The 55,874-nt window shown below is 71.5% G+C and carries 51 protein-coding genes and 1 riboswitch (1 of these 52 running past the window's edge); of the genes, 31 read left to right on the top strand and 20 right to left on the bottom strand.

Annotated elements, in window-relative coordinates:
- Positions 1-210: the 3' end of an ArgE/DapE family deacylase gene (locus ACIBKY_RS50490; protein ID WP_397109040.1), read on the top strand. Its footprint begins 1,044 nt before the window's first position; the window shows 210 of its 1,254 coding nt (coding positions 1,045-1,254); its start codon lies beyond the left edge, outside the window; the stop codon is at positions 208-210.
- Positions 211-260: 50 nt separating this feature from the next.
- Here the strand turns inward: ACIBKY_RS50490 and ACIBKY_RS50485 are convergent, their stop codons facing one another.
- Positions 261-596, bottom strand: coding sequence for a rhodanese-like domain-containing protein (locus ACIBKY_RS50485; protein ID WP_397109038.1), 336 nt, complete (start codon positions 594-596; stop codon positions 261-263).
- A gap of 36 nt (positions 597-632) precedes the next feature.
- Between ACIBKY_RS50485 and ACIBKY_RS50480 the strand changes: the two genes are divergently transcribed.
- Positions 633-1,274 (top strand): TetR/AcrR family transcriptional regulator, encoded by a 642-nt coding sequence (locus ACIBKY_RS50480; protein ID WP_397109036.1) that lies wholly within the window; start codon positions 633-635, stop codon positions 1,272-1,274.
- Here ACIBKY_RS50480 and ACIBKY_RS50475 read toward each other — a convergent pair.
- Complete coding sequence (locus ACIBKY_RS50475; protein WP_397109034.1) at positions 1,258-3,657, bottom strand: helicase-associated domain-containing protein; 2,400 nt, start codon at positions 3,655-3,657, stop codon at positions 1,258-1,260. The two genes, ACIBKY_RS50480 and ACIBKY_RS50475, sit on opposite strands and share 17 nt — an antisense overlap.
- An 88-nt stretch (positions 3,658-3,745) precedes the next feature.
- Positions 3,746-4,249, bottom strand: a complete 504-nt coding sequence (locus ACIBKY_RS50470; RefSeq protein ID WP_397109032.1) for an ATP-binding protein — start codon at positions 4,247-4,249, stop codon at positions 3,746-3,748.
- 223 nt (positions 4,250-4,472) lie between these two features.
- Here ACIBKY_RS50470 and ACIBKY_RS50465 point away from each other — a divergent pair, with 223 nt between their 5' ends.
- The 6 genes from ACIBKY_RS50465 to ACIBKY_RS50440 all read left to right on the top strand — a co-directional run bounded on the left by ACIBKY_RS50465 (position 4,473) and on the right by ACIBKY_RS50440 (position 7,852).
- On the top strand, positions 4,473-5,294 hold the full coding sequence (locus tag ACIBKY_RS50465; protein WP_184970964.1) for a helix-turn-helix transcriptional regulator: 822 nt from the start codon (positions 4,473-4,475) through the stop codon (positions 5,292-5,294).
- Positions 5,295-5,531: a DUF397 domain-containing protein gene (locus ACIBKY_RS50460; RefSeq protein WP_184970552.1), complete on the top strand. Its 237-nt coding sequence runs from the start codon at positions 5,295-5,297 to the stop codon at positions 5,529-5,531.
- A gap of 87 nt (positions 5,532-5,618) precedes the next feature.
- Positions 5,619-5,864, top strand: a complete 246-nt coding sequence (locus ACIBKY_RS50455) for a hypothetical protein (protein ID WP_397109029.1) — start codon at positions 5,619-5,621, stop codon at positions 5,862-5,864.
- 45 nt (positions 5,865-5,909) lie between these two features.
- Entirely contained in the window at positions 5,910-6,686 is a 777-nt protein-coding gene (locus tag ACIBKY_RS50450) for a hypothetical protein (RefSeq protein ID WP_397109027.1), read from the top strand.
- Between the two features lie 24 nt (positions 6,687-6,710).
- Positions 6,711-7,586, top strand: a complete 876-nt coding sequence (locus ACIBKY_RS50445) for a maleylpyruvate isomerase family mycothiol-dependent enzyme (protein WP_397109026.1) — start codon at positions 6,711-6,713, stop codon at positions 7,584-7,586.
- Positions 7,586-7,852: a sigma factor gene (locus tag ACIBKY_RS50440; RefSeq protein ID WP_397109025.1), complete on the top strand. Its 267-nt coding sequence runs from the start codon at positions 7,586-7,588 to the stop codon at positions 7,850-7,852. The genes ACIBKY_RS50445 and ACIBKY_RS50440 overlap by 1 nt, the downstream gene beginning before the upstream one ends.
- Here ACIBKY_RS50440 and ACIBKY_RS50435 read toward each other — a convergent pair.
- Entirely contained in the window at positions 7,845-8,432 is a 588-nt protein-coding gene (locus tag ACIBKY_RS50435) for a histidine phosphatase family protein (RefSeq protein ID WP_397109024.1), read from the bottom strand. The genes ACIBKY_RS50440 and ACIBKY_RS50435 overlap by 8 nt on opposite strands.
- 43 nt (positions 8,433-8,475) lie before the next feature.
- Positions 8,476-9,369 carry a TIGR03621 family F420-dependent LLM class oxidoreductase gene (locus tag ACIBKY_RS50430; protein ID WP_397109023.1) on the bottom strand — a complete coding sequence of 298 codons (894 nt, stop codon included), beginning with the start codon at positions 9,367-9,369 and terminating at the stop codon, positions 8,476-8,478.
- A 78-nt stretch (positions 9,370-9,447) separates the two neighbouring features.
- Here ACIBKY_RS50430 and ACIBKY_RS50425 point away from each other — a divergent pair, with 78 nt between their 5' ends.
- From ACIBKY_RS50425 to ACIBKY_RS50385, 9 genes are all read left to right on the top strand, one after another.
- The gene (locus ACIBKY_RS50425; RefSeq protein ID WP_397109022.1) at positions 9,448-10,215 is read left to right on the top strand and encodes a phytanoyl-CoA dioxygenase family protein; all 768 of its coding nucleotides are present in this window, start codon (positions 9,448-9,450) and stop codon (positions 10,213-10,215) included.
- 61 nt (positions 10,216-10,276) lie between these two features.
- Entirely contained in the window at positions 10,277-11,278 is a 1,002-nt protein-coding gene (locus ACIBKY_RS50420) for a phosphotriesterase (RefSeq protein WP_397109020.1), read from the top strand.
- Positions 11,224-12,408: a cytochrome P450 gene (locus ACIBKY_RS50415; RefSeq protein ID WP_397109018.1), complete on the top strand. Its 1,185-nt coding sequence runs from the start codon at positions 11,224-11,226 to the stop codon at positions 12,406-12,408. Before ACIBKY_RS50420 ends, ACIBKY_RS50415 begins: the two co-directional genes overlap by 55 nt.
- Position 12,409: 1 nt before the next feature.
- Positions 12,410-13,270: a Gfo/Idh/MocA family protein gene (locus ACIBKY_RS50410; RefSeq protein ID WP_397109016.1), complete on the top strand. Its 861-nt coding sequence runs from the start codon at positions 12,410-12,412 to the stop codon at positions 13,268-13,270.
- Positions 13,271-13,277: 7 nt separating this feature from the next.
- Positions 13,278-13,398: riboswitch (cobalamin riboswitch) on the top strand.
- Positions 13,399-13,467: 69 nt separating this feature from the next.
- Complete coding sequence (locus ACIBKY_RS50405; RefSeq protein WP_397109015.1) at positions 13,468-14,418, top strand: ABC transporter substrate-binding protein; 951 nt, start codon at positions 13,468-13,470, stop codon at positions 14,416-14,418.
- On the top strand, positions 14,418-15,455 hold the full coding sequence (locus tag ACIBKY_RS50400) for a FecCD family ABC transporter permease (RefSeq protein WP_397109014.1): 1,038 nt from the start codon (positions 14,418-14,420) through the stop codon (positions 15,453-15,455). Before ACIBKY_RS50405 ends, ACIBKY_RS50400 begins: the two co-directional genes overlap by 1 nt.
- Positions 15,452-16,225 carry an ABC transporter ATP-binding protein gene (locus tag ACIBKY_RS50395; RefSeq protein ID WP_397109012.1) on the top strand — a complete coding sequence of 258 codons (774 nt, stop codon included), beginning with the start codon at positions 15,452-15,454 and terminating at the stop codon, positions 16,223-16,225. The genes ACIBKY_RS50400 and ACIBKY_RS50395 overlap by 4 nt, the downstream gene beginning before the upstream one ends.
- Positions 16,222-16,860: an adenosylcobinamide amidohydrolase gene (locus ACIBKY_RS50390; protein WP_397109010.1), complete on the top strand. Its 639-nt coding sequence runs from the start codon at positions 16,222-16,224 to the stop codon at positions 16,858-16,860. Before ACIBKY_RS50395 ends, ACIBKY_RS50390 begins: the two co-directional genes overlap by 4 nt.
- Before the next feature lie 63 nt (positions 16,861-16,923).
- Positions 16,924-17,502: a Uma2 family endonuclease gene (locus ACIBKY_RS50385; RefSeq protein WP_397109008.1), complete on the top strand. Its 579-nt coding sequence runs from the start codon at positions 16,924-16,926 to the stop codon at positions 17,500-17,502.
- Here ACIBKY_RS50385 and ACIBKY_RS50380 read toward each other — a convergent pair.
- Together ACIBKY_RS50380 and ACIBKY_RS50375 are read right to left on the bottom strand one after the other, a co-directional pair.
- Positions 17,451-19,133 carry a hydantoinase B/oxoprolinase family protein gene (locus ACIBKY_RS50380; protein ID WP_397109006.1) on the bottom strand — a complete coding sequence of 561 codons (1,683 nt, stop codon included), beginning with the start codon at positions 19,131-19,133 and terminating at the stop codon, positions 17,451-17,453. The genes ACIBKY_RS50385 and ACIBKY_RS50380 overlap by 52 nt on opposite strands.
- Entirely contained in the window at positions 19,124-21,103 is a 1,980-nt protein-coding gene (locus ACIBKY_RS50375; RefSeq protein ID WP_397109004.1) for a hydantoinase/oxoprolinase family protein, read from the bottom strand. Before ACIBKY_RS50375 ends, ACIBKY_RS50380 begins: the two co-directional genes overlap by 10 nt.
- Positions 21,104-21,208: 105 nt before the next feature.
- On the opposite strand from ACIBKY_RS50375, the gene ACIBKY_RS50370 reads away from it, so the two are divergent.
- The gene (locus tag ACIBKY_RS50370) at positions 21,209-22,663 is read left to right on the top strand and encodes a hypothetical protein (RefSeq protein ID WP_397109002.1); all 1,455 of its coding nucleotides are present in this window, start codon (positions 21,209-21,211) and stop codon (positions 22,661-22,663) included.
- Positions 22,660-24,285, top strand: a complete 1,626-nt coding sequence (locus ACIBKY_RS50365) for a serine/threonine-protein kinase (RefSeq protein WP_397109000.1) — start codon at positions 22,660-22,662, stop codon at positions 24,283-24,285. The genes ACIBKY_RS50370 and ACIBKY_RS50365 overlap by 4 nt, the downstream gene beginning before the upstream one ends.
- A gap of 391 nt (positions 24,286-24,676) precedes the next feature.
- Here ACIBKY_RS50365 and ACIBKY_RS50360 read toward each other — a convergent pair whose 3' ends face one another.
- Positions 24,677-25,096 (bottom strand): DUF1761 domain-containing protein, encoded by a 420-nt coding sequence (locus ACIBKY_RS50360; RefSeq protein WP_397108998.1) that lies wholly within the window; start codon positions 25,094-25,096, stop codon positions 24,677-24,679.
- A 41-nt stretch (positions 25,097-25,137) separates the two neighbouring features.
- Here ACIBKY_RS50360 and ACIBKY_RS50355 point away from each other — a divergent pair, with 41 nt between their 5' ends.
- Positions 25,138-25,821: a winged helix-turn-helix transcriptional regulator gene (locus ACIBKY_RS50355; RefSeq protein ID WP_397108996.1), complete on the top strand. Its 684-nt coding sequence runs from the start codon at positions 25,138-25,140 to the stop codon at positions 25,819-25,821.
- Between the two features lie 319 nt (positions 25,822-26,140).
- Here ACIBKY_RS50355 and ACIBKY_RS50350 read toward each other — a convergent pair whose 3' ends face one another.
- Genes ACIBKY_RS50350 through ACIBKY_RS50340 form a run of 3 tightly spaced genes read right to left on the bottom strand, consistent with a single transcriptional unit; the run spans position 26,141 to position 29,908 of the window.
- Positions 26,141-28,432: a xanthine dehydrogenase family protein molybdopterin-binding subunit gene (locus tag ACIBKY_RS50350; protein ID WP_397108994.1), complete on the bottom strand. Its 2,292-nt coding sequence runs from the start codon at positions 28,430-28,432 to the stop codon at positions 26,141-26,143.
- Entirely contained in the window at positions 28,429-29,430 is a 1,002-nt protein-coding gene (locus ACIBKY_RS50345; RefSeq protein WP_397108992.1) for an FAD binding domain-containing protein, read from the bottom strand. The genes ACIBKY_RS50350 and ACIBKY_RS50345 overlap by 4 nt, the downstream gene beginning before the upstream one ends.
- A complete protein-coding gene (locus tag ACIBKY_RS50340) occupies positions 29,417-29,908 on the bottom strand; it encodes a (2Fe-2S)-binding protein (protein WP_397108990.1) in 492 nt (163 codons plus the stop codon). Before ACIBKY_RS50340 ends, ACIBKY_RS50345 begins: the two co-directional genes overlap by 14 nt.
- A gap of 343 nt (positions 29,909-30,251) precedes the next feature.
- On the opposite strand from ACIBKY_RS50340, the gene ACIBKY_RS50335 reads away from it, so the two are divergent.
- Positions 30,252-31,133, top strand: coding sequence for a helix-turn-helix domain-containing protein (locus tag ACIBKY_RS50335; RefSeq protein ID WP_397109148.1), 882 nt, complete (start codon positions 30,252-30,254; stop codon positions 31,131-31,133).
- A gap of 119 nt (positions 31,134-31,252) precedes the next feature.
- Here the strand turns inward: ACIBKY_RS50335 and ACIBKY_RS50330 are convergent, their stop codons facing one another.
- Both ACIBKY_RS50330 and ACIBKY_RS50325 read right to left on the bottom strand, forming a co-directional pair.
- On the bottom strand, positions 31,253-31,891 hold the full coding sequence (locus ACIBKY_RS50330) for a hypothetical protein (RefSeq protein WP_397108988.1): 639 nt from the start codon (positions 31,889-31,891) through the stop codon (positions 31,253-31,255).
- Positions 31,892-32,173: 282 nt separating this feature from the next.
- Positions 32,174-33,400, bottom strand: coding sequence for a serine hydrolase domain-containing protein (locus ACIBKY_RS50325; protein ID WP_397109146.1), 1,227 nt, complete (start codon positions 33,398-33,400; stop codon positions 32,174-32,176).
- 364 nt (positions 33,401-33,764) lie between these two features.
- Between ACIBKY_RS50325 and ACIBKY_RS50320 the strand changes: the two genes are divergently transcribed.
- The 3 genes from ACIBKY_RS50320 to ACIBKY_RS50310 are packed head-to-tail and all read left to right on the top strand — an operon-like array spanning position 33,765 to position 37,497.
- A complete protein-coding gene (locus tag ACIBKY_RS50320) occupies positions 33,765-35,825 on the top strand; it encodes a DUF6421 family protein (RefSeq protein WP_397108986.1) in 2,061 nt (686 codons plus the stop codon).
- Positions 35,822-36,451, top strand: a complete 630-nt coding sequence (locus ACIBKY_RS50315) for an SDR family NAD(P)-dependent oxidoreductase (protein WP_397108984.1) — start codon at positions 35,822-35,824, stop codon at positions 36,449-36,451. Before ACIBKY_RS50320 ends, ACIBKY_RS50315 begins: the two co-directional genes overlap by 4 nt.
- A complete protein-coding gene (locus ACIBKY_RS50310) occupies positions 36,448-37,497 on the top strand; it encodes a threonine aldolase family protein (RefSeq protein ID WP_397108982.1) in 1,050 nt (349 codons plus the stop codon). The genes ACIBKY_RS50315 and ACIBKY_RS50310 overlap by 4 nt, the downstream gene beginning before the upstream one ends.
- 4 nt (positions 37,498-37,501) lie before the next feature.
- Here ACIBKY_RS50310 and ACIBKY_RS50305 read toward each other — a convergent pair whose 3' ends face one another.
- Entirely contained in the window at positions 37,502-38,896 is a 1,395-nt protein-coding gene (locus ACIBKY_RS50305) for a phytoene desaturase family protein (protein ID WP_397108980.1), read from the bottom strand.
- Positions 38,893-39,501, bottom strand: coding sequence for a DUF305 domain-containing protein (locus ACIBKY_RS50300; protein ID WP_397108978.1), 609 nt, complete (start codon positions 39,499-39,501; stop codon positions 38,893-38,895). Before ACIBKY_RS50300 ends, ACIBKY_RS50305 begins: the two co-directional genes overlap by 4 nt.
- 117 nt (positions 39,502-39,618) lie before the next feature.
- Here ACIBKY_RS50300 and ACIBKY_RS50295 point away from each other — a divergent pair, with 117 nt between their 5' ends.
- On the top strand, positions 39,619-40,323 hold the full coding sequence (locus ACIBKY_RS50295) for a DUF3105 domain-containing protein (protein WP_397108976.1): 705 nt from the start codon (positions 39,619-39,621) through the stop codon (positions 40,321-40,323).
- Between the two features lie 2 nt (positions 40,324-40,325).
- Here the strand turns inward: ACIBKY_RS50295 and ald are convergent, their stop codons facing one another.
- Positions 40,326-41,441, bottom strand: coding sequence for an alanine dehydrogenase (gene ald, locus ACIBKY_RS50290; RefSeq protein ID WP_397108974.1), 1,116 nt, complete (start codon positions 41,439-41,441; stop codon positions 40,326-40,328).
- Positions 41,442-41,614: 173 nt separating this feature from the next.
- On the opposite strand from ald, the gene ACIBKY_RS50285 reads away from it, so the two are divergent.
- On the top strand, positions 41,615-42,601 hold the full coding sequence (locus ACIBKY_RS50285; RefSeq protein ID WP_397108972.1) for an excalibur calcium-binding domain-containing protein: 987 nt from the start codon (positions 41,615-41,617) through the stop codon (positions 42,599-42,601).
- Positions 42,602-42,618: 17 nt separating this feature from the next.
- On the opposite strand, the gene ACIBKY_RS50280 is transcribed toward ACIBKY_RS50285, so the two are convergent.
- The 3 genes from ACIBKY_RS50280 to ACIBKY_RS50270 are packed head-to-tail and all read right to left on the bottom strand — an operon-like array spanning position 42,619 to position 46,499.
- Positions 42,619-43,998 carry an NCS2 family permease gene (locus ACIBKY_RS50280; RefSeq protein WP_397108970.1) on the bottom strand — a complete coding sequence of 460 codons (1,380 nt, stop codon included), beginning with the start codon at positions 43,996-43,998 and terminating at the stop codon, positions 42,619-42,621.
- Between the two features lie 59 nt (positions 43,999-44,057).
- A complete protein-coding gene (locus ACIBKY_RS50275) occupies positions 44,058-44,291 on the bottom strand; it encodes an EF-hand domain-containing protein (RefSeq protein ID WP_184970631.1) in 234 nt (77 codons plus the stop codon).
- Between the two features lie 9 nt (positions 44,292-44,300).
- Positions 44,301-46,499 (bottom strand): xanthine dehydrogenase family protein molybdopterin-binding subunit, encoded by a 2,199-nt coding sequence (locus ACIBKY_RS50270; RefSeq protein WP_397108968.1) that lies wholly within the window; start codon positions 46,497-46,499, stop codon positions 44,301-44,303.
- A 94-nt stretch (positions 46,500-46,593) separates the two neighbouring features.
- On the opposite strand from ACIBKY_RS50270, the gene ACIBKY_RS50265 reads away from it, so the two are divergent.
- Positions 46,594-48,072, top strand: a complete 1,479-nt coding sequence (locus ACIBKY_RS50265) for a PucR family transcriptional regulator (RefSeq protein ID WP_397108966.1) — start codon at positions 46,594-46,596, stop codon at positions 48,070-48,072.
- Here ACIBKY_RS50265 and ACIBKY_RS50260 read toward each other — a convergent pair whose 3' ends face one another.
- Positions 48,073-50,898, bottom strand: a complete 2,826-nt coding sequence (locus ACIBKY_RS50260; protein WP_397108965.1) for a BTAD domain-containing putative transcriptional regulator — start codon at positions 50,896-50,898, stop codon at positions 48,073-48,075.
- Between the two features lie 435 nt (positions 50,899-51,333).
- Between ACIBKY_RS50260 and ACIBKY_RS50255 the strand changes: the two genes are divergently transcribed.
- The 4 genes from ACIBKY_RS50255 to ACIBKY_RS50240 all read left to right on the top strand — a co-directional run bounded on the left by ACIBKY_RS50255 (position 51,334) and on the right by ACIBKY_RS50240 (position 55,787).
- On the top strand, positions 51,334-52,617 hold the full coding sequence (locus ACIBKY_RS50255; protein ID WP_397108963.1) for a helix-turn-helix domain-containing protein: 1,284 nt from the start codon (positions 51,334-51,336) through the stop codon (positions 52,615-52,617).
- 51 nt (positions 52,618-52,668) lie between these two features.
- Positions 52,669-53,253, top strand: a complete 585-nt coding sequence (locus tag ACIBKY_RS50250; protein ID WP_397108961.1) for a copper resistance protein CopC — start codon at positions 52,669-52,671, stop codon at positions 53,251-53,253.
- Positions 53,250-55,226, top strand: coding sequence for a cytochrome c oxidase assembly protein (locus ACIBKY_RS50245; protein ID WP_397108959.1), 1,977 nt, complete (start codon positions 53,250-53,252; stop codon positions 55,224-55,226). Before ACIBKY_RS50250 ends, ACIBKY_RS50245 begins: the two co-directional genes overlap by 4 nt.
- 177 nt (positions 55,227-55,403) lie before the next feature.
- Positions 55,404-55,787: a sensor histidine kinase gene (locus tag ACIBKY_RS50240; protein ID WP_397108957.1), complete on the top strand. Its 384-nt coding sequence runs from the start codon at positions 55,404-55,406 to the stop codon at positions 55,785-55,787.
- Positions 55,788-55,874 lie beyond the last annotated feature (87 nt).

Below are 55,874 nucleotides of genomic sequence, written 5' to 3'. Positions count from 1 at the left end.
GCCGTGCGCGGGGCCGCGCCCCCGGAGACGGCGGCGCCGTATGGGAGCGATCTGCGCCTGTACAACGGCGGCGGGATCCCCTCGCTCCACTACGGGCCGGGCGACGTGGCCTTCGCGCACGCGCCGAGGGAGCAGGTCGAGCTGGCCGAGGTGCGCGAGGTGACGCGCGCGCTGGTTCTGCTCACCCTGCGCCGCTGCGGCGCGCTCTGAATCAGGCGGCTTCTGAATCAGGCGGCTTCTGAGTCAGGAGGGCTTCTGAGTCAGGCGAGCACTCCGGACTCGACCGGGAGCCCGGCCTCGACCCAGTCCTGGATGCCCTCGCGGTACTTGCGGACGTTGGTGTAGCCCAGCGCCTCCAGCCGGGTGGCGACGGCCTGGCTGTTGGGGCAGGCGGGGTTGGAGCAGTAGGTGACGATCGCGGCGTCGCGGTCGGGCAGCAGCCCGGCGGCGCGCTCGTTCACCTCACTCTCGACCAGCGCGATCGCGCCGGGCAGGTGCTGCTGCTCGTAGTACTGCCCGCCCAGCGCGTCGAGCACGGTCACGGTGCCGTCCTCGATCGCGGCCTTGAGTTCCTCGCGGGAGATGAGCGCGGTCATTGCGACCTCCAGAGTAAATGGACTACAGTCCGTTTTGTGGATGGCTCGAAAACTAGCGGACCGCAGTCCGCTTCGTCAAGTGAGACGCTGGAGATCCTGCGCACCCGCCCGGTCACGGAACGCGCCGACGCGGCCAGGAACAGGGAGAAGGTCCTCAAGGCCGCGGCCCGCCTGTTCGCGGAGAAGGGCGTCGAGGCGGTCTCCATGGACACGATCGCGGCGGAGGCGGGCGTGGGAAAGGGCACGTTGTTCCGCCGGTTCGGCGACAAGTCGGGCCTGGCCGTGGCGCTGCTCGACCGGCGGGAGCAGGAGTTGCAGGAGCGCATCCTGTCGGGCCCGCCGCCCCTGGGCCCCGGCGCGCCCGCCGCCGACCGCCTGGCCGCCTTCACCGCCGCCTACCTGGACTACCTGTTCGCCCACCTCGACCTGGTACGCATGTCGGAGACCGCCAGTCCCGGCGCCCGCCACCGCATCGGCGCCTACCGCTTCTGGCACCGCCACGTCGTCATCCTGCTGACCGAGGCCCGTCCCGGCGCCGACGCCGAGGCCCTGTCCCACCTCATGCTCGCCGCCGTCGGCGGCGAACTGGCCCACGTACTCAAGCAGGAGTACGGCGAGGCCCGCGCCCGCCGGGCGGCCCTGGAACTGGCCGGATCCCTGGCTAGTACGTCGCCCTGACCTCGACGATCTCGGCCAGCGGGAACTCCAGGTAGTCGCCCGCCTCCTCGCACCATGCGTCGAGCGCGCTGCCCCGCAGTTCCCCGTGGCTGATCGTGGCGGTCAGTCCGTCGGTGAGCGTGATCCCGGCCCGCACCCCGCGGTCGACCACGAAGCCGAGCAGCGACTGCTGCGCGGTGGGCAGCCGCGAGGCCATCCGGCCGATGACCGCCCAGGTCCGCCCGGCCTGGCCGGTCTGCGAGGAGGAGGCGACCAGCCGCCTGGCGTGCTCGTGGGGGTCGGGCCCCGGCTCGGGGATGAGGTGGGCCGGGTCGTCCATCTCCGACAGCTCCGCGACCTGGCCGCCGGGCAGCAGGATGAGCTTGCCGCCCTGGCGCTCCTCGACACGGGTGCGCCGGATGGCGATCTCGCCGGTGTCGGCCACCGGCACGGGGGAGTAGCCGTGCTCGCGCAGCACGGCCAGCGTGCGCTCGGCCGGCTCCGAACTGACCAGAACGGTGGGCGCGAGCAGCCGCAACCCGAGCCTGGCCAGGCGGCGGTGCCCGGCGATCTCGGCCAGCAGCGCCGGGTCGCCGGCCTGCACGATGCAGCCGACCGAGGTCACCGTCACCTCGCCGTGGCGTCTGGCCACGTCGCGGACCATGTACTCCAGCGGCTGCGGGATGGAACCCACGCCGCTCAGCTCCTCCAGCAGTTCGTCGGCCTCGTAGCCGTCGTCGAGAGCGTGGCGCACGCTCTCGGTGGTGAAGCGCCACACCGAGGCGGCACCCCTGGACTCACGCTCGGCCACCCGGTCGAGCAGCGCGGCCAGTTCCGAGGAGGGCGGCCCGGTCACCACCGCGGTGAGGTCGGGGCCGAACAGCGCGCTCCTGCGCACGCTGGCCAGGGCCCGCGTGGACGCGCCGACCAGCACCGGATCGTGCTCCACCAGCGGGACGGAGTCGTCGTTCTCGTCCCCGGCCTGGGCGGCCAGGCCGGCGAGGGCCCGGCCGAGGTCGGTCAGGCCGTCGTTGGCCAGCAGGCCGAGCAGCCTCGCCTCGTCGATCACGCCGGCCGCGCACTCGGCCAGCAGCGCCTGGTCGAGCAGGGGCGCGTGCCAGTGCACGTTGCGCACCAGGCTGCCCCGGTCGGCGAAGGCGGTGCCGGAGGGCAGGTGGGCCAGGCCGGTCAGCACGGCCCTGCGTACCCTCGCCACGGAGGAGCCGGACTGGTCGTCGCCGAGCACCGTGCCGTACTTGCCGTCGATCTTCCGCAGCGACGAGCGTTCCATCCGCCACCATGCCGACAGCAGCACCCGCAGCCGGGCCGAGCCCTCGTCGAGGCGCCAGCGGTCGAAGCGGTCGGTGGGCACCATGCCGCCCGACTGCTCGTCCCAGGCCAGCAGCCTGGAGACCGCGCAGACCTCCAGCAGCAGCCGGGTCTCGTCCTCGTCGCAGCCGGTCTCCTTGGCCACCCTGCGCACCTCGCGTACGCCGACGCCGCCGGTCTTCAGCAGCGGCAGCGGCGTCTTGGAGGTGTTGTCGAGGATGGCGGCGCAGCGCTCGACCACGTGGGGGGCGGCCAGCGTCATCAGATGGTCGACCTCGGCCGGGTCGATCGGGATCGTGGCCACGTCCGGCGGGTGCGGGGTGAAGGGCGGGTGGTAGTCGGGGCCGCGCAGGCACAGGGCCACCTCGCGGGGCATCTCGGCCAGGTCCCAGCGGGGGCGGTAGAGCAGGCCGTGGTCGGCGGCCCACTTCTCCGGGGTGCCGGGCAGGACGAAGCGTCCGCCCTCGACGCCGCGGACGGGGCCGTCCCAGGCGAAGGACTCCAGCAGCTGCCTGGTGCCCTCGGGGGCGTTGGCCAGCATGGCCTCCATGCGGGCCGGGTCGGCCAGGACCTCGGTGGCCCGCACGATCGTGCGGCGCTTGTTGCCGTGGGGCGGCACGCCCAGGCTCCGGGCCATGGCGCGCAGCGCGTCGTTGCTGATCGTCCAGGAGTTGAGGTAGTGGTCGAGCGGCTCGCCCAGGCCGAGCGGGGCGGCCCACCAGCGCGAGACCGCCTCCGACAGATGGATGACGCCCTCGCCGTCGGGCCAGGCCAGCGCGTGGTCGTAGAGGCAGTCGAGCCAGGGGGTGGTCTCCTCGACGGGGACGCCGAGCAGCGCGGAGACGGTGCCGGGCGTGGGCGCGTGGACCACCAGGCAGGCCTGGGCGAGTTCGAGGCAGGGCAGGGGCAGGCCGCGCATCGACTCCATGACGGCGAAGCCGTTGCCGAGGCGCTGCGCCAGCAGGTCGAGGCGGCGCGGCCATGGGGGAGCGATGGCGTCGGGCCGGTTGGCCAGGACGCGGCCGAGCCTGTCTTCGTCGAGTGTTCGCAGCCAGCCGAGCAGGTGATCATCCATCTGTCAGCACTCTCATGGGGGTCGCGCGGGACTCACCGTGAGCCATGACCAACCACGGTAGTGCAGATGACCCGCCGGGATGGGGCTGTCAGGACAGGACTGCCCAGACGATCTTCCCGTGCGGGGCCAGGGCGGACCATCCCCAGCGCATGCTGAGCGAGTCGACGATGTGCAGGCCCAGGCCGCCGGCGTCGAGGGGACCCGGGTAGCGCAGGACCGGGACCGACGAACCCGGGTCGGTGAACGCGCAGGTGACCAGGGGGCCGCGCCGTACCAGGGACATGTGGACGGGGCGCCGGCACTGGGGCTCGTTGAGCCGCAGGCCGTGGCGCAGGGCGTTGGTCGCCAGCTCGGAGACGACCAGCTCCATGTTCTCGGCCAGTTCGGACAGCCCCCAGCCGCTCAGCGAGCCGGAGGTGAAGACGCGGGCGGAGTGCACGGAGGGTGCGGCGGGCGGGAGTACGAAGGTGGCGCTCGCGTGGGGACCGGACACCAGCAGATCACGCGCCGCCTCTGGCCACCAGCCGACCGGGGGCCACCAGTCGAACGTGGTCCATTGGCCGTGCGCCAAGGTGGATTGCACGTTGATCATTCTGGGGCAAACTATCGTGCAGGTGCAAGAGCGAATGCACGTGCAGAAGCACGCGCTGCGCGCTACGGTTGGCCATCAAATGGTCAATCGGCGGGAAAGGGGATCTTGTCCGCGGCCCATGATCTTTCGGCCGTGAAGTGACAGACTGTGTGACAAGGAATCGACCAAGGAGCAGCACGTGTCCATCGATCCGCCGGGTTCAGCTTCGACAGTTCGGCGCATCATGCTCGGGGCGAGCCTGAGGCGCCTGCGCGAGGATTGCGGACTTGACCGCGGCCAGGCCGGCTTCCACATCCGGGCGTCCGAGTCCAAGATCAGCCGGATGGAGCTCGGCCGCGTCGGGTTCAAGACACGTGACGTCGAAGACCTGCTCACGCTGTACGGCGTCAGCGACGACGCCGAGCGGCGAGCGCTGCTGGAGATGGTCCGCGAGGCCAACACCCCGGGATGGTGGCACAAGTACTCCTCCGTCCTGCCCGGTTGGTTCACCACATATGTGGGGCTGGAGGAGGCCGCGAGCGTGATCCGCACCTATGAGGTGCAGCACGTGCCCGGTCTGCTGCAGACGGCCAACTACGCGCGGTCCGTCTACCGGCTCGGCAACCCCGATGCAACCTCCGAAGAGATAGAAAGCCGCGTGCATCTGCGCTTACAGCGGCAGGAGCGCTTCACCCAGAAGGACGGCCCGCGTCTGTGGGCGGTCATCGACGAAGCGACGCTCATGAGGACCATCGGCGGGAGAGACATCATGGCCGAGCAGCTCCAGCACCTGCTGGAGGTCGCCGCCCTCCCCAACATCACCATTCAGGTGATGCCCTTCAGGTACGGCATGCACGCCGCTGAAGGTGGCGCGTTCAGCATCTTGCGGTTTCCCGAGTCCGATTTGTCGGACGTCGTATACGTCGAACAGCTCTGGGGTGCCCTGTACCTCGACAAGCGTGAGGACGTCGACCCGTACCTCACCGCTATGGAGCAGTTGTGCGTGGAGAGCACCACGCCAGGGGGCACCGTGGAGCTCATCGGCGGTCTTCTCAGAAAGATCTAGATGAAGCACACGTATAACGGCATGCCCGCGGCCGACCTCAAGCAGGTGGCCTGGCGCAAGAGCCGCTACAGCAACTCGCAGGGCAACTGCGTGGAGCTCGCCGAGCTCCCCGACGGGGGTATCGCCATGCGCAACTCGCGTTTCCCCGACGGGCCGGCCCTGATCTACACCCGCGATGAGATCCGGGCGCTCATGCTCGGGGTGAAGGACGGAGAGTTCGACGGCCTCCTGGTTTAACGTCATTTTTACCTCCGGCGCCGCCGCGTAACGGCGGCGCGCCGGGGGCGTAATGGGCCGGACCTCGCGCGCTGTGAGGATCGCTCCATGCTCGATCAGCTGATCCTTTACCCGATCGCCGACGACGTGCTCTTCGCGCCGGGCGGCAAGGTCGTCGTCCGCACGTACGGCGTGGCCCCGGCCCACGGTTCCGTCTCCTATCGCACGTGGGTGACGGGCCTGCGCGACCAGCCGCGCTACTGGCACTGGGGGCACTTCGAGGACGCGGCCTCGGGTCACCGGCGTGTCCTGGAATGGCTCACCGGGCGCGGCCCGCAACCGGTCCCGGCCTGATAGCGTGTCTGCCAAGCAAACGCTTGGCAGAGGCGAGGTGGCGTGGTGCGGCGAGGCATCTACCTGCTCGAAGAGGTCGACTTCCGGCCCATGAACTCCCGCAGGCCGATGGAGTACCTCACCTGGCTGACCCGCTACAAGCGCGAGGACCAGAGCAGGCGCGAGCCATCCCTGACCGAGGGCATGTCGATCAGGTCACGCGAGATCGACCTGGTCGGCGCGTTCTACGCGGTCGGCATCACCGGCCACCCGCAGTTCAAGGCCGTCACGCTCTGGGACTGCCACGGCGGCTGGGACGGCGGCTGGCGGCAGATGATGGAGATCTACCAGGGCGTCGACGACCGGCTCTTCCTGTCCGACATCGACGACCTGCGCTTCTCCGCCTTCTCCCGCCCGCTCGGCGCCGCACCCGGCTCGCCCGCCCTGTCCGACCTGGTGGCGGAGGGCTACGGGGCGGAGTTCTACCTGTTCGAGAGCGCCTGCGTACGCCCCGGCACCGCCCTGGACTACCTGGAGGCGGTCCGCGCCGAGCGCGCCCCGATCCTCGCCGACCACGGACACCGGCTGGTCGGGCTCTACGAGGTGCTGTTCTGCGACACCGAGGCGGTCACCGTCTGGGGCATGTCGCTCGACGCCCACCTGGCCGCCCAGCGCGCCCACGACGCCGCGCTGGGCCTGGACGACGAGGCCGAGGCCGACGACCGGCTGCCCGGCTGGCGCGAGCGCGCCCGCGACTTCCTGGAGGGGCCCTGGCGGGAGACCGTGCTCTCGCCCTTCCCCGGTAGCAAGCTGGCACTCGACGCGGAGCGCGCGCGGACGTAGCGTCGGGCTGCGGAGGTGTCCCCAATGACGGACCCGTACCTCTTCAACGGTCGCAGTCCCGACGAGCACGTGGCCGGGTGCCCCGAGTGCACGGCGGCGATCGCGCTCGTGGAGCGGCCCGGCCACGCGCAGGCGCCGCCGGCCAGGTTGCGCGAGCGCGTGCTGTCCAGGGCCCGGGGGCGCAGGCAGCCGGCGACGGCGGAGGTGGCGGCGGTAGCCGTACCGTATGCGACGCAGGTGGCGCTCATGGACGAACTGCTCGCCGAGCTCAGCGTGCCCCAGTGGGACGCGCCCGTGCCCAAGCACGGCACCGTGCGCGCGATGGTCGAGCACCTGGCCGCCAACGACGCGCGGGTGGCGCAGTTCATGGGCGTGCGGGCGCGGGAGGCGCCGGTGCACCGGCGCTGGCGCGAGCAGGCCGGGGCGCTGCTCGAACGGGTCGCCGGGGGCGCGCACGCGCTGCTCGGCGTCGAGGTCGCGCTGGCCGGGACGCGTCCCGCGCGCGGATCGCTGCGCCAGGCGATGGTGCAGCGGGCGTTCGAGACCTGGACGCACGCCGAGGACATCAGGGCGGCCGTCGGCCGTCCACGCGGCGCGCCGCCCGCCGGCGAGCACCTGCGGCAGATCGTGGAGTTCGGGCTGGGCATGCTGCCGAGGGCGCTGAAGGGGCCGCGCCGGCACGTCTCGGCCACGTTCGTGCTGACCGGTCCCGGCGGCGGCACCTGGACGGTGCCGCTGGCCGAGCCGTCCGAGCGGGTCGCGGTCCTGCTGTCGGCCGAGGCCGCCGGGTTCTGCACGCTGCTGGCGGGGCGGGCGCGCGAGTTCCCCTACGCCGCCGAGGGCGACCCCGGGCTCGCCCGCGACCTCGTCGCCGCCGCGGCCACGCTGGGCTGCGACTGATGGCCGAGGACGAGGATCTGCGCGCCCGGCTCCTGTGCGGGGACCTGCGCGCGCTGGAGGCCGCCTACGACCTGCACGCCCCTTCCGTGTACGGCATCGCCGTCAGGGTCACCGGCAGCGCGGCGACCGCGGAGGAGATCACCGAGGAGGTGTTCGCCGCCCTGTGGGAGCGGCCGGGCTCCTACGACCCTCGGCACGGCACTCTGCGGGCCTGGCTGGTCACCAGGAGCCTGCACGAGTCGGCCCTGCGCAGCAGGGTCAGCTGAGCACGGGCGCGTTCCAGTTGAGCACCACCGGCTCGGCGTGCTCGAAGCCGAGCTTGGAGTAGGTGCCGGTGTCCAGGCGGAACAGGCGCCCGTCCGCGGGCGGGAGCCCGAGCCAGCGCGCGGCCAGCACGCGCAGGAAGTGGCCGTGCGCCACCAGGGCCACCTCGCCGTCGGCGGCCTTCGCCCGTGCGATCACCCGGTCGGCGCGGGCACCCACCTGGGCGGCGCTCTCACCGGGATGCCCGGCGTCGCCGGGGATCACGCCGTCACGCCACAGGTACCAGCCGGGCCGGGTCTCGCGGATCGTGGCCGTGGTGATGCCCTCGTAGCCGCCGTAGTCCCACTCCCACAGATCGGGATCCACCTCGTAGTCGGTCAAACCGGCGAGCTCGGCCGTACGTCTGGCCCGTTGCGCCGGGCTCACCAGCACCAGGTCGAAACCGTTGCCCTTCACCAGCGGCGCCAGGGCCGCGGCCTGGCCCTCGCCGTGCGTGGTCAGCGGCAGGTCGGTGCGGCCGGTGTGCCTGCCGTTCTTGCTCCACTCGGTCTCGCCGTGCCTGAGCAGCAGTAGTTCCCTCATGCACCCATCAAACCAGGACGCCATCGGCTGACTTCCCGCCAGGTCAGGCCAGGTCTTCCACCACGGGGGCGAACGTGTCGAGGTCCCGCTCGTGGTGGAGGACGAAGTAGGTGAGGCCGTGCTCGTCGCGCCAGTGGCGTAGTTTGTCGCGGATGTCGTGGCGGGTCCCGCGCAGCACCTGCGGGGTATCGGCCATGGCCGAGGTGTCGGCGTGGCTCCATGCCTCCGGCCCGCCCTCGCCGAGCTCCAGGATGCTCGTGCCCAGCTCGACCGGGCGCGACGTGGCCTGCCTGACGATGGCGATCTTGGCCAGGAAGGCGTCCAGGCCGCCGTCGGCGGGGTCGGGCCCCGAGCCGTCGGCGCGCACGCGGCTCGCCAGGTTGACCGAGTCGGCCTCGCGCGCGGCCAGGCGCAGCAGGCGTGGCCCGCCCCCGGCCAGCAGTAGCGGCGGGTGCGGGCGCTGGACCGGCTTCGGGTGCAGGTCGAGGGCGTCCACGCGGTAGTGGGTGCCCTCGTGGACGAACGGCCCCTCACCCCACAGCCCCTTCAGTACGGCCAGCGCCTCCGCCAGCCGCTCCACCCGCACCCCGGGCGGATCCAGGACCCGCCCGGCCGCCGCGTAGTCGGCGGCCAGCCAGCCCGTCCCGATGCCCGGCTCGGCCCGGCCGTCGGACAACACGTCGAGTGTGGCCAGTTCCTTGGCCAGCGCCGCCGGGTGGCGGAAGTCGTTGGCCAGGACCATCGTGCCGAGCCGCAGCCGGGTGGTGGCCGTCGCCGCCGCCGCGAGGGCGGGCAGTGGGGCGAAGCGCGCGCCGACGAGGTGGTCCGGGACGAGCATCACGTCGAAGCCCGAGGACTCCAGCCTCCTGGCCTGCTCGGCCCATGCCTTGGCCGAGTCCGCGTGCCGTACGACCGCACCGAACCTGAAGGGACGCATGCGGCAATCCAAACAAGCGCTTGGCTGAGAAGCAAGAGTGGCTAGACTTACCAAGCGCTTGCTACCAATATCGGATACATGGACGTCCAGGCACGGCGGGCCACCGCCGACGAGATCACCGCCTTCCGGGACCAGGGGTGGGTACGGCTGGCGCGCCTGGTGGACCCGGCCGGCGCGGCCGAGCTGCGCGAACGCGCCCAAGCCCACCTGGCCGCCCGCCCCAAGGCCGGCGCCACCGCCGTCGACCAGGCCTTCGGCCAGTCCCGCGACATCGCCGAGCGCGACGCCGCCTTCGGCGCGCTGGCCAGGAGCCCCGCCATCGCGGCGAGCGCCGCCGCCATGCTCCACGGCGTCGCCGCCGTGCGCGTGCAGGTCACGAACCTGCTGGTCAAAGAGCCGGGCGAGCACGGATCCACCGTGTTCCACCAGGACTTCCCGTGGATGCCGATGGACCGCTCGGCCATGCTCACCATCTGGCTCGCGCTCGCGGACGTGCCCGCCGACATGGGCGCGCTGCGCTTCTACACCGGCTCCCACCGGCACGGCCTGCTCGGGCGCAGCTTCGTCGGCGCCGGCGACGACCAGCTCAGCCAGCACCCCTGGCTGAAGGAGCTGGAACTGTCGCCGCCGCTCGACCTCAAGGCCGGCGACGCGACCGTGCACCACGCGCTGACCGTGCACGGCGCGCCGGCCAACCGGCGCGAGTCGGCCCGCCTGTCGTTCACCGCCACCTACTTCGACGCCGACGCCCTCTACACCGGCGCGCCGTACGGGCAGACCGACGGGCTCGGCCTGACCGTCAACCGGCCCTTCGACCACCCGAGGTTCCCGTGCCTGAGGCCGTAAGAGGTTCCCGTGCCTGAGACCCGTGAGAGGTTCCCGTGCCTGAGACCCGTGTGAGGTTGTCGTGCCCGAGACCGTGAGAGGGCCGGTCGCCGACCTCGGGGCGACGCTGATGCACGAGCACGTCTTCGGCCTCAGCCCGGAGATCCTCTGGAACTGGCCGGACATCCCCGAGGGCTGGGACCCGGAGGCCCGCGCCCGCGAGGCCGCGGCCAAGCTGGACGCGCTGAAGGCCGAGGGCATCGACTCGATCGTCGACCTGACCGTGCTCGGCCTGGGCCGCCACGTGCCGGCCGTCCAGCGGGTGGCCGAGCTGACCTCGGTCAACATCGTGGCCGCCACCGGGCTCTACACCTACGACGCGCTGCCGCCGTACTTCGGCAACCGGGGGCCCGGCTCGTTGTTCGGCGGACCCGACCGGCTGGCGGAGTTCTTCGTGCGTGACATCGCCGAGGGCATCGGGCGTACCGGCGTGAAGGCCGCCATGCTCAAGTGCGCCACCGACCGGCCCGGCATGACCGCGGGCTGCGAGCGGGTCTTCCGCGCGGTCGCCGAGGCGCACGTGGAGACCGGCGCGCCCATCACCACCCACAGCCACGAGCCGGGCGGCCTGGACCAGCAGCGCCTGCTGGCCGCCTGCGGCGTGGACCTCACGCGCGTGGTCATCGGGCACGCCGGCGACTCCACCGACCTGCACTACCTCGAAGAGCTCCTCGCCGCGGGCTCCTACCTGGGCATGGACCGCTTCGGCATCGCGACCATCAGCACGTTCGAGGACCGCGTGGCGGTGGTGGCCGCGCTCTGCGAGCGGGGCCACGCCGGGCGGATGGTGCTGTCGCACGACTCCTACTGCTTCAACGACCGCTTCGACGTCGACGTCGTACGGCGCCGCCACCCCGACTACCACCTCCTGCACATCTCCCGCGACGTCCTGCCCGAGCTGCGCAAGCGCGGCGTCACCGAGGACCAGATCCGCCAGATGCTGGTCGACAACCCGCGAAGGATCTTTGGATGGACTTCGACGTCAGCTCCGACTGGCACGTCGCCGACCCGTACGGCTTCCTGAGGCGGCTGCGGCGCGAGCACCCCGTCTTCCGCAGCGAGCACCTCGGCGCGTACGTGCTGACCAGGCACGCCGACGTGCGCGCCGCCTACGGAGACCCCGGGCGCTTTTCCTCCGAGGGGTCGCTGACGATCTCGCGCAGCCTCACCGCGCGGACGCGCGAGAAGCTGGGGGAGCACGGCTCGTTCCTGTCCAGCTTCGTGGCCAACGTGGACCCGCCGGATCACACGCGGCTGCGCAGGTCGGTCTCGCGGGCGTTCACGCCGCGCGCGGTCGCCGCGCTGGAGCAGCGCTTCCGCGGGCTCAACGAGAACCTGCTGGACCGGATCGAGCCCAGGGGTGAGGCGGACTTCGTGCGCGACCTGGGCCACGAGCCGTCGGTCAAGCTGACCGCCCGCTTCATCGGGGTGCCGGAGGCGGACGAGGCGTTCGTCCAGGCGCATGTCAAGGACTGGTTCCAGCTCTTCCTGTCGCCCCAGCCGCCGGAGCGGCAGCTCGTGCTGGCCGACAGCTTCCTGGAGTACCTGGAGTACGTGGACCGCCTCGTCGCCGCCCGCGCCCGCGAGCCGCGCGACGACTTCACCTCGCTGATGACCGGGCTGATCGGCCGGGAGCTGTCGCACCGCGAGGTGGTCGAGCTGATCTCCACGATCCTGCTCGGCGGCAACGACACCGTCCCCAACCAGCTCGGCAACAGCGTGCTGCGGCTGCTGCGCGAGGGGATCTGGCCGGTGCCGCCGGAGAAGCTGAGCGCCGCGGTCGAGGAGTGCATGCGCATCGACGGGGCCTCGCTGGGCTCCTTCCGGTACGCCACGTCCGACATCACGCTGCACGGGGTGACGATCCCGGCCGGGTCGCTGGTGCTGCTGTCCACCGACTCGGCCGCCCACGACGAGGCCGTCTTCGCCCACCCCGACACCTTCGACCTCGACCGGCCCAACGCCGACGCGCACATGGTCTTCGGCTACGGCATCCACTTCTGCGTGGGGGCGGCGCTCGGGCGGCTGCAACTGCGTACCGCGCTGGAGGTGCTGGGACGGCGGCTGCCCGGCCTGCGCCTGGTTCCGGGGCCGGTGGTGTACCGCACATCGATCGTCGGTCGAGGGCTGACCGAATTGCCGGTTAAATGGTGACATGGAACCGGTGAGGGTCGGATTGGTCGGGGCAGGGCCGTGGGCGGAGATGGCGCACGCGCCGATGCTGGCCCAGAGCCCGGAGATCGAGTTCGCCGGGGTCTGGGCCCGCCGGCCGGAGGCCGCCGCCCGGCTCGGGGCGCCGGTGTTCGAGCGGATCGAGGACCTGTTCGACGCCTGTGAGGCGGTGTGCTTCTGCGTGCCGCCGGCCGTACAGGCCGAGCTGGGGGTGAAGGCGGCGCGGGCGGGCAAGGCGCTGCTATTGGAGAAGCCGCTCGCCGACTCCCTGGACGGCGCCCAGCGGCTGGCCGACGCGGTCGCCGAGGCGGGCGTGGCCTCCCAGATGCTGCTCACACTGCGGTACGCCCCGCAGACCCGCGAGTTCCTGGCCCGCTGCGCCGGGATCGAGCCCTTCGGCGGGCACGCCGTCAACGTCAGCGACGTGCTGAACGGCGAGCATCCGTTCGGCACCCCGTGGCGGCTGCGGCGCGGCGCGCTGCTCGACGTCGGCCCGCACGTCATCGACCTGCTCGACGCCGCGCTCGGCCGGGTGACCGCCGTGCGCGCGCACGGCGACCCGCTCGGCTGGGTCGGGCTGCTGCTCGACCACGAGGGCGGCGCCGTGAGCGAGATCTCCCTGTGCATGGCCGGCGCCGGCGACCTGCCGCCCTCGACGTTCGCCGTCTACGGCCGCAAGGGCAACGTGACGCTCCCGCACTTCGACGACGACCCCCTGGACGTCGTGGCTGCCGAGTTCGCCCGGACCGTACGGCAGGGCGGCGGGCACCCCCTGGACGCCGCCCACGGACTGCGGCTGCAGCGCATCATCTCCGAGGCGGAGAATCAAGTCACCACCCCTTGACTCCGAGCAGCTTCGGAGCATTGATAGCGTTTGTCCGACGCGCAGTGTCGCAGCGAAGTCCGGTGTGAGTCCGGCGCTGTCCCGCAACTGTCAAAGCCAGGTCGCCTGCCACCGCGCCGACGTCATCAACCCTCGTGGAAAAGGGTGATCCGTCGCTAAGACGCGGGTCTCTCGGTTCCGATCTGAAAGGACTTCTCGTGAGGCCCGTACGCACGGCCTTCGCGGGCGCGCTGCTGGGAACGCTCGTCCTGACCGCCTGCGGTCAGACCGGCACCACCACCACCTCGTCCGCCCCGCCCACCTCCGCCGCCCCCGCCACCGCGGCCGGCTTCCCCGTCACGATCGAGGCCGGCAACGGCTCCGTCACACTGGCGAAGAAGCCCGAGCGGATCATCTCCCTGTCCGCCGCCCACACCGAGACGCTCTTCGCGATCGGCGCGGGCCCGCAGGTCATCGCCGTGGACGACCAGTCCAACTACCCGGCCGAGGCCCCCAAGAGCGACCTGTCCGGGTTCAAGCCCAATGTCGAAGCCATCGTCGCCAAGAAGCCCGACCTCGTCGTGCTCTCCAACGACCTGGACAAGATCGTCGCCGAGCTCGGCAAGCTCAACGTGCCCGTCCTGCTCGAACCGGCCCCCACGAAGATCGACGAGGCTTACGACGAGATCGCCGACCTCGGCGCCGCCACCGGCAACAAGGACAAGGCCGACCAGGTCGTGACCGGCATGAAGGCCGAACTGGACAAGCTCGCCGCCGCAGCGCCCAAGGACAAGAAGCTCACCTACTACCACGAGCTCGACCAGACCCCCTACGCCGCGACGTCCAGCACCTTCATCGGCCAGATCTACTCGATCTTCGGCATGACCAACATCGCCGACAAAGCCCCCGGCGCCGCCGGTGGCTATCCCAAGCTCTCGGCCGAGTTCGTCGCCCAGTCCGACCCCGACCTGATCTTCCTGGCCGACGTCAAGTGCTGCCGGCAGAACAAGGACACCCTGGCCAAGCGGCCCGGCTGGAAGGGCCTGTCGGCCATCAAGAACGACCAGGTCGTCCTGCTCGACGACGACATCGCCTCCCGCTGGGGCCCGCGCGTCGTCGACCTGGCCAAGGCCATCGGCGACGCGGTGAACAAGGCGGCCGCGAAGTAGTGCTCGACACGCAGCTCAGGCCCGCACGGGCGCGGCCGCTCTGGGTGGCGGGCGCGCTCGCCGTGCTCGCTGCCGGCATGGTCGCCGGACTGCTCGGCGGCGCCGCCGGCATCTCGCCGTGGCAGGTCGTGCTCCAGGCGCTGGACTGGCTGCCGTTCGTCGAGATCGACTCCGGCCTCGCGCCGATCGAGAAGGGCCTGCTGTACGAGCTGCGCCTGCCCAGAGTCCTGGTCGCGGCCGTGGTCGGCGGCCTGCTCGCCATCGCGGGCGCCGGGTACCAGGGTGTCTTCCGCAACCCGCTGGCCGACCCGTACCTGCTCGGCGCGGCCGCGGGCGCCGGGCTCACCACGACCCTGGTGATCGTGATGGTTCCGGCGCCGGTCCTGACCATCCCCGTCGCCGCGTTCGTCGGCGCGATCGGCGGCGTCATGCTGGCCTTCGCGCTCGGCAACACCGCCGGGCGCTCCGGTGGCACCGCCACCCTGGTGCTGGCCGGGGTGGCCGTCACCTCCTTCCTCACCGCCATCCAGACGTTCGTGCAGCAGTTCAAGGTCGAGGAACTGCAGCGCATCTACTCCTGGATCCTCGGCGACGTCGGCGGCGGCTGGGACCAGTTCTGGCTCGTCCTGCCCTACGCCGCCGTCTCGTCGGCCGCGCTGCTCGTGCACGGGCGCATGCTCGACGTGCTGTCGGTGGGCGACGACGAGGCGACCGCGCTCGGGGTGCGCGCCTCCCGCGTACGGCTGGCCGTCCTGCTGGCCGCCTCCCTCGCCACCGCCGCCGCCGTCGCGGTCAGCGGCCTGATCGGCTTCGTCGGCATCGTCGTCCCGCACGTCGTGCGCAGGCTCGCCGGCGGCTCCTACCGGATCGTGCTGCCGCTCTCGCTCATCGGCGGCGCCGCCTTCCTCGTCCTGGCCGACCTGCTCGCCCGCACCGTCATCGCCCCCGCCGAACTCCCCATCGGCGTGGTGACCATGTTCATCGGCGCGCCGTTCTTCGTGGCCGTGCTCCGTATGACCCGACGGACCTCCACATGATCGGCGTCAGCGGCCTGTCGGTCACGCTCGGCGAGCGCGAGGTGCTCTCCGACGTCACCCTCCAGGTACGGCGCGGCGAATGGCTGGCCGTCATCGGCCCCAACGGCGCCGGCAAGTCGACGCTGCTCAAGGCCGTCATGGGCATCGTCGGCCAGCGCGGCGAGGTGTCGATCGACGGGCGACCAGCCGCCTCGCTCAAGCCCAGGGCCAGGGCCCGCCTGATCGCCTACGCACCCCAGACGCCGGCCCTGCCGCCCGACATGACCGTCTCGGAGTACGCGCTGCTGGGCCGCACGCCGTACATCCCCTATCTGGGGCGGGAGAGCCGCCACGACCGGGAGGTCACCGCGTCCGTCCTGGAACGGCTCGACCTGGGCGCCTTCGCCAGCCGGCGGCTGGGCGAACTGTCCGGCGGCGAGCGCCAGCGCGTCGTGCTGGCCAGAGCCCTGGCCCAGCAGGCGCCCGTCCTGCTGCTCGACGAGCCGACCACCGCGCTCGACCTCGGCCACCAGCAGCAGGTGCTCGAACTCGTCGACCGCCTGCGCCTGGCCGACGGCCTCACCGTCGTCTCCACCCTGCACGACCTCACCGTCGCCGGCCAGTACGCCGACACCCTCCTCCTGCTCGCCGAAGGCCGCGCCGCCGCGCACGGCAAGCCCGTCCAGGTGCTCACCGGGACGCTGGTCGGCAAGCACTTCGACGCCCATGTCAAGATCGAACCGGGTCCGGACGGGCGGCCCGTCGTCCACCTGATCCGAGGAGGACCGTGAACCTCTCCTACCGCGCCGAGGACGGCGTCCGGCTCGGGTCGCTGCTGTGGGAGCTGGGGCCCGGCTGGCGGACGATCTCCTCGGCCATGCTCGGCGGCGGCATCGGCCCCCGCTCCTGGATCCTGAACGCCCAGGTCGTGGCCGGGTACTCACGCATGGACCCGGTGGACCACCTCGCGGCGCTCGGCCCCGGCGGCTCCGGGGTCGGCATGATGACCGCCGCCTCCGTCGACCGCGTCGAGACCGCCGCCGACGGCGGCGCGACCGCCTGGGCTACGGTCGGCCTGCGCGTCCCCACCTGGGCCGCCGCGCCACCCGGCGCGGTGGACCCGGAACTCGCACCGATCCGCGTGGGCACGATCAACATCGTCGTGGTCGTACCCGTGGCCATGACCGACGCCGCCCTGGTCAACACCGTGATGACGGTGACGGAGGCCAAGGCGCAGGCGCTCGCCGAAACCGGCTTCCCGTGCACCGGCACCGCCTCGGACGCGGTCTGCGTGGCCGTCCGCTCCTCGGGCCCGGAAGAACTCTTCGGCGGCCCCCGCTCCGACTGGGGCTCCCGCATGGCCCGCGCCGTCCACACCGCAGTCCGTCTTGGCGCCGAAAGGTGGCGACCTTATGACGGAAAGTGATGGAGATTGGGGAAGTACCATGTGAGCCAGGGCAACGATCGCGATACTGGGTGGGTGACCGCGATGGCAGTGATCGAACCGACCGAGACGAGCACGGTTCTTCCAGGAAAGCCGCCGTTCACCGTCGATGACCTGCTGCGCTTCCCCGACGACGGGAACCGCTACGAGCTCTTCAACGGGAGCCTACTGGTGAGCCCTGCCCCCCTCCCTCTGCATCAGCGTGCGATCCGGCGGTTGGAGCGGATCCTTGAGGAGTTCGCGCCACCGACGCTCGAGCCGTTGTCGACAGTGAACCTCAGAGTGACCGAGAAGGACTTCTTCATCCCTGATCTGGTGGTTGTGCCGACGGCTGCGGTGGAAGCCAATGAGTTGATGTTCGCCCCGGCGGACATCCTGCTCGCTGTGGAGGTGGTCAGCCCGAGCACGAGGGCGCGTGACCGCTCCACCAAGCCCACGGTGTATGCCGAGGCGGGTATCCCCACCTACTGGCGGATCGAGCCCGAAGCTCTCTACGTCTACACCCTCGACGAGGGCAGCTACGCGGGTCCCGAGGTCTACAAGGCGGGCGAGGTCGCGCGGCTCAGCGCGCCTTACGAGGTCGCCTTCGACCCCGGCGACCTGGTCAGGATGCGCGGGGCGTAGTCCTTCCGGGCGCCGTGTTCTGTGATGTGGCCCGAGCGCAGGTCGGCCTCGATCTCCGCGCGGGGCCGGTCGGCGGGCGGGCCCAGGCCGCCGCCGCCCGTGGTCTCCACGATGAAAGCCTCGCCCTCCGTGAACAGGACATTGTTCACCTTTGACGCAAGGCGCTCGACCGTGCCGTCCGCCGACCGTTTGAAGAAGCCGCCCAGCCGGCCTGGCTCGCCGCCTTCACGCCCAGGGGGCGGGATGCGCAGGCGGTCGCCGCGGGTGGTGACGTGGCAGTCGGCGAGGAAGCGGTAGACGGTGCGCGTGCCCAGGCCGCCCCGCCAGCGGCCGGGGCCGCCGGAGTCCGGGATGGTCTCCACCGACTCCACCACCAGCGGGCACCGGCTCTCCACCGGCTCGGCCTGCGGCACCGAGTTGCGGCCGATGCCGAAGTGCACGCCGGTCGCGTCCGGGCCGTCCAGGCCGCGCCGCGCGCCCACGCCGCCGAAGTCGTAGGAAAGGTGGATCCAGTACGGCGCGCCCACCGCGGCGATCGAGAACGGCTGCAGAATCCCGCTGGCCGCGATCGCCCGTTCCGGCACCGCCTCGGACAACGCCTGGATGACCGCCTCCATCGCCGCGTAGATCGGCACGAACCGGCCGCCGCACGGGTAGGGAGAGCGGGCGTTCAGCAGAGAGCCCTCGGGCAGGCGGATGTCCAGGGCGCGCAGGCAGCCCTCGTTCATGGGGATCGACGGGTCCAGGAAGCAGCGCAGCGCGAACACCGCCGCGGCCAGCGACTGCGACGCCGAGGCGTTGATGGCGGCGGGCACCTGCGGGCCGGTGCCGGCGAAGTCGAGTATGGCGCCGCGGCCCGTGAGCGTGACCGCGACCCGGACGTGGTGCGGGGTGTCAGGGTCGAGGCCGTCGTCGTCGATGGGGTACGCGGCGGTGAAGCGGCCACGCGGCAACCCGGCCAGGGCGGCCCGGGTCCTTTCCTCGGTGTAGTCCAGGTAGCCGGCGATGCCGCGGGCCAGGCCGGCTTCGCCGTACTCCCGGATGAGGGCGCGCAGGCGGGTCGCGGCGACGGCGGTCCCGGCCACGAGCGCGCGCACGTCGCCCATGACCTTGTCCGGGGTACGGCTGTTCGCGCGCAGCACCGCCTCCACCGCCGGCACCACGCCCTCGTCGGTGGCCAGGAGGATCGGAGGGAGCTGCAGACCCTCCAGGAAGATGTCGGTGGCCAGCGGCGCCATGCCGCCCGCCGACAACCCGCCGAGGTCGGAGACGTGGATCATGGTGGCGGTGAAGTAGCGCGGCACGCCGCCGACGAAGACGGGCCGGAAGACGAGCAGGTCATTGGTGTGGACGCCGCCGCGGTAGGCGTCGTTGGTGACGTAGACGTCGCCGTCGCGCATGGCCGGGTGGTCCTTGCGCACCTCGGGCAGGGCGACCTTGAGCGCCATGCTGTTCATGAGCGTGGTGGCCATGGAGTGCGCGATCAGGGCGCCGTCGGCGTCGAGGATCGCGGCGGAGGCGTCGGAGCCCTCGACGATGAAGGTGGAGTAGGCCGAGCGCACGACGACGATGCTCGCCTCCTCGGCGGCCACGACCAGCGCGTGGCGCAGCACCTCGGCGGTCAGGTCCATGGCGCGCGCTCCAGGTGTACGGCTCCCGCCCCGCCGAGGCGGGCGCTCCAGCCGGGCGGGACGACGATGGTGGCCTCCGGGTCCTCGATGACGGCCGGGCCGTCCAGGGCCGTGAAGGTGGCGCGCGTGTGCACCGGGACCTCGACGGGACCGCCCAGGTACAAGGTCCTGCTCGTCGGGGACGCCGCGGGGCTCTCCGCGAGGATGGTGCCCGGCATCGGGGCCTCGGCTTCGTGGGTCACGCGCACGCGGTAGCTCACGTGCTCGGTCGGGCCTTGCTGGGCTATGCCGTACACCTGCGTGTACTTCGCGAAGAAGCGGGCGGACAGCGTGGCGGGGTCGTCGCTCCACTCCACGGTCAGGTCGTGCGCCTGGCCCGTGAAGCGCACGTCGGCCAGCCGCGTGACCTTCAGTTCCGGCAGGGGAAGGCCGAGGTCGTGCGCCGCTTCTCCGGCCAGTTCGGCGAAGATCCGGGCCGGGTCGGGCGCGGACAGGGCCGAGCGGACGCGTTCGGTCGCCGGTACCGCCGTCAGCAGGCCCGCCGCCGAGGCCACGCCGCAGTGCGCGGGCACCAGCACGTCCGTGATGCCGAAGCGCTCGGCCACCCGGCAGGCGTGCATCGGCCCCGCCCCGCCGAAGGCCACCAGCGTGAAGCCGCGCGGGTCGATGCCGCGCTGCACGGTGACGACGTGCACCGCCGAGGCCATCGACGCGCACACGATCTCGTGTACGGCCTCGGCCGCCTCCTCCGCCGACACCCCGAGCGGCACCGCCAGCCGTTCCATGGCCTTCACCGCCAGTTCCCGCGACAACGGGATCGACGCCGAGGACAGAAGTCCGAGCACGAGGTTGGCGTCGGTGACCGTCGGGTCGCAGCCGCCCAGGCCGTAGCAGGCGGGCCCGGGGGAGGAGCCGGCCGACCGGGGACCCACGCGCAGCGCGCCCGCCTCGTCCACCCATGCGACGCTGCCGCCGCCGGCGCCCACCTCGGCCAGGTCGATGGCGGGTGTCTTGATCGGTACGCCGGTCCCGGCGCGCCGCCCGCCGAAGCTGCCCTTGCCGCCGACGTGGAACTCGCGGGTCAGTTCAGGGACGCCGTCGCGCACCAGGCAGGCCTTGGCGGTGGTGCCGCCCATGTCGAAGGAGATGACCGCGGGCAGCCCGCTCGCCGCGGCGGCCAGGACCCCGGCGGCGGGGCCCGACTCGATCGTGGCCACCGCGCGGCGGGCGGCGAGTTCGGCGGAGATGACGCCGCCGGCGGAGTCCATGACGTGCACGGGGGCGTCGATGCCCAGGTCGCGCAGGCTGCCGCGCAGGCGGCTGAGGTAGTCGGACATGAGCGGGCCGATGTAGGCGGACATGATCGTGGTCGTGGCGCGCTCGTACTCGCGGATCTCCGGCCACACCTCGCTGGAGACGGCCACGTTGGGGACGCTCTCGCGCAGGATCGCGGCGACCTGGCGCTCGTGGACGGGGTTGGCGTAGGAGTGCAGCAGGCAGACGGCGGCCGAGGTGATGCCCCGGGCGGCGATGCCGGTGGCGGCCCGCCGTACCGAATCAAGGTCCAGGGGAGTGAGGACGGCGCCGCGGCTGGAGACGCGCTCGGCCACCTCGAAGCAGTCCTCGGCGGCGACCGGCGGTGGGGGCGGGGTGAAGCGCAGGTCGTAGCGGTCCTCCTCGACGCGGGCGTAGCGGCCGAGGGGGATGACCGAGCGGAATCCGCGGGTGGTGACGAAGGCGACGCGCGCGCCCTTGCGCTCCAGGACGGCGTTGGTGGCCAGCGTGGTGGCGTGGACGACCCTGGTCACTTCGGACGGGTCGGTGAGGACCCGGCGGATGCCCGCCGTTACGCCTGATACCGGATCGTCATGGGTGCTGAGCACCTTGGCCACCACGGTCCGGCCGTCGGATCCGCGCCGCACCACATCGGTGAAGGTGCCGCCCACGTCGACGGCGATCACGTAGCTCATCGGGTTCACCGTAGGATGACGAGCAAGCGCTTGTCTATGTGCCGGGACCTTGACTTATGCCGGGTGGTTGGGACGCTGTTCCTATCCATTTCGTAGGGAGCGGAAATGTCGCGTCTCACGGCTCTGGTGGGCGCCACGGCGATGACCGTGGTCGTGCTCGGCCTGCCCGCGCTGGCTCACGAACACCCGAGCGGCATCACCGACCTGGTGACGCCGGCGGTGGTCAGGATCGAGGCGACGGCGCACGTGGAGATCACGCTGCTGGACCACATCGGCGACCTCGTCCACGTGGAACGTGCCTACGACCTGCCGATCGGCAAGGGCACCGGCATCGTGGTCAATCCCGAGGGCGCCATCGTCACGCTCACCAGGATCGTGCAGAGCTCCGACGACGTGCGCGTCTACGCCGCGAACAAGGTCTTCTCCGAGCACCACAAGGTGAAGGTCCCGGCCGACTTCAAGCGGCACAAGCTCGACGACCCGCAACTCGACCGGCACCTGCGCGACTGCTACCCGCCCAAGCGCCCCACCGCGACCTGCATCATCAACGCCACCACCAGCATCACGATCTTCCCGAACATCTCGCCGCCCGACGCCAAAGGCTTCACCGCCGAGATCGTGAAGGCGGGCGCCGGTCCCGACACCCCCGCCGTGCTCGTCCCCACCGGCCGCGCCGACGGCAGCGTCGGCATGCCCACCGCGCCCCTGGCCGACAAGGTGCCCGACAAGCCGGGCTCGCCGACCAACGTCGCCGGATTCCTCGGCCGCCCCGCGGCCAAGCTCCAGCACACCGTCGAGATCGCCCACCTCGGACAGGGCGGCTCGGGACAGGGCGGGCGGCCCTTCTCCGACCCCGAGAAGAAGGTCGACGAACCGGTCAAACTCGGCGCCCTCGCCGACCGCGGCATGATCGGCGCCCCGGTCATCGGCGACAAGGACGGCCACGTCATCGGCATGCTCGTCGGCGGCGGCAAGGACGCCAGGATGATCGGCGTCAGGGAGATCACCACCGCCCTGGCCGCCGCCGGCGTCACACCCAGGCGCGGCGCGGTCGACTCCGCCTTCGAGGCCGCGCTCACCCGCTTCCACACCAAGTACTACACCGAGGCCGCGCCCGGCTTCCAGCGCGTGATGGAGCTCTACCCCGGCCACATCGTCGCCGGGGCGCACCTGAAGACCTCGCTGGCCAAGCGCGGCACCTCCGAGGACGCCGGCACCAAGCAGGCCCCCGTGCGGCAGGGGAGTTCCGTCCCGCTGTGGCCGTTCATCGCCGCCGCCGGGGTGCTGTTCGTCGCGGCCCTGCTGGGCGCGTACTTCCTGTGGCGCCGTGGCCGCGGGCCCGCCCCCGTGCCCCGTCCGCCTGACAACCTCGCCGCGGCCACGGTACGGCCCCGCCTCGACGAGGGCTCCACCGAGACCGTCGTGGTACGCCGCGACCAGGCGCTCCAGCCGGCGCCCAACCCCGTGCTCATCGCCTCGGAACAGCGCTACTGCACCGGCTGCGGCATGAGGCTCGGACACGGACACCGGTTCTGCGGCTACTGCGGGCTGCCGACGTGAACGACAGATCGTTGATCGGGCAGGAGGTCGCCGGGTACCTCATCGAGAACATCGTCGGCAAAGGCGGCATGGCCGTCGTCTACCTGGCACTCGACCCGCGCCTGAGCCGGCGCGTCGCCCTGAAGATCCTCAACCCGATCCTCAGCGTCGACGACCGCTTCCGCCAGCGCTTCATCCTGGAATCGCGCACCGTCGCCAGCATCGAACACCCCAACATCATCCCAATCTACGAGGCCAACGCCGACCCCTCCGGCGTGCTCTACATCGCCATGCGCTACGTCGACGGCTCCGACCTGCGCCGCCTCATCTACGACCGTGGCCCGCTGCCCGTCGCCCAGGTCAACACGATCCTCGCCCAGGTCGCGGCGGCCCTCGACGCCGCCCACGCCCACGACCTGATCCACCGCGACGTCAAACCCGCCAACATCCTGCTGGCCGCCGACCACGTGTACCTGACCGACTTCGGCATCACCAAGCACCGCACCTCGATCTCCGGGCTGACGCAGACCGACCAGTTCATCGGCACGCCGCGCTACATGTCGCCCGAGCAGATCAACAAGGAGACGGTGGACGGGCGGTGCGACCAGTACGCCCTCGCCTGCGTGGCCTATGAGGCGTTGGCGGGGCGGCTGCCGTTCCAGCGCGACAACGACATCGCGCTGCTGTGGGCGCACCTGGCCGAGCAGCCCGCGCCGCTGTCGCAGATACGGCCCGATCTGCCGCTCGAGGTGGACGGGGTGATGATGCGGGCCCTGGCCAAGGCGCCGGAACAGCGCTACCCGAGCTGCACCGCGTTCGTGGCCGCGCTGCGCGACGCGATCAGCGGCCACGTCTCGGAGACCGCGCCGCGCGCGCAACCACCCGCCTTCCGCGGCGCGGGCCCTGCGGCCTCGCGCGGCGGCGCGCTCTCGGGCGCTGGGGCGTTCTCGGGCGGCGGCGCGGACTCGGGCGGTGGCGCGTTCTCGGGCGGCGGCGCGGACTCGGGCGGCGGCGCGGGCCCGATGCCGGTACGGCGGGGCGGCAAGCTGCCCATCGTGCTGGCAGCCCTGACGGCGGCGGTGGCGGCGCTGGTCCTGGTGGTGCTGGTGCTCATGAACCAGCGCTCCGACGCGTGGACCGGCTACCGGCAGACGGCCGCGGCCCCGCTGACCTTCGACCACCCGTCAGGCTGGACCGCCATCACGCACGGCGACCTGTTCGCGGTGGTGTCGCCGAGGGCGGCCGAGTTCGAGTCGCTGTTCGTGTCGGGGGCCAGCGCGGACTGGTCAAGAGTGGCCCCGATCATCTCCGAGGACCCGGAATCGGCGTCAGGGGTGTACGTCCAGCTCTCCGACACCCTGGACGGCACCGCCACGGCCGACCAGATGAAATCGACGCTGGAGGGCTTGCTGCCCGGCCAGGTGACCATCCCGCGCAACCCGGTCGAGGACCAGGCGGGCAGCAGCCAGGCCCGCAGCTTCCAGGGCACGCTGCAGGACCCGAGAGGCGGATCGAGACTGGGCTTCGTCGGCTACGTGGTCGACCGCCCGGCGAAACCGATGCTGCTCCTGTACTTCTGCGCCCGCGCCACCTGCGACGACGCCACCCAGGTCCGGGTACGGCAGAGCGTACGCGTGAACTGACCGGCAAGGTCCTCGCGCTTCGCGCTCGGGCTCGCCCCACGGGAGAGCCCAGCTCCCCCGAACCCCCTCGCCGGTGGCCTTCCGGCCCCCGGTTCCCCCGGGCGTTGGCCGGGTTCCGTGGCTCAAAGCATGGAGCTCGCTACGCTCGCGCGCCTTCCGGGCATCCCACCCGCTGCCCCGCTCGGTGGCCGGGAGGCTGGATCCCACCCGACCAGATGGAGCGCTATAGGAAGCCCTGAAATGATCCGCACCGCCTGGCTTTCGCCGCAGTGGTGTGGCGAACTCATTCGTGTGAGCGTGTGGTGGGTCACCACTGGCGGTTCAGGCTAGAAGTCGAATTCGCCCTTCTTGGCTCCATCGAGGAAGGCTGGCCCACGGGCGCTCGCCAGCGCTACTGCAGCAACCCGATGGCGAGGGCCATGCCCAGGAACAACGTCAGCTGATACGCGCTGTTGATCACGGTGAGCTGTGCCGGCTTCTGCTCGAAGGCGTTGTGCTGCGTGAGGGTTGTCAGCGAGAACCCGAGCCAGGTCGCGAATCCTACGGCCGCGTCGAGCCAGAGCGGGTCGCTGCCGAAGAGGGCCGACACGATGGAGCACGCGGCGGCCAGCACCACCGCCGTGACGAGGATCGACGCCAGGAGGACGGCGAACGGGCGCTTGCCGGCCCGCTCCGAATCCTCCTTGGATACTCCGGTCAGCTTCCGCCAGATGGTGCCGAAGAGTCCCCAATCGGCGTACCACACCCAGGCGATCGCCGTCCCGGCCACGATCGCGGCCACCACGGCCGGCCAGCTGATGCTCATCTCCATGTGGATCCCTTCATTCGGCGAAGTTGATATAATCAACCACGATGGACAATATCAAGCAAGCGCCGAGAAAACCTCGCTCCTACGGGCAGTTCTGCGCCCTCGCGCGCGCCCTGGACCTCGTGGGCGAGCGCTGGACCCTCCTGATCGTGCGCGAACTGCTCCCCGGCCCGATGCGCTACACCGAGCTCAAGACCTCGCTCGCGGGGATCGCGACCAACCTCCTGGCGGAGCGGCTGCGGGCTCTGGAGTCGCATGGCATCATCGAGCGCCGCCTGGAAGAGGCGGGTGTCGTCTACGCGCTCACGCCCTGGGGCGCGGGGCTCCGCGAGCCGATGGAGGCGCTCGGCCGATGGGGCGCGCCGCTGGTGATGACAGGGCAGGACGGCGATGCGTTCCAGCCGCGCTGGCTGGCGCTCGCCCTCCCCGGCCTGCTCCGGGGAATCACCGCGACTCCTCCGGTGGAGCTCGGCATCGAGACGGACGGATTCCTCATGGTCCTGCGCATCGATGAGCACGGCCCCAGCGCGATCATCCAGCCCGATCCGCGGCCGGACACGGTCTTCACCGCCGCGCCCGAGGTCGTCATCGGGCTCGCCGCCGGTGGGCTCACGATCGACCAGGCTCTTTCCCTGGGGGCCGTCCGAGGCGACAGGGAAATCCTTGGCAAGGCATTCCCTCCGGGGCGGGAGACCACGGTGACCCCGTCACCGATGGCCGGGTTGTAGGTGCTTCCTCCTTCGGCCAGACCGGACCAGAGCAGACCAGGCCAGGCTCGTGTGCCCGCCGTTGGGGGTCGGTGGGTGTGGGGTTGGTCCCCGTCCAGGCCGGGTCAGGCTCGTGTGCCCGCCGTTGGCGGCCGGCGAGCGTGTGGGTGGTCCCGGTCCGGGGCGGGCTGGTGTGGCAAGCCCGGCCATCGGCCCGGCGCGTGTGGGTGGTTCCGGTCCGGGGCGGGCTGGTGTGGCAAGCCCGGCCATCGGCCCGGCGCGTGTGGATGGTCCCGGTCCGGGGCGGGCTGGTGTGGCGAACCCGGCCATCGGCAGGGGTTCAGAGCATCTTCTCCATGAGGATGGGCAGGTCGCGGACCCGTTTGCCGGTGGCGTGGCAGACGGCGTTGGCGATGGCGGCGATGGTGGCGGTCATGCCCATCTCGCCGATGCCGCGTGAGCCGAGCGGGTTGGCGTGCGGGTCGGGTTCGCCGACGAACAGCACCTCGATGTCGGGGATGTCGGCGTTGACGGGCAGCATGTACTCGGCCAGGTTCGGGTTGGCCAGGCGGCCCATAGCCGGGTCGACGACGCCGGCTTCGAGCAGGGCGGCGCCGGTGGCCATGACCATGGCGCCCATGAGCTGGCTGCGCGCGGTGGTCGGGTTGAGGACACGGCCGCAGTCGTAGGCGCCGACCAGCCGCTTGAGCCGGATCGTGCCGAGATCTTCGTCGACGGCGACCTCGGCGAAGACCGCGCTCCAGGAGTACACCGAGTACGGCCCGGCCGTGGGCATCCGGATCAGCCCGAGGGTGCCGTGGAACTTCGCCTGATCTTCGGCGGAGACTCCGGTGAAGGTGTCGTAGGCGCCCTCGACGACCGTACGGCCGGATCTGTCGAGAACCTCGGCCAGGCTCAGTCCGGTGCCGGGCTGGGCGGTCTGCCGGACGCGGCCGCCGCTGACTTCGAGGTCGCCTGCGTTGGTGCCGGTCAGGGCTGCGGCGAGGGTGAGGAGTTCGTCGCGGGCTATGGTCGCGGCCTGGTGCACGACCGGGGACAGGGAGCCGGCCAGCATCGATCCGCCGCTGCACGCGGCATAGGGGTAGCTGCTGTCGCCGAGCCGTACCCGCACCGTGTCGGTGTCGACGCCGAACACGTCGGCGACGGTCTGGGCGAGCAGGGTGTAGGTGCCGGTGCCCAGGTCGCTGCCGCCGCTGACGACTTCCACGCCGCCGTCGGCCTGCACGCGCACCGTGGCGGCGCACGGGTGGACGTAGGTGGGGAAGGACCCCCCGGCCATGCCCCAGCCGATCTGTTCGCTGCCGCGGCGCATGCTGCCGGGCCGGGGATCGCGATCGTGCCAGCCGAACGCCCGCGCGCCGGCCTCGTAGGCTCGGCGCAGATTCTTGCCGGACCAGGGTTTGCCGGTGGCGGGGTCGTGTTCGGTGTAGTTGCGCAGCCGCAGTTCGATCGGGTCCAGGCCGAGGGCGGCGGCGAGTTCGTCCATGGCCGATTCCAGCGCGAAGCTGCCGACGGCCTCGCCGGGGGCGCGCATGCTGGCCGGGCTGACCGCGTTGACGGGCACGAACCGGTAGTCCACCCGCACGTGGGGCACGTCGTAGTACAGGGTGGCCAGGCCGCCGGACGGCTCGACGTACAAGTTGTCGGTGGAGACCTCGTTGACGCTGTCGTAGGTGAGCGCGGTCAGTTTGCCGTCCCGCTCGGCGCCCAGGCGCACCCGGTTGCTGGTGGCGGGGCGCGGTGAGACGCAGGTGAAGTGCTGGGGCCGGGTCAGTACAAGCTGGACCGGCGCTCCCAGTTCGCGGGCGGCCATGGCGGCCAGCGCGGCGTGCGGGTGTGAGCCGCACTTGGAGCCGAATCCGCCGCCGACGTAGGGGGAGATGACGTGCACCTGCTCCAGGGTCAGCTTGAACCAGGCGGCGAAGACGGTCTGGGTTCCGGCGGTCCACTGGGTGGGTTCCCACACGGTCAGCGTGCCGTCGTCTTCCCAGCGGGCGGTGGTGGAGTGCAGTTCCATCGCGCAGTGGTACTGGCGCGGGGTGGTGTAGGTCAGATCCAGCGTGACGGGCGCGGCGGCCAGCGCGGCTTCGGCGTCGCCGCGGGCGTAGTTGGGGACGGCCTCGGCGATCTGTCCGCAGTCCTCGGCCCCGTAGGAGGTGGCGCCCGGGGCGGAGGCGCCGGGGACGAACGCGGCGGTGTGGTAGTCGACCCGGACCCGGGCCGCCGCGTCGGTGGCCTGCTCGATGGTGTCGGCGACGACCAGGCCGACCGCCTGCCCGCTGAAGCGGATCTTGTCGTCCTGCAGCGGCAGCAGGCTCTGGAACGCCGCGCCGAACGGATACAGCGGCGGCGGCGCCAGCGTGGCGGAGTTGTGGTGGGTGAGCACCAGACGCACGCCCGGCATGGCCTCCGCCCGCGTGGTGTCGATGGCGCTGATCGTGCCGGCGGGCACCGTACTGGTCACCAGGACCGCGTGCAGCATCCCCTCCGGACGGAACTCCGCCACGTAGCGCGCGGCCCCGGTGACCTTGTCGCGGGCGTCGCGGCGGCTGGTGGGCCGCCCGATCGGCGAACCGGGGGCCAGCTCGATCGGCCTCTCGTCGATGCTCATCGTCGCGTCCCTTCTTCCGTCAGCTCGGTCAAAGCTCGGGTGACGGTACGGCGGGCCAGCTCGACCTTGTAGCCGTTGTGCGCACGCGGCCGGGCGCCGGCGGCGGCCAGCGCGCCGGCCCGCCGGAACGTCTCCGGCGTGGCGGGCCGCCCGATGAGCTCGGCCTCCACGGCGGGCTCACGCCAGGGTTTGGTCGCCACCCCGCCGAGTGCCACGCGGGCATCGGTGATGGTGCCGTCGGCGGCCACCTCCAGCCCGACGGCGGCCGAGGCGGCGGCGAACTCGTAGCTGACCCGGTCGCGCACCTTCAGGTAGTGCGAGGACGCCGCGGCGGGTGAGGCGGGCACCTCCACACCGACGATGAGCTCGCCGCGCTCCAGCGGGTGCTCGCGCCACGGGGTTTCGCCGGGCAGCAGGTAGAAGTCATCGATCGGGATGCTCCGAGGGCCGTCCGGCCCCAGTACGTGCACGATCGCGTCGAAGGCCAGCAGCGCGACGGGCAGGTCTCCGGGGAACATCGCGATGCAGTCGTCGCTGGTGCCCAGGATCGCGTGGCCGCGGTTCTCGCCTTCCATGGCGGCGCAGCCCGAGCCGGGGTCGCGTTTGTTGCACGCGGCGAAGCTCGGGTCGCGGAAGTAGCCGCAGCGGGTGCGCTGCATCAGGTTCCCGCCGATCCTCGCCATGTTGCGCAGTTGCTGCGAGGCGCCTTTCAGCAGTGCCTCGGATACGGCCGGCCAGCGCCGCCGTACGTCCGGATGCACGGCCACCTCGCTCATCGTGGCCAGCGCGCCGATCCGCAACGCCGACGCATCCACCGAGATGGCACGATGCCCGGGCACGTGCGTGAGGTCGACCAGGCGGGAGGGCTGGACCACTCCGCACTTCATCAAGTCGACCAGCGTGGTGCCGCCGCCCAGCGGTTCGGCGGCTGGATCCTCGCGCAGGATCTCGATCGCCGCCTCGAATCCAGTGGCCCGGGTGTAGTCAAGCGCGCGCATGATCGGCCTTCCTTTCCTGCCCGGCGGCCTGGCGTACGGCGGCGACGATGTGCGGGTAGGCGCCGCACCGGCACAGGTTGCCGCTCATGAACTCGCGCACCTCCGCGTCCGAGCCGGCGTTGCCCTCCCGGATGCACGCCACCGCGGACATGATCTGACCGGGCGTGCAGTAGCCGCACTGGAAGGCGTCGTGCTCGACGAACGCCGCCTGCACCGGATGCAGGCTCCCGTCCGGGCCGGCCAGGCCCTCGATCGTGGTGATGTCCCGGCCTTCGGCCTGGCAGGCCAGCGTCAGGCAGGCCAGCACGCGGAGCCCGTCGGCGTGCACCGTGCACGCCCCGCACTGGCCCTGATCGCAGCCCTTCTTGGTTCCGCCCAGGTCGAGCTGCTCGCGCAGCACGTCCAGCAGCGTGGCGCGCGGATCGACGCTCAACCTTCGCTCGACGTCGTTGACCCGCAGTGTGATGTCGTCCGGCATGGGCACATCCCCCACCCTCTGATGATCAGCTGTGGCATAAGGCGAAACCGCAGATTCGTGATACCGGCCGCCGTAACAACGGTGTGTGACGGTCGTGACCGTATGTGTTCCCCCTTGAGGTGGTGCCCCTCGTGGCTCACCCCGAACCGGAACACGAGCCGCCGTCGCGGCACCGGCACCTGCGCGCGACTCCTGGTGCCGAATCGCAACGGGCTCCAGCTCCTGGCTTTCCATGGTGGCCTCGTACGCGGCCGGGGAGGAAGGGAGCATCCTTCCTAGGAATGAAATGTCCTCCCAGGTCAGGACAGGTGCCGTATCTGCCAGAGTGAGAGATGTGGAACCGATGAACCAGCAGCGGCGCGAGTTCGCCGCGTTCCTGCGCGCCCGCCGCGCCGAGCTCGCGCCACAGGACGTGGGTCTGCACACCGCCGATCACCCACGCCGGGTCCCCGGACTACGCCGCGAGGAGGTCGCGGGCCGGGCGGGCATCAGCAGCGACTACTACACCCGCCTCGAACAGGGCCGCCTGCCCGCCCCCTCCGGCCGCGTCCTGGACGCGCTGGCCACCGCGCTGCTGCTGGACGCCGACCAGCGCGACTACCTGCGGCTGCTGGCCGGCCACGCCCCCGCGCGGCGTCGCCCGCATCGCCGCCAGAGCGTGCCCGCGCCGGTCCAGGTCCTGCTGACGTCCCTGACGGCCATCCCGGCCCTCGTGCTCGGCCGCTTCATGGACGTGCTCGCCTGGAACCCGCTGGCCGCCGACCTGCTGACCGACTTCGGTGCCGTCGCGCCCGCCCGGCGCAACTACCTGCGCCTGGCCATCCTCGACCCGAACATGCGCGAACGCCTCATCGACTGGGAACGCACCGTCGGCGAATGCATCGCCTTCCTGCGCATGGACGCCAGCCGCTACCCCACCGACGAACGCCTCGCCACCCTCATCGACGACCTCAGCCGCAACGAACCCCACTTCCAGCACTGGTGGACCACCCACCAGGTCGCCAGGAACGCCATCGGCCGTAAACGCCTGCACCACCCCACCGCAGGCGAGATCCACCTGCACTGGCAGGTCCTGACCGTCATGCAGGACCCCGACCAGTACCTGGTCGTCCTCACCCCCGCCGACCCCAGCAGCGGCACCCGCCTCGCCACCCTCGCCACGCACCCGCCCCGGCAGGCGCCGGCAGATACCGAAACCCCCGGCCACCCCCCGTCCCACATGTAGCCGGCACCACACTCGTCTCCCATTCATGGCGAGTTGATCATCAGCCAAAGGTGTCCGGTGACAGAGAGGCTCGTCTGGTTCTGGACATGGCGCCCGATCAGGCTCCGCACAAGCAAGCTCTAGCTCAGGTCGTCGTAGACGTCCCGGGTGATGGCGATGAGAGCCTTGGCCATCTTCTGCTCGCTGAGGCCGGCGCCGTTGCCGATGGTGGCGGCCTGGTAGTGCCAGTAGTAGACCGTGAGGGAGGCGTTGCCCCAGCTGGACACGAGCACTCCGGTGGTCATGGTGAGATCGTCCGACGCCTCGGTTCCTGCCTGGTAGTAGAGGTGCGCCCGGTCGCCGACCCCGGCGACCGGGCGGTCGCTGGAGCCTGCACGGGAATTCCCCATGGCCGCCGACTTCTGGTTGTCGGCGTAGGTGTCCAGGTTGAGTTTCAGGCCGACCTCGGCGACGGCGTGGAATCCGCTCTTGCCGGCGGAGCCCGTGGGTTCGTAGCGCCCCCGTCTGTCCAGGATGGGCTCGCCATCGCCGTTCTGGGTCCGCGAGTTGTCCTGGAGCTTGAGCGAGCAGGACGTCGAGGGGAGGTGCTTGGCGATGGTCTCCCGATCGAGCAGCTCGCACCCGTCGGCGACGGTGGTGAACTTCGTGGCCGGCTTCGGGGCGGCCTGTGAGCTGCTGGGCGAAGCCTCCTTGGTGGCGTCCGTACAGGCGCTCGCCGCGAGCATGAGCACCGATGCCACCAGTAACACTCGTTTCATAACAAACAGACGTTAGTGTCCGTCAAGGCTCCCCGCGACCCGGCCATGGAGCGGGTGTACGGATGACCGGCCGAGGCCGGACCGCGGACCGGAGGTAGCACACCGGCCAGGCTTCCGCGAGGGGTCCGACGTGGTTGAGCGGCCCGCCAACCGCCGCCCGGGATGAAGAGACTCCTGGCCGGCCACGGATCGGGGCAACGGGCGGGAAACCCGGAAAGCGCGCGAGCACGGAACCCGGGGAGCTGGGCTTCCCCCGCGAGGGGAGCCCAGCTCCTCAGTGGGTTAGTCGATGGCCTGGTAGAGGGTGGTCCAGAAGTCGGTCATCAGCCGTGCCGGGGCCGGGACGGTGTAGCCGACCTGGGTGAGCAGGATGCCGGTGATGCCGGTCTCCGGGTCGGCGTAGGTGGAGGTGCCGCTGCCGCCGTCCCAGCCGAACTGGCCGACGGGGGCGTAGTCGCTGCGGTGGGTGCGCACGGCCATGCCGTAGCCCCAGCCGCCCTGCTGGCCCTGGCCGAAGGAGATGTGGACGTTCTCGGTGGCCATGGCGTGCCTGGCCGCCTGCTGCTCGGGGGCGAGGCTGTTGGTGGTCATCAGCTGTACGGCGGGCCGCGACAGAATGCGCCGGCCGTCGTGCGTGCCGCCGTTGAGCAGCATGCGGAAGTAGGCGTGGAAGTCGTCGGCGGTGGAGACCAGGCCGCCACCGCCGCCCTGGAACGCCGGCGGCTCGCTCCAGCGTCCGCCCTTGGCCTCGTCCCACACCTGGAACTCGCCGGTCTGCGGGTCGGGGGCGTACAGGGTCGGCAGCCGGTCGATCCGGTCGGCGGGCACGTGGAAGCCGGTGTCCTTCATGCCCAGCGGCTCGAAGACGCGCTCGCGCAGGAAGTCCTCGAACGACCGCCCGGTGACCCGGGAGACGAGCACGCCGACGAGGTCGCTGCTGATCTGGTACTGCCAGCGCGCGCCGGGCTGGTGCATGAGCGGAAGTTCGCCCAGGCGGCGCATCCACTCGTCCTGCTCGGGCACCGGCGTCGGCAGGTTGGGCGTGAGCCCCCGCTCGAAGATCGCGCCCATGATCGGGGTGCCCAGGACGGTCATGTCCATGCCGAGCCCGAAGGTGGAGGTGAGCACGTCGCGGACGGTGATCGGCCGCCGGGCCGGCACGGTGTCGTCCAGCTGGCTGTCGATGCTCTTGAGCACCTGCCGGTCGGCCAGCTCCGGCAGCCACTCCTGGACCAGGTCGTCGAGCCGCAGCCGGCACTCGTCCAGCAGGACCATCGCCGCCGCGATCGTGACCGGCTTGGACGTGGAGGCCATCCGGAAGATCGTGTCCCGGCGCATCGGCGCGCCGCCGTCATGACGCATCGTCCCGGCCGTCTCGACGTGCGTCTCTTCGCCACGGCTGACCAGGGCGACCAGCCCGGGAATCTTCCCCGACTCGACATGCCGCTCCAGCACCCCACGCACCCGCCGCAGGCCCGCCTCGGAGAAGCCGCTCTTGCCGTGTTCCATCATCGATCTCCTTGATCTCAGTGTTCGATGCGCCGCGCGCCGGACCCCGGAGGCCGCGACCGCCGCGCTGTTCATGGAGGAGACGATCGCCGACCATCTTGACGCGGCGCCGTCGCCGCACTGACACGGCCGCTGACACGCCGCTGCTCGCAGCCACAGAAGGGGTCATAGCCCCCAAACAGCCCATAAGCATGGCATAGAGGGGCGAAGTGGCTGACGGTCGCGGCCTCACGGCTCCGGGCCGGCGTCGCCACCAGCATCGACGTCTTCGGTGCACACCCTCAGATCATGAAGGGACTAGCGTTGCACCCCCACCCTTCGTGTATATTTTCCGTCAATAGGTGACTTTGGCAGGAGATATTTCATGAAGTCCTTCCCCAAGGTGCTCTTCGACGAGGCCCACAGCGAGTCATGGACCATCCGGCGTGACGTCGCCGAGGCGATGAACCCCGGCCACCCCGACGACAACAGCTACGCGCGCGCCGCCGCTCAGCTGCGACACCTTGGGCACACGGTCAGCGCCCACACCACCGGCGCCCTCGACGCGGGAACGCTCCAGGACCAGGACGTCCTGGTCATCGCGCACCCGTCGGGTGAGCGCTGGGAGCGCACCACCGGCCACGGCAGCCCGGTCTTCTCCGCCGCCGAGCTGGACGCCATCGCCGCCTACGTCCAGGACGGCGGCGGCCTGGTCGTGCTGGCCGAGGAGGAGCAGGACAAGTACGGCAACAACCTCAACGACCTGCTCGCCCGCTTCGGCGTGGCCGTCGGGCACACCACGGTCCGCGACCCCAAGAACGCCCACCGGGACGTCGCCACCTGGGTCCTGGCCGCGAAGAACACCTCGGACGGCCTGCTCGCGGGCGTCGGCACGGCCTGCTTCTACCGGTCGGGCGTCCTGGCCGCCGACGGGGCCACCGTCCTGTTCGCGTCCTCGCCGTCCGCCACCCCCGCCGGCGCCCCGCTGGCCGTGGCGCGCGCGTACGGCAAGGGCCGCGTGGTCGTCTTCGCCGACTCCGACCTGTTCGGCGACGACTCCATCGAGGACTACGACCACCGCCGCCTCTGGGGCAACGTGGTCACCTGGGCCGCGCGCGTACCAGATGACGACCGGGCGGGAACGGGCGCGGACGAGGCCAAGGCGGCCGGGTTCGCCAGGCTCAAGGCCACGGTCGAGGAGCTGCGCCCGCTGCAGGTCAAGGACGGCTCGGTGCCGGAGGAGAAGGAGCGGGCCAAGGAACTGGTCGGCTCGATCGCCCGGCAGGTCGGCGAGATGTCGGCGCACTTCCCCCACGACGCCGCCTACCTTCAGGCGGTTCAGGCAGACCTGCGCCAGTGGTCGGAGCAGGACCTCGGCGTCCCCGACTTCCTCGGGTCGCTGGAGCTCTTCCACCCCGACACCCAGCGCGTGGACGGGCTGGAGCACCTGGTGGTGTTCCCGATGTACACGCAGAACGGCAACCCCAACCGCAACGTCGAGGCCGTCTGGATCCGGACGATCTGGCCCGACTGGCTGGCCAGGCTGGAGGCCGGCGGCTACGACAACCCGATGTTCGTGCCGATCGCCTTCGAGGACTTCACCTCGGGCTACGACACCCACTCGGCCGTGCTGTTCCCCGAGACGGTGGCCGTGCGGCAGGCGCCGCAGCGCTTCACCTGGGGCGGCATCTTCGCCGACCGCGAGGCGGCCAGGTTCCGCGCGGTCTCCGGCGCCGCCGCCACCACGCTCAAGCTGGCCCTGCCCCCGGACGCCGCCCGGCTGCTGGCCTCCCAGCAGCTCGCCCAGGACACGTTCGTCATGTGGGACCTGATCCACGACCGTACCCACAGCCACGGTGACCTGCCGTTCGACCCGTTCATGATCAAGCAGCGGATGCCGTACTGGCTCTACTCGCTGGAGGAACTGCGCTGCGACCTGACCGCGTTCGGCGAGGCGGTGAAGCTGGAGAAGGACGGGGTGCCGCACGCCCGCTACGTGCAGCACGCGATCCTGTTCGACCGGCTGTTCCGCTTCCCGATCACCGGCGAGCGGGTGCGCAACTACGACGGGCTCGGCGGCCAACTGCTCTTCGCGTACCTGCACCGCAACGACGTCGTGCGCTGGACCGACAACCGGCTCACGATCGACTGGGAGCGGGTCGCCGACGGCGTCGCCGACCTGCGCGGAGAGGTGGAGAAGCTCTACCGCGACAGCATCGACCGGTCCAAGATCGCGCACTGGCTGGCCGCGTACGACCTGGTCAGCGCCTACGTGGAGCCGAACCCCGCCTCGACCTGGGCCAAGGGCATCCAGGCGCTGCCGGAGGAGCAGAAGGCCAAGGTGGACGCGGTGCTGTCCGACGAGTTCCCCCTGAGCATGTTCTACGAGGCGCTGCGCCGTAAGCTCGCAGACGTCGTCGAGAGCACCAAGGGGATCCGCGCATGATCATCCTCATCACCGGCGCCGCCGGGCCCACCGGCCAGGCGGTCGCCGAGTACTTCGAAAAGCACGGCCACACCGTCGTCGGCGTGGACAAGGATGACGTCGACCTGCTGGACCGCGCCGCCGTACAGGCGCTGGCCGAGCGCATCGACATCGAGCACGGCCGCGTCGACGGGGTGGTGCACCTCGTGGGCGGCTGGCGCGGCGGAAAGACGTTCGCCGACACCGACCTGGACGACTGGAACCTGCTGCACGACCTGCTCGTGCGCACCCTCCAGCACGTCACGCTGGCCTTCGAGCCGCTGCTGCGCAAGAGCGGCAACGGCCGGTTCGCGATCGTCTCCGCCAAGGCGGCCGAGTCGCCCACCGCGGGCGGCGCCTGCTACGCCGCGGCCAAGGCCGCCTCGGAGGCGTGGACCAGATCGCTGGCCGACGCGCTCAGGGACACCAACGCGGCCGCCGTCATCCTGGTGGTGAAGGCGCTGGTCAACGACTCCATGCGGGCCGCCAAGCCGGAGGCCGCGTTCAACGGCTTCACCGACGTGCGTACCCTCGCCGAGGCCATCGGCGGCCTCTACGAGCGCCCGGCAGCGCAGATCAACGGCACCCGATTGGACCTCACCGCGTGAATCCCCGGCACGACCCAGAGCTGAAGGCGTTCGCGAGCGACAACTACGCGGGCGTCCACCCGGAGATCCTGGAGGCCATCGCCCGCGCCAACGGCGGCCACCAGATCTCCTACGGCGAGGACGTCTACACCGAGGCCCTCCAGGGCGTCTTCCAGCGGCACTTCGGCGAGCGGGCCCAGACCTACCCGGTCTTCAACGGCACCGCCGCCAACGTGGTGTCGCTGCGCGCCATGCTCGACACCTGGCAGGCGGTGATCTGCGCCGACACCGCCCACATCCACACCGACGAGGGCGGCGCGCCCGAGGTGGCGGGCGGCATCAAGCTGTTCACCGTCCCCACCCCGGACGGCAAGCTCACCCCGGAACTGATCGACACCCAGGCGTGGGGCTTCGGGGACGTGCACCGCGCCCAGCCCGGCGTCGTGTCGATCTCCAACACCACCGAGCTCGGCACCGTCTACACCCCCGCGGAGATCACCGCGATCTGCGAGCACGCCCACGAGCGGGGCCTGAAGGTCCACCTGGACGGCTCCCGCCTCACCAACGCCGCCGCCGCGCTGGACGTGCCCCTGCGCGCGCTGACCACCGACGCGGGCGTGGACGTGCTCTCCTTCGGTGGCACGAAGATCGGGCTGCTGTACGGCGAGGCCGTCGTCGTGCTCAACCCGGATGCCGCCCGCGGAGTCGACTACATCCGCAAGACGTACATGCAGTTGTCGTCGAAGATGCGGTTCGTCTCGGCCCAGTTCGAGGCGCTGCTCGGCGGCGACCTGTGGCTGCGCAACGCCCGGCGGGCCAATGCCATGGGCCGCCGCCTGGCCGAGGCCGTACGCGACATCCCCGGCGTCGAGGTGCCCAGGCCGGTGGAGGCCAACGCGGTCTTCGCCATCCTGCCGCCGGAGGTGACGGAGCGGTTGCAGAAGCGCTTCCGCTTCTACACCTGGAACCCGGCGATCGGCGAGGTGCGCTGGATGTGCGCCTTCGACACCACCGAGGCCGACGTGGACACCTTCGCCGCCGCCGTACGCGAGGAGATGTCGGCCTGAGCCGTCAGGGGTGCTCGCGCAGCGCCAGGCGGGCGGCGTGGTAGCCGCCCATGCCGTGCGCCCCTCCGCCGGGCGGGGTGGAGGAGGAGCACAGGTAGACGCCGGGCAGCGGCGTGCGCCACGGCGCCGGTGACCACACGGGCCGTTTCACGAACTGGCCGAGGGAGCCGGTGCCGCCGTTGATGTCGCCGCCGACCAGGTTCGGGTCGAACCGTTCCAGGTCGGCGGTGTTCATCGTGTGCCGGGCCAGGACCCGCTCACGGAAGCCGGGCGCGAACCGTTCGATCTGCCCCTCGATCGCGGCGCTCATGTCGGCCGCCGAGCCGCGCGGCACATGGCAGTAGGCCCACAGCGTGTGCCCGCCCCGCGTGGCGTCGGCCGCGTACGGCTGCACCAGCAGCACGTACGGCCGCGGCGAGTGGCGGCCCGCCGACACCTCGGCCTCGCTCAGCGCGATCTCCTCCAGCGTGCCGCCCAGGTGGACGGTGCCCGCCCGCGCCACCTCCGGGTCACGCCAGGGCACGGGACCGTCGAGCGCCCAGTCCATCTTGAACACGCCGGGCCCGTACCGGAAGCGCCGCAGCCGGTCGCGGTAGCCGGTGGGCAGCTCGGCCATCCGCAGGAACTGCCGGGGCGTCACGTCCAGCATCACGATCGGGGCGTCCAGCTCGCGCAGGTCGTGTACCCGGTGGCCGCTCACCGTGGTGCCGCCGAGCCGCCTCAGCCGCTCCACCAGCGCGTCGGCCAGCACCTGGGAACCGCCTCTGACCAGCGGCCAGCCCACCATGTGCGCGCTGGCAGCGAGCAGCATGCCGTACCCGCTCGTGATCGGCGAACGCAGGTCCAGCACCGAGTGCGCGGCCATGCCCGCCAGCAGCGCCCGCCCCTCGACGGTCCGGAACAGCGCGCGCCCGAGCACGGTCGCGGGCAGCGCCCCGAGCAGCCCGAACCGCGCCGCCGCCACCGGAGCCCTGGGCGGCGAGAGCGGCGACAGCAGCGTCTCCACGAGCGGCGCGCCCGCGCGGGCCGCCGCCCCGACCGACGCGCGCCACGCCGCCGCGTCCCGCCCCAGCCCTTCCGCGGTACGGCCGGCGTCGCGATGAACCAGCGCGGCCGGCCGGTCGTCCAGCGGATGGGCCACGGCGATCTGAGGCTGCGCGAACGGCGCGAGCGTGGTCAGCCCGAGCGCACGGAAGGCCGGCGAGACCAGCGCCATGGCCAGCACCGTGGCGCCCACGTCGTGGACGCGGCCGGGCAGCGTCAGCTCGGCCGAACGCAGCGCGCCCCCGAACCCGCCGGCCGCCTCCAGCAGCAGCACCCGGCGTCCGGCGGCGGCCAGGGTGATCGCGGCCACGAGCCCGTTGGGCCCAGAACCGACCACCGCGGCGTCGTAGGTCACAAGATGGACGGCAGCGGCTGCGCCCCGCGATGCCGGAGCATCTCGGTCATCAACGTGATCTCGCCGTTCTGGCCGTCGATGATCTTCTGCGCCATGCCGGTCACCTCGTCGCGCTGCGACAGCGGCAGCAGTCCTCTGGCCATCTGCACCCCGCCCTCGTGGTGGCGGATCATCAGCTGCAGGAACTGCACCTCGGCCTCTTTGCCCGACAGCTCCTTGAGCTTGCCGAGTTCCTCGCGCGAGGCCATGCCGGGCATCACGCCCGCCTTCACCGGCTGACCGCCGTGCCCGTGGCCGCTCATCCACGCCATCGGCCGCAGGTCGGTCGTCTGGCCGAGATCCCACTGCTGCAGCCAGCCGAGGAACATGCCGCGCTGGTTCGCCTGGGTGTTGATGATGTCGAAGGCCAGGTTCCTGACCTCGGGGGCGGGGCCCTTGTCCCTGATCGTGAACGACATCTCCACCGCCTGCGCGTGGTGGGTGGCCATGTCACGGGCGAACCCGGCCTCCGGCGAGGTCTCCGAAGGAGTGCCTCCCCTGCCGAAGAGCAGAAATGCGGCAATGGCCGCGAGGGCGACCGCGGCGACGGCGATGAGCTTGTTCATGTCGCTTCCAGCGTACCCAGGGCCGGCGTGAGCTCGTCGTTAAGCTTCTTATTCTCCATATACGCCCGTAGGGCATAGGGTGACCCGCAGTTGGCATGCCGATGGAGGAAAATCGCGATGACGAAGGAGAAAGCGCAGGCGCGGCGCGAGCATCTGGAGAAGATGCGGGCCGCGCAGAGGCGTAAGGAGCGCCGCACCGCGTTCCTCATGTGGGGAGCGGGTGGCGCGGTCATCGTGCTGCTCGTCGGCGTGGTCGGCTTCTACCTGATCAATCAGTCCAGGGCCAGCTCCCTCGACGCCGTCACCAGCGTCAAGTACGAGGCCGGGCAGCACGTGTGGAAGGCGGTCTCCTACAAGGAGACCCCGCCCGTGGGCGGCGAGCACAACAACTACTGGCAGAAGTGCGACATCTACGACAAGCCCATCCACCCCGAGCACGCGGTGCACTCGCTGGAGCACGGCGCGGTCTGGATCACCTACCGGCCCGATCTGCCCAAGGCCGAGGTCGACGCGCTGAAGAAGGTCGCCAGTGAGACGGGCAACATCGAGTACATGCTCGTCAGCCCGTTCGCGAACCTGCCCGCGCCGATCGTGGCCTCCTCCTGGGGCCACCAGCTGAAGCTGGACAAGGCGGCGGACGAGAAGCTGCCCGCGTTCATCAAGAAGTACCAGAACGGCAAGGACACCCCCGAGCCGGGCGCGACCTGCGGTGGCGCCGACGCGATCACCACGACCGCGGACCAGCAGCCGCTGCCGCCCGAGCCGCAGCAGCAGCAGCCGACCGGCAGCCCGGCTCCGACGCCGTCGTCGTCCAACCAGTAGGGCTAGCCGAGCACGACCTCGATGGGCACCCACTCCAGCCCGTGCGCCTCGGCCACGGGCCGGCTGGTGAGGTGCCCTTCGTGTGTGCTGAGGCCGTGCGCCAGCGCGGGGTCGTCGCGCAGGGCCCGCGCCCAGCCCAGGTCGGCGATGGCCAGGGCATAGGGGAGGGTCACGTTCGTCAGCGCGTACGTGGAGGTGTGCGGCACCGCGCCGGGCATGTTGGCCACGCAGTAGAAGATCGAGTCGTGGACCCGGTAGGTGGGCTCGGCGTGGGTGGTCGGCCGCGAGTCCTCGAAGCAGCCGCCCTGGTCGATGGAGATGTCCACGAGCACCGAGCCGGGCTTCATCCTGCGTACGAGGTCGTTGGAGACCAGCTTCGGCGCCCTCGCCCCCGGCACCAGGACCGCCCCGATGACCAGGTCGGCCTCCAGCACCGCGAGCTCGACCTCCAGCGTGTTCGAGGCGACCGTCTGGCAGTGGCCCTGGTAGATGGCGTCGGCCTGGCGCAGCTTGTCGATGTTGCGGTCCAGCAGCAGCACCTCGGCCTGCATGCCGAGCGCGATGGCGGCCGCGTTCATCCCGGAGACGCCGGCGCCGATCACCACGACGTTCGCCGCCCGGACGCCGGGCACGCCGCCCATGAGCACGCCTCTGCCGCCCTCGGAGCGCATCAGTTGGTAGGCGCCCACCTGGGGCGCGAGCCGTCCGGCCACCTCGGACATCGGGGCCAGCAGCGGCAGCGCGCCGTTCGCGGTCTGCACGGTCTCGTAGGCGACGCCGGTCACGCCCGACTCCAGCATCGCGCGGGTGCAGGGCTCGGAAGCCGCCAGGTGCAGGTACGTGAACAGCACCTGGCCCTTGCGCATCCGGTGATACTCCTCGGCCACCGGCTCCTTGACCTTCATGACCAGGTCCGCCTCGGCCCAGACGGCGTCCGCGCCGTCCAGGATGAGCGCGCCGGCGGCGGCGAAGTCGGCGTCGGGGATCGCCGAGCCCGTGCCCGCGTCCCGCTCGACGAGGACCTGGTGGCCGTGCCGAACGAGTTCGTGGACGCCCGCGGGGGTGAGAGCCACGCGGAACTCGTTGTTCTTGATCTCGCGGGGTACTCCGACCTTCATGAGACCACTCTCGACTCGCCAGTCAAACAGAACTATCGACAATCTGTAATTGTTCTTCCATTCTTCCTCACACCATGGTGGAAAGTGGAGAAATTCCGGCTGATTACCCCGGTCCGGCTTGTCCTCGATAAGCTCACCGGCAGCCCGCGAACGCCAGGATGGGGTCGTCGTCCATGTCGATGGAGAATCCACCGGTCTCCGACACACCGCGGCCTGAACAGCCGCAGGCCAGCAAGCTCACCACGATCGTCCTGATCGTCTCGCTTGTCCTGGTGATCGTGATCGCCGGGGTGCTGGGGGCGGTGGCCGTTCTCATGACCAGGAGCCCCGACGCCCCGTTGCTGGGCGCGGTGCCGCCGGTGCAACTCGCCACCCCCATCCACTTCGCGCCCGTACGCGAGTCGAAGGAGGCGCCCTGCCCCGGTGAGGAGGCGGTCCTGGACGAGCTGAAGACCACGTGCTACCTGATCGGCAAGGGCGTCACGGTCAACGCCGTGCAGCAGATCGAGACCGTGGCCGAGGACGACGGCACGTACTCGGTCCGCATCGCGATGGCGCCCGCCTTCAAGGCGCGGGTGGCCACGATCATCCAGGAGCTCGCCGGCGACCAGCGCCCGCTGGCCGTGGTGCTGACGCCGCCGAACGTCGTCGTGGCCGCTCCGTCCGTCCTGCAGGCGATGGACGGCGACAGCGTGAGCATCGGCCCGCTGCCGAAGGCCGAGGCCGAAGCCCTCGCCGTCCGCCTGGGCGCGGGCGGCACCGGCACCCCCGGCACCGGAGCCCCGACCACGGGCCTGCCGGACACGGGGTCGCCGAACACCGGGGCGCCGGACACCGGGGCGCCGAACACGGGGGCGCCCAACACGGGGGCGCCCAACACGGGGGCGCCGAACACGGGGGCGCCGAACACCGGCACCGGCGCACCGAACGCGACCACGCCCCCCGGCACCGGCAACCCGACCGCGCCGGCCGCCCACACCCCGGTCGGGGCCAACCCGACCGGCGGCTCCCTGCTGCCCGCCAAGGACAAGCGCCACCCGTCCTGCAAGGAGGCGGTGGCCGCGGGCCTCGGCCCCTACACCAAGGGCCGGCACACCGAGTACACCTGGTACGTGGACAAGGACAACAACGGCACCGCCTGCAACTCCGCCGACCTCTGAGCCGCGCGGGACCGTCGTCAGCCGGTCAGCCCCTGCAACGCGGTGATCCCGAAGTACGCCACGAAGATCACCGAGACCACCCAGAGCAGCCACGGGATCTCCCGGAACCGCCCGCGGGCCGCCTTGATCAGCGTGTAGGAGATCACCCCGGCCCCGACGCCGTTGGTGATCGAGTACGTGAACGGCATCAGCGCGATCGTCAGGAACGCCGGGATGGCCAGATCCAGGTCCTCCCACGGAACCTTGCGCGACTGCGTCATCATCAGCGCCCCGACCAGCACGAGCGCGGGCGTGGCGGCGGCGGGCGGCACCACGGCGGCCAGTGGCGTGAACAGCAGGGTCAGCCCCAGCAGCGCCCCGGTCGCGACGCTCGCCAGACCCGTACGCGCCCCTTCCCCGACCCCGGCGGCCGACTCCACGAAGACGGTGTTGGCCGAGGCGCTCATGGAGCCGCCCACGACGCCGGCGACGCCGTCCACGGTGAGGATGGCGCCGAGCCGGGGCACCCGGCCCTGGGCGTCGACCAGGCCCGCCTCGTCGCTGACCCCGATGATCGTGCCCATCGCGTCGAAGAACCCGGACAGCACCAGCGTGAACAGCACCACGGTCGCGGTGACCACGCCCGCCCGCGCGAAGCCGCCGAACACGTCCACCTGCCCGACCAGCCCGAAGTCGGGCGCCGCGACGAGCGACTCGGGCAGCCTGGGCACCACGATGCCCCAGGTCTTGGGGTCGATGACGGCCAGCGAGTTCACGATCACGGCCACGACCGTGGTGACGACGATGCTGATGAGGATGGCGCCCGGCGTCTTCCTGACGTACAGGACGATCATGAGCAGCAACCCGAAGCAGAACACCGCCACGGGCCAGCCGGTCAGATGGCCCGTCGCGCCGAGCTGTACGGGCGTCCCGGTGCCGCGTCCGACGAAACCGGCGTCCACGAGGCCGATCAGGGCGATGAACATGCCGATGCCCACGCTGATCGCGTGCTTGAGCGCCAGCGGGATCGCGTTCATGATCAGGGTGCGCAGCCCGGTCACGGCCAGGATGATGATCACGACGCCTTCGAGGACGACCAGCCCCATCGCCTGCGCCCAGGTCATGAACGGCGCCGCCTGGTAGGCCACCACCGCGTTCAGGCCGAGCCCGGCCGCCAGACCGAACGGCGCGTTGCCCGCCACGGCCATGAGCAGCGTGCAGATGGCGGCGGCCAGCGCCGTGGAGGTGGTGAGCTGGGCGATGGTGAGCTGCGCGCCGGTGACGTCCTTGGCGCCGCCCAGGATGATCGGGTTGAGCAGGATGATGTAGGCCATGGCCATGAATGTGGTGATGCCACCGCGTACCTCACGGCCGACGGTCGTCCCCCGCCCGGACAGCTCGAAGAAGCGGTCGAGCACAGCGGTCCCCCCTAGCGATCAAGGGGGATTGCCGGTTGCCTACCCGGCGGGGGAGCCGGTCATGCCTTCTCGTGCCGCCCGCCGCCGACCATGGCGACGAACTCCTCCAGTCCGATGTGCCCGTCCCCGTCCTTGTCCGCCGACCTGATGAACAGCTCGATCTCGGTGTGGTCGAGGCCGTGCGTCCCCAGTGCCTCGTTGACCTTCCGGATCTCCTCGACGGTGATGACGCCATCGCCGTCGGTGTCGAATCTGGCGAATTCTTCTCTCGCCTCAGCCTCGATGTTGCTCATCCGGACAACCTATAGGAGGGCTATCTCCTCGGGCCGGATCGGCACCCGGGCAAGCGCCAGGCCGGTCGCGTCGCGCACCGCCGCCGCGATCGCGGGCGTCGAGGACAGCGTGGGCGGCTCACCGGCCCCCCTCAGCCCGTACGGCGCGGCCGGGTCGGCGTTCTCCAGGATCTCCAGCCGCATCGGCGGCATGTCGAGAATGGTCGGGATCAGGTAGTCGGTGAACGACGGGTTCACCACGCGCCCGTCCCTGACCTGGATCTCCTCCATCAGCGCCAGCCCGAGCCCCTGCGCGGTGCCGCCGTGGATCTGCCCCTCCAGCGCGAGGGGGTTCAGAATGCGCCCGACGTCCTGGACCGCCGCCAGTTCCACCACCTTGACCAGCCCGAGCTCGACGTCCACGTCCACGACCGCCCGGTGCACGCACAGGGCGAGCTGGGTGTGCGAGTCACCCTGCCCGGTCACCGGGTGCAGCGGGTACGTCGGCCGGTGCCGGTACTCCCTCGTCTCCTCGATCGGCCCGAACTTCTCCAGCGCCGCCCGCGCCTCCAGCCCCTGGAACCGCGCCCGCACCGCCTCGCACGCCGCCTTCACCGCGCCGCCGGTGACGTAGGACTGCCGGGAAGCCGACGACGACCCCGCGGAGCCGACCGCCGTGTCCGCCGTGGCCACGGTGACGTCGTCGACGCCGAGCTCGGTCCTGGCGATCTGCGCCTGTACGGTCACCAGCCCCTGGCCGACCTCGGCGGCGGCGGTGTGCACCGTGACGCGCGGCTCGCCGTTGACCAGTTCGGCGCGGACCCGGGCCGTGGAGTAGTCGTCGAAGCCTTCGGAGAAGCAGATGTTCTTGATGCCGACGCCGTAGCCGACGCCCCGCCGTACCGACTCGCCGTGGGTGGTCTGTGAGACGCCGCCCGGCAGGTCGCGCAGGTCGGCGCGGTCGTCGGCGGCGGCGGGCAGTGGCATCGCCTCCAGCGTGCGCAGCATGCCGGCCAGCGGGGCGGGCGCGTCGATGAGCTGGCCGGTGATGAGCCGCGAGCCCTGCGAGACGGCGTTGCGGACGCGGATCTCGACCGGCGACAGCCCGCAGGCGGCGGCGAGCTTGTCCATCTGCGACTCGTAGGCGTAGCACGCCTGCACGGCGCCGAAGCCGCGCATCGCCCCGCAGGGCGGGTTGTTGGTGTAGACGCCGGTGGCGACCACCCGCACGTTCGGCACCTCGTACGGGCCGACGCCGAGCGAGGCCGCGTTGCCGACGACGGCGGGGGAGGAGGAGCAGTAGGCGCCGCCGTCCAGGAGGATCTCGGCCTTGACGTAGACCAGCTTGCCGTCGCGGGTGGCGCCGTGCTCGTAGCGCATCCAGGCCGGGTGGCGGTGCACGTGGCCGAAGAACGATTCCTCGCGCCCATAGGACATCTTGACCGGCCGGTTCAGGCGCAGTGCCAGCATGCAGGCGTGGACCTGCATCGACAGGTCCTCCCTGGCGCCGAACGCGCCGCCGACGCCCGACAGCGTGAGCCGTACCCGCTCCGGCGGCAGTCCCAGGCAGGGGGCGAGCTGGTCGCGGTCGACGTGCAGCCACTGGGTGGCGATGTAGAGGTCGACGCCGCCCTCGCCGTCGGGCACCGCCAGCCCGGACTCCGGGCCGAGGAAGGCCTGGTCCTGCATGCCGACCTCGTACTCGCCGGTCACCACCACGTCGGCCTCGAGTGTGTCGCCGACCGTCACGGGCTGCCTGCGCAGGATGTTGCCGCCCGGCTGCACGTGCGGCTGGCCCGGATCGCCGGCCGCCGCCTTCGGGTCGGTGACCGCGGGGCGGAGCTCGTACTCGACGGAGATCGCCGCCGCCGCGCGCCGCGCCGTCTCCGGATGGTCGGCCGCCACCAGCGCCACCGGTTCGCCCTGGTAACGCACCTGGTCGATGGCGAGAACCGGCTGGTCGTGGTGCTCCAGGCCGTAGAACTTCTCGCCCGGCACGTCCTCGTGCGTCAGCACCGCGTGCACGCCGGCCATCCGCAGCGCCGGGCCCACGTCGATCGACCTGATCCAGGCCGAGGCGTGCGGGCTGCGCAGCGTGACGCCCCAGACCATGCCGTCCAGCCACAGGTCGGACGCGTACGCGAACTCGCCCGTCACCTTCAGCGTCGCGTCGGGCCGCTGTGCGCTCTCACCGACGCCCTGCCGCGCCGTGCCGACCGTCTCCGTCATCTTCCGAGTACAGCACCGGCCGACGCGGGCGTCCTATGCGCGACAGGTGAAATCACGGTCAGCGGTTGGCGGGCACACTTGTATATTCCTCCAAGTGCGCATCAGTGATCTGCTGGCGATCTCGGAGCTACGTCTCAGCCTGCTCACGGGTGACCCGTCCGCCGAGTTCGGCACCGTGCACATCACCGACCTGCCCGAGCCCGGCCGCTACCTGTCCGGCGGCGAGCTGGTGCTCACCGGCATGCTGTGGCGTCAGGGCCCCGGCGACTCGCCGCGCTTCGTCGCCGCGCTCCGTGAGGCGGGCGTGGCCGCGCTCGGCGCCGGGCAGGCCTGGCTCGGCCATGTCCCCGACGACCTCGTCGCCGCCTGCACCGCCGCCGGGCTGCCGCTCATCGAGGTTCCCACCGAGGTCTCCTTCCGTACGCTCAGCGAGATCGTCGTGCCGCGCCTGTCGGGCGACGTGCGCGAGGAACTCGGCCGCCACCGCCGCATCGTCGCGGCCGTCGCCGAGGGCGCGGACCTGCCCGAGCTCGTCGCCCTCACGGCCGCCGAGCTCGGCGTGACGGGCGCGGTCGTCTCCGCCTCGGGCGAGCTGATCGCCGGCACCCTCGACGATCCGGTACGGCTGGCGCGCGCCTACCTGGCCGCGCCCCGGCTGCCGTTCGTGACCGGCGGGCGGACCGTCTTCGCCGTCGGCCGTGGCCATCGCGCCGCCGGATGGGCCCTGGCCTGCGACGGCGACCTGCTCGACCGGGCCGACCTCGGCTACGAGCTGGCCGCCTGCGTCGCGCTGGAACGTATCCGCATGGACGCGGGCCGCCGGGTGGAGCGCCGGCTGGCCGGGCAGCTGATCGCCGCCGCCCTGACCGAGAGCGACGCCGCCGAGCTCAACGCCGGGCTGCGTACCTGCGGGATCGACGCGGCGGAGCCGTACACCGTCGTGAACGCCATCGCGACCGGCGCGCCGGGACGCGACCCCGATCCCGTGACGCTCGGCGGCCAGGTGATCGAGGAGCTGCTGGGGCGCGAGGTCGTGGCGGCGGCGGGCGCGGACGGCGCGATCGCCGTCGTGCCCCTGCGCGGAAGGTCCGTGAGCGACCTGGCCGACCGGCTGCGCGCGGGCATGGACGTGCTGTCGTCGCTCCCGGGTGCCGGCGTGTGCGCCGGGCTCAGCAGCGCACTGTCCGGTGCGGCGGGGCTGCGCGGCGGGGTGACGGAGTCCGGACACGCCCGCCGGCTGGCCGAGACCCGCGGCGGCGGCGTCGTCACCAGTGCCGAGATCTACACGCACGGACTGCTGCTGGCCACCGTGCCCCCCGACGTCAGCCGCTCGTTCGCCGCGAGCCTGCTGGGGCCGTTGCGTGACTACGACCGGCGGCACCAGTCCGACCTGATCCGCACCCTGGGGACCTTCCTCGACACGGCCGGATCGTGGCAGCTGTGCGCCGAGCATCTGCACGTGCACGTGAACACGGTCCGCTACCGCATCAAGCGCATCGAGGACCTGACCGGCCGCGACCTGTCCACGATGCCGGACCGCGTCGACTTCTACCTGGCGTTGCGCGCCCCCTGATCAGGCGGGGCCGCCGGGCCCGGACGTCCCGGTCACGCCCAGCGCGGCATGGACCGCGGCGCGTTCGGCTTCGGCCTGCTCCGCCCAGGGCGACGGGCCCAGCGCGCGGGCCAGCGGGACCGCCTGCTCGATGCGGTCGAGGGCGTCGTCGAGCCGGTCGATCTCGCGATAGGCGCGCGCGAGCCCGGTGAGGCTGCGCAACTCCCCGATCCGCCGGCGGGTGTCGTGCTCCATCCGGAAGCTCTGCTCGAAGTGATCGACCGCCTCCAGCGGGCGGCCCTGGTTGAGGCAGACCTCGCCGAGCAGGGTCAGGATCGAGCCCGTGTGCAGGGTGTCCCCGTCGCGCCTCGCGCTGGCCAGCGCCTCGGTGAACATGGCGTGCGCCTCGGCGAGCCGGCCCAGGCCGTGGTGGCTCTCGCCCATGACGAGGTGGGCGTACCTGATGCCGACGTCCGAGCCGATCTCCTTGGCGATGGCGAGCTGTGCCTCGGCGTAGTCGAGGGACTTGCCGAAGCGTTTCCACGTCACGCAGAGGTTGCCGAGGTTGCCCAGGGCGCGCTGCTCGGCGAAGCGGTCGCCGAGCCGCCGGGCCAGCGCGAGCTCGGCCTCCCGATGCTCGGCGGCCTCCGGCAGGCGGCCGAGCATGACGAGAGCGCCGGCGAGGTGGCCGTGCGCGTACAGTGCCGCGGGCAGTTCCCCGAGCCGCTCGGCCACGGCCAGCGCCTGCGTGTTGCAGCTCAGCAGGTCGGCCCTGCGGTAGGCGGACGACTGGAACCACATCAGCGCGAAGGCCAGGTCCACGCCGAGCCGGGCGACCTCCTCGTCCACGCAGGACATGGCCTGCGACGCCGCGGCGAGCAGGTTGGCCTCCTCCTTCGTCAGCCACTCCCACGCCTGGTCCCGGTCGTCCAGCCGGACGGGCTCGCCCTCGACCGGGCGGGTGACGGGCTGGACCCGGTGCGGGTCCAGGAGCACGCCGGCGTGGCGCGCGGAGACCACGTAGTGGGTCAGGGCCCTGATCACGGCCTCGCGCGCGCCGTCCGGCTCCAGCCCGGCGGCGAACAGGCGCACCAGATCGTGCAGGTGGTAGCGGCCGGGACCGCCGCGCTCCAGCAGGTGGGCATGGGCGAGCCGCTCCAGGGCCGCGTCGGCCTCCACGTCGGGGCGGTCCAGGAGCGCCGTGGACACCTCCGAGGTCACCTCGGGCACGTGCAGGGCGCCGAGCAGCGCCAGCAGCCGGGCCGCGGCGCGATCGCGCGACTGCTCGCCGTCGGCCAGCGCCGACCAGCTTGAGGCGAGGCTGGAGTGCACCGCCAGCTCCCCGATGCGCAGCTCGTGCAGGCGCTTGCGCTCGTCGCTCAGCCGCGCGGCCAGGTCGGCGACGCTCCAGCCGGGATGGTCGGCCAGCCGCGCCCCCGAGATGCGCAGGGCCAGGGGCAGCCCGCCGCACAGCCGGGCCAGCCGGGCGGTCTGCGCCGGGTCGGCCAGCACGCGGCGCTCGCCCGCCAGTACGGCCAGCATGGCGGCCGAGTCGCTGGCGGAAAGCTCGCCCAGCCTCAGCTGGCGGCAGTCGTCGCCGGCGATGAGCGTCTCCCGGCTGGTCGCGACCACCGCGGTGCCCAGCGGCGCGGACAGCACGGGCTCGATCTGCTCCAGCCCGGAGGCGTCGTCCAGGACGATCAGCACCCTCTTGCCGTCGATCCGGCCGCGCCACACGGCCGCCGCCTCGTCGAGGTCGCCGGGCACCGCCTGGGGTGGCGTCCGCATCGCGCGCAGCAGGCGGCCCAGCACCTCCAGCGGGGTCAGCGCGGCGACCCCGTGCGTCTTGCCGCGCAGGTTGACGAACAACTGCCCGTCCGGAAAGTCGTCCTTGACCTGGTGGGCCACGTGCAGGGCCAGCGCCGACTTCCCGATCCCCGGCGGCCCGGAGATCGCGGTCAGCGGATGCGGCGGGCCCTCGCGCCGCGGCGCGAGCACGTCCTTCAGCCAGGCGATCTCCTCGGAGCGCCCGACGAATCCCACGAGCGGCCGCGGCAGCTGGCGTGGTGCCCGCCCGGATCCGGCGGGCTGGTCGCGCAGGATCATCTCGTGGCAGCGGCGCAGGCCCTCACCCGGGTCGGTGCCCAGCTCGTCGGCCAGGATCCGCCGGCCTTCCGCGAAGACCTGGAGCGCCTCGGCTTGCCGGCCGCACCGGTGGAGCGCCAGCATGAGCAGCGTGCGCAGCCGTTCGCGAAGAGGGTGGCGTGGCAGCGCCTCCCGCAGCAGCGGCAGGGCCTGCGCGGGCTGCTCCAGCTCCAGCAGCGTGTGCGCCCCGTCCTCGACGGCGGTGGCGTGGAGCTCGTGAAGCCGGGCGCGCTCGTTCTCGGCGAACGGGCCGGGCACGCCGCTGAGCGGCTGGTCCTGGTAGAGCTTCAGAGCCCGTTCGATGAGGATCAGGGCCTCGGCGTGCTCGCCCTTCTCCCGCAGGAGCCGCGCCTCGTCGAGGAGGGAGGCGAACAGGCGGGCGTCGACGCGGCGGGGGTCCAGGCGCAGCGCGTATCCGCCGCCCGCGGCGACGACGAGCGCGGACGGCTGGCGCGGTCCTCTGGCGGGCTCCAGCGCCCGGCGCAGCCCGGCGACGTAGGTGTAGATGCTCTGCTCGGCGGTTCGCGGCGGGCCGGCGCCCCATAAGCCGTCGATCAGCGAGGGGATGGAGACGGCGTGGGGAGCACGCGCGGCCAGCATGGCGAGGAGCGCCTGCCGGCGCGGCGGACCGGGGTCCAGCGGCCCGGCCGCGGTGGAGCCGCCGACCGGTCCGAAAAGGCGGATGCACACGTCTTCTGCCACGCCGCGCCTCCCCGTGGATCGTTCACCGTCCACCACGGAGACTAATCCGAGGGCGCCGGGTGCCGTGTAGAGGAAATGTAGGCGAGTGTCCTAGGCTCGTGAGACACCACGAGCGTGGGGTCGCGAGCTTCTCCTTGTCCGCCCGTGCGGGGCGAGTCGTTGCGGCGACCCGCCCCGGGCAGTGCGGCAGCTCACGTGCGGATGTGAGAACGGAGCGACTAGCAGCAGCCAATGACGTCTATTGCCTTGGCCATAAGGGACGAATCTCCTACCTTTGCCAAAGGAGACGAATCTGCCAGGCTGGCCGTAGCATGTCCTCCAACGGCTAGTAAAGCCAGGACGACGGCAGTGACGGACAGGGCAAGACGCTTGCGCATGGGGGTTCTCCCTCGCCTTGGGGTTTTGCTCGGGTAATCATCTCAAGGAGCGGCAGATATGACCACATCTGACCTGGTCGGACTGCGTATAAAGACCGTGCGGCGGCAACGGGGTCTATCGCAGGCGCAACTCGCGCATCCTGAGCTGTCTGATAGCTACGTCTCCTTGATCGAGAGTGGCAAGCGTACCCCAACGCCGGCGGTACTCGAACTGCTCGCCCAGAAGCTGGACTGCTCGCTGTCTTACCTGGTCAATGGGGTCACCGCCGAGCAGATGGAGGACATCGAACTCGCTCTGGGCTACGCCCGCCTGGCCCTGGAGAACGGCGAGGTGGCCGAAGCCCGCACGCGCTTCTCCGAGCTGCTGGCCGACAACAACCTGACAGGTCTCACGCAGCTCCGTCAAGACACCGAATACGGCCTGGCGCTGGCGACGGAGGCGTGCGGAGACCTCGATGCCGCCATCGCCATCCACCTCCGCCTGTGCGATGAGGAACTGCCCACCGAGCGGCAGATCGAGGTCGCCATCGCCCTGTCGCGGCTCTACCGCGAGTGCGAGCGGCCCACCGAGGCGGTGGAGATCGGCGAGCGCTACCTGGGCGCCGCAGCCCGCCCGGCCTGGACCGACGTTCACGTCGAGCTCGGCGCGACCCTGCTCAACGCCTACCTGAACCGCGGCGACATGCTGCGCTCGCGGCAGTTCGCCGCCGAGCTGCTCAACGCCGCCGACCTGCTCGGCACCCCACGGGCCACCGTCGCGGCCAACTGGAACGCGGCCCTGCTGTCGGAGATGGGGGGCCACGGTGAGGAGTCCCTCACCTTCGCCACCCGCGCGCTGGCCGTGCAGCTGGAGAACGGCCAGCCGCGCAGCCTCGCCCGCATGCGCCTGGCCTATGCCTCACTTCTCGTGCGCGCGCGCCCGCACGAGGTGGAGGAGGCCCGCAAGCTGATGCTCCAGGCCGAGGACGAGCTCGCCCAGACCTCCGCCAGCACCCTCGACCGAGCCCGCTGCCGCATCGAGATCGCCAGGGCCGAGATCATCGCGGGAGAGACCGCCGCCGCCGCGGCGTCCGCGCAGGCGGCCCTCGACCTGCTGCCGGAGGGCGCGCCGGCGCTCGAGGCCGAGGCCCACTTCATCCTGGGCCGCGCCTACGCCTACCTCGGCCACCCCAAGGCCGCCAAGCAGAGCGTGCAGGCGGTGCGCTCCTGGCTCACGCCGCTGCCCGACTCCGGCCGCATCGCCGGAGCCTGGTACGCCGCGGCCGAGGGCTTCGAGCAACTGGGCGAGACCGAGGAGGCCGTCGGGGCGTACCAGCGGGCGCTGGCGTCGGCCGGGTTGTAGTCCGGCGCGGCGGCGGGACCGGGCGGCGTCGTGGGTAGCCTTGGGGGTGCCATGAACAGATCCCCGCTCGCGGCGCTCGCCGCGCTTCTCGCCGCCCTGATCCTCCTCGGCACCGCTTCCCCCGCCCTGGCGCACGACGCGCTGCGGAGCAGCGACCCGGCCAAGGGCAGCACGGTCACGTCCGTGGACGAGGTGAAGCTGGAGTTCACCGCCAAGGTGCGCATGCCGTTCGTCATCGTGAGAGGCGACGGCGGCGAGTTCCACGAGGGCAAGCCGGCCCTCGACGGCAAGGTGGTGACCCAGGCTCTCAAGGGCACGCTGCAGGACGGGAAGTACACGATCGCCTACCGGGTCGTCTCCTCCGACGGGCACCCGATCGAGGGCGAGATCCCGTTCACGGTGAAGGGCGCGCCCAAGCCCGAGACCTCGGCGACCCCGTCGGAGAGCACGAGCGCCGCGGCGCCGGCGCCGTCTGAGCAGTCGCCGTCCGAGCAGGTGCTGACGCCGGAGCAGACCCCGGCCGGCGCCGAGCAGGACCAGCCGTCCGGGTTCCCGATCTGGCTGATCATCGTGGTCGGCGCCCTGGCGGGCATCGGCATCGGGTTCCTGCTGAGCATGCGGAGAAGGAAGCCGTGAGCAAAACCGCCCGGGTGGCGCTCGGGACCGTGGCCGCCGCCGTCGCCGGGCTGGTCATCGCGCTGATCGCCGGTGGCGCGGCGTTCCCCCGGGTCATTCCCGGCATTCCGGTGGCAGGGGCGCTGACGCGCTGGGGGCTGCCGCTGTCGAAGCTCGGCATGGACGCGGCGGCCGTGGCGACCGTCGGACTGCTGCTCGTGGCGGCGCTGCTGCTGCCGAGCGACAAGGGGATGCTCGGCAAGAGCGCGCTCGGCTACGTCAAGGCCGCCTCGTGGACGGCGCTGTCGTGGTCGGGCTTCGCGTTCCTGCTGATGCTCTTCCAGCTGTCCGACCTCTACACCGACTCGGTGGCGAACGTCGTTCTCAAGAACTACATCCCGAGCTACGCCACGCAGGTCGGCAACGGCATCGCGCTGACGCTGGTGATCCTGTTCGGGGTGGCCATCGCGCTGTTCTCGCGGGGCGCCATCACGGCGGGGGCGGCCGCGGGGCTGCTCGTGCTCGGGCTGGTCGCGCTGCTTCCCCCGGCGCTGACGGGGCACGCCTCCTCCTCGCCCAACCACGATCTGGCCACGGCCGGGCTGTCGCTGCACCTGACCGGCCTCGCGCTGTGGGTCGGCGGGCTGGTCGTGCTCGTGGTCCACGCGGTGCGCAAGGCGCCACAACTGGAGCAGACCGCTGCCCGCTTCTCCCGCGCCGCGCTCTGGTTCTACGTGGTCGTCGGCCTGTCGGGGCTGCTCAGCGTCGTCGCGCGGCTGACCGCCGTCTCCGACCTGTGGACCTCCAGCTACGGCGTGCTGATCGTGGCCAAGACCGTGGGCTTCGTGCTGCTCGGCTACATCGGCTGGTACCACCGCCAGCGCACCCTGGTCAGCCTGGAGGCCGGCCGGCCGAGGGCGTTCACCCGCCTGGCGTTCGGCGAGGCGCTGCTGATGTTCGCCACGGTCGGCCTCGCGGTGGCGCTCTCGCGCACCCCGCCGCCGGTGGTGAGCCTGCCCGCCGACCGCGCGTTCGAGCTGCTGGGCTTCGCGATGCCGCCGCCGATGACGCTGGCGACGCTGGCGTCGATGTGGTGGTTCGATCTGTTCTTCGCCGCCATCGCCGCCGCCCTCGCCATCCTGTACGGCGCCGCCGTCCACCGCCTGCTGAAGCGCGGCGACAAGTGGCCCTGGGGCCGCACGGCGTCGTGGTTCGCCGGCGTGGCCATCCTGGTGATCGCCACCCAGAGCGGCGTGGCCCGCTACGCCAAGGTCATGTTCAGCGTGCACATGGTCGAGCACATGACCCTGTCCATGATCGTCCCGATCTTCCTGGTGCTGGGCGCCCCGGTGACGCTGGCACTGCGCGCGCTCAAGCCCGCCGCCCGCCGCGGCGACCGGGGCCCGCGCGAGTGGCTGACGACGATCCTGCACAGCAGGGCGGTGAAGGTCATCGCGCACCCGGCCATCGCCACCGCGATCTTCATCGCCTCCACCTACGCGCTCTACTTCACCCCGCTGTTCGCCGGCGCGATGGAGGAGCACCTGGGCCACATCGCGATGACGCTGCACTTCCTGCTGAGCGGCAGCCTGTTCTTCTGGGTGATCATCGGAGTGGACCCGTCGCCGCACAAGCTGCCGTACGTGGGGCGGCTGCTGCTGCTGTTCGTGACCATGCCGTTCCACGCGTTCTTCGGCATCGCGCTGATGATGATGGGCACGGTGCTGGCCGCCGACTGGTACGAGCAGCTCGGGCGCACGTGGGGCGGGCCGCTGCTGGCCGACCAGAACAACGGCGGGGCCATCGCGTGGGGGTTCGGCGAGATCCCGACCTTGATCGTCCTGCTGGCGATCGCCGTACAGTGGTATCGCGACGAGGATCGCACGGCGCGGCGGGAGGACCGGCGCGCGGACCGCAACCCGGCGGGTGACACGGCGCTCAACGACTACAACGACTATCTCGCGCGGCTCAACCAGGCGGACAAGGGCGACTAACTCCCGCGTCACAGAACCTTGTCACCCCCCACGAGCGCCGGATGCCCTAGTAGGCTTTCACGTGGGGGAGCGGGGCAGTTCTTACGGCCGCATGCTGTGGCCTCGGGGTGCCGGAGTCAGGTCCGGTGCGTTGCCCGCTTGGTAGAAGGGCGAGATCACTTGGCGGAAGAGACGCGCATGCGCGGGGGGCGGAGCCTGGCCGAGGAGCTGGAAGGCTATCTCGGCGACTGGGGCGAACGCACCGGGATCACGGTGGAGACCTGGGCGCTGCCCACGGTCGAGGTCCCGCAGCCCATCGCGCGGGCGGTGCTCGCGGTCACGCAGGAAGCCCTTGCCAACGTCGAGCGGCACAGCGGAGCACGGGTGGTCTCCGTCGCCGTGACAGCCGGCAAGAGCGGCCTGCGGATGACGGTCAGCGACGACGGAGACGGATTCCACGCGGCCAACGTGGGGCGGGGCATCACGCGGATGCGGGCCCACTTCGCCGAGATCGGCGGCAGCCTGTCGGTCAGCAGCGTGCGCGGCGAGGGCACGACGGTGACCGGCGTGGTGCCTAGATGATTGATTCCAGGCTGCTGCTTGCGATTAATGGTCGTAGGCGGTGAGGGATCGGGCGGTGGGCTGGCCGGTCTTGTCGTTGTGCCAGAT

Origin of the sequence: Nonomuraea sp. NPDC050394, from assembly GCF_044459065.1 — a bacterium.
Taxonomy (GTDB): Bacteria; Actinomycetota; Actinomycetes; order Streptosporangiales; family Streptosporangiaceae; genus Nonomuraea.
Note: the sequence above shows the minus strand (reverse complement) of the source record. Positions and strands in the feature narration are given on the sequence as shown.

Excerpts from the sequence above, each read along its gene's own strand:
- ACIBKY_RS50425 (WP_397109022.1), top strand. The coding sequence starts at position 9,448 with ATGGACGTCCAGGCACGGCGGGCCACCGCCGACGAGATCACCGCCTTC.
- ACIBKY_RS50460 (WP_184970552.1), top strand. The coding sequence starts at position 5,295 with ATGAAGCACACGTATAACGGCATGCCCGCGGCCGACCTCAAGCAGGTG.
- ACIBKY_RS50475 (WP_397109034.1), bottom strand. The coding sequence starts at position 3,657 with ATGGATGATCACCTGCTCGGCTGGCTGCGAACACTCGACGAAGACAGG.
- ACIBKY_RS50455 (WP_397109029.1), top strand. The coding sequence starts at position 5,619 with ATGCTCGATCAGCTGATCCTTTACCCGATCGCCGACGACGTGCTCTTC.
- ACIBKY_RS50270 (WP_397108968.1), bottom strand. The coding sequence starts at position 46,499 with ATGACGGAGACGGTCGGCACGGCGCGGCAGGGCGTCGGTGAGAGCGCA.
- ACIBKY_RS50340 (WP_397108990.1), bottom strand. The coding sequence starts at position 29,908 with ATGCCGGACGACATCACACTGCGGGTCAACGACGTCGAGCGAAGGTTG.
- ACIBKY_RS50315 (WP_397108984.1), top strand. The coding sequence starts at position 35,822 with ATGATCATCCTCATCACCGGCGCCGCCGGGCCCACCGGCCAGGCGGTC.
- ACIBKY_RS50320 (WP_397108986.1), top strand. The coding sequence starts at position 33,765 with ATGAAGTCCTTCCCCAAGGTGCTCTTCGACGAGGCCCACAGCGAGTCA.
- ACIBKY_RS50440 (WP_397109025.1), top strand. The coding sequence starts at position 7,586 with ATGGCCGAGGACGAGGATCTGCGCGCCCGGCTCCTGTGCGGGGACCTG.
- ACIBKY_RS50335 (WP_397109148.1), top strand. The coding sequence starts at position 30,252 with ATGAACCAGCAGCGGCGCGAGTTCGCCGCGTTCCTGCGCGCCCGCCGC.
- ald (WP_397108974.1), bottom strand. The coding sequence starts at position 41,441 with ATGAAGGTCGGAGTACCCCGCGAGATCAAGAACAACGAGTTCCGCGTG.
- ACIBKY_RS50370 (WP_397109002.1), top strand. The coding sequence starts at position 21,209 with ATGTCGCGTCTCACGGCTCTGGTGGGCGCCACGGCGATGACCGTGGTC.
- ACIBKY_RS50415 (WP_397109018.1), top strand. The coding sequence starts at position 11,224 with ATGGACTTCGACGTCAGCTCCGACTGGCACGTCGCCGACCCGTACGGC.
- ACIBKY_RS50255 (WP_397108963.1), top strand. The coding sequence starts at position 51,334 with ATGACCACATCTGACCTGGTCGGACTGCGTATAAAGACCGTGCGGCGG.
- ACIBKY_RS50385 (WP_397109008.1), top strand. The coding sequence starts at position 16,924 with ATGGCAGTGATCGAACCGACCGAGACGAGCACGGTTCTTCCAGGAAAG.
- ACIBKY_RS50465 (WP_184970964.1), top strand. The coding sequence starts at position 4,473 with ATGCTCGGGGCGAGCCTGAGGCGCCTGCGCGAGGATTGCGGACTTGAC.
- ACIBKY_RS50285 (WP_397108972.1), top strand. The coding sequence starts at position 41,615 with ATGTCGATGGAGAATCCACCGGTCTCCGACACACCGCGGCCTGAACAG.
- ACIBKY_RS50445 (WP_397109026.1), top strand. The coding sequence starts at position 6,711 with ATGACGGACCCGTACCTCTTCAACGGTCGCAGTCCCGACGAGCACGTG.
- ACIBKY_RS50275 (WP_184970631.1), bottom strand. The coding sequence starts at position 44,291 with ATGAGCAACATCGAGGCTGAGGCGAGAGAAGAATTCGCCAGATTCGAC.
- ACIBKY_RS50430 (WP_397109023.1), bottom strand. The coding sequence starts at position 9,369 with ATGCGTCCCTTCAGGTTCGGTGCGGTCGTACGGCACGCGGACTCGGCC.
- ACIBKY_RS50410 (WP_397109016.1), top strand. The coding sequence starts at position 12,410 with ATGGAACCGGTGAGGGTCGGATTGGTCGGGGCAGGGCCGTGGGCGGAG.
- ACIBKY_RS50330 (WP_397108988.1), bottom strand. The coding sequence starts at position 31,891 with ATGAAACGAGTGTTACTGGTGGCATCGGTGCTCATGCTCGCGGCGAGC.
- ACIBKY_RS50395 (WP_397109012.1), top strand. The coding sequence starts at position 15,452 with ATGATCGGCGTCAGCGGCCTGTCGGTCACGCTCGGCGAGCGCGAGGTG.
- ACIBKY_RS50300 (WP_397108978.1), bottom strand. The coding sequence starts at position 39,501 with ATGAACAAGCTCATCGCCGTCGCCGCGGTCGCCCTCGCGGCCATTGCC.
- ACIBKY_RS50485 (WP_397109038.1), bottom strand. The coding sequence starts at position 596 with ATGACCGCGCTCATCTCCCGCGAGGAACTCAAGGCCGCGATCGAGGAC.
- ACIBKY_RS50355 (WP_397108996.1), top strand. The coding sequence starts at position 25,138 with ATGGACAATATCAAGCAAGCGCCGAGAAAACCTCGCTCCTACGGGCAG.
- ACIBKY_RS50375 (WP_397109004.1), bottom strand. The coding sequence starts at position 21,103 with ATGAGCTACGTGATCGCCGTCGACGTGGGCGGCACCTTCACCGATGTG.
- ACIBKY_RS50360 (WP_397108998.1), bottom strand. The coding sequence starts at position 25,096 with ATGGAGATGAGCATCAGCTGGCCGGCCGTGGTGGCCGCGATCGTGGCC.
- ACIBKY_RS50295 (WP_397108976.1), top strand. The coding sequence starts at position 39,619 with ATGACGAAGGAGAAAGCGCAGGCGCGGCGCGAGCATCTGGAGAAGATG.
- ACIBKY_RS50240 (WP_397108957.1), top strand. The coding sequence starts at position 55,404 with ATGCGCGGGGGGCGGAGCCTGGCCGAGGAGCTGGAAGGCTATCTCGGC.
- ACIBKY_RS50435 (WP_397109024.1), bottom strand. The coding sequence starts at position 8,432 with ATGAGGGAACTACTGCTGCTCAGGCACGGCGAGACCGAGTGGAGCAAG.
- ACIBKY_RS50325 (WP_397109146.1), bottom strand. The coding sequence starts at position 33,400 with ATGGAACACGGCAAGAGCGGCTTCTCCGAGGCGGGCCTGCGGCGGGTG.
- ACIBKY_RS50470 (WP_397109032.1), bottom strand. The coding sequence starts at position 4,249 with ATGATCAACGTGCAATCCACCTTGGCGCACGGCCAATGGACCACGTTC.
- ACIBKY_RS50250 (WP_397108961.1), top strand. The coding sequence starts at position 52,669 with ATGAACAGATCCCCGCTCGCGGCGCTCGCCGCGCTTCTCGCCGCCCTG.
- ACIBKY_RS50345 (WP_397108992.1), bottom strand. The coding sequence starts at position 29,430 with ATGCGCGCGCTTGACTACACCCGGGCCACTGGATTCGAGGCGGCGATC.
- ACIBKY_RS50380 (WP_397109006.1), bottom strand. The coding sequence starts at position 19,133 with ATGGACCTGACCGCCGAGGTGCTGCGCCACGCGCTGGTCGTGGCCGCC.
- ACIBKY_RS50350 (WP_397108994.1), bottom strand. The coding sequence starts at position 28,432 with ATGAGCATCGACGAGAGGCCGATCGAGCTGGCCCCCGGTTCGCCGATC.